A 55614-nucleotide genomic window follows, 5' to 3' on the forward strand; every position below is an offset into this window, starting at 1 on the left:
CGTTTTTGGATGACAAAATCGCCACCGACATTATCTGATTCAAAAACGATCTCGCCTTTGACCATGTCATGGAATTTGTATTCAGTATTGCGAGAGACACGGAAACGAATCACTGGTTTCAAGCCTTGTGCTTCTTTTTCGGCTTGCTCTTCCGGTGTTAAGTTGGCACATTTCCCTGCATAATGAGGCATTTCGCCACGCGTTCTTTGGCCTTCGCGTTCGGCTTCCAACTCTTCTTCCGTACAATAACACTTATACGCACGATTGCTTGCGAGCAATTGATCGATCAGTGGTTGGTAGATATCGCCGCGTTCTGATTGACGATACGGCCCATATTCCCCTGGATTTTCAGGTGATTCGTCCCAATCCATCCCTAACCATTGCAAGTTTTCAAGCTGGCTTTTTTCACCATCTTCGATGTTTCTTTTTTGATCGGTGTCTTCGATTCGGATAATAAATTCACCGTCATTGTGACGAGCAAACAAATAATTGAATAAAGCCGTCCGAGCATTCCCGATGTGTAAATGTCCTGTTGGACTTGGCGCGTAACGTACACGTACTTTTGTCATTGTTTTCCTCTTCCTTCATCTGATTTCCAAGCCAGCCAAGCTGCTTGGGGCTTATTGTTCAGTTTAGTGGGAAAGACCCGCGTAAAAAACAGAACCCTCAAGTTGAATTGTACAATCAATAACCCAATTAGTAAAGGCAGCTGGCATATTTTACGCCAGCTGCCGAGGATTATTTCTCTGATTTTGATCCTTCTTTGTTGTCGATGCCGCGACCAGAATGGGCTGGTTTGGCAAAAATCATCCGCCCAGCTGCCGTTTGCAAGGCGCTGGTGACGATCACTTCGATGTGTTCGTTCATGTAATGCTGGCCATCTTCCACCACGACCATCGTCCCGTCATCTAGATAAGCGACCCCTTGCTGCCGCTCCGTGCCAGCTTTCACTACTAAGACGTGCATGCTTTCTCCTGGAATCACCACTGGTTTGACCGCATTGGCCAACGCATTGATATTCAAGACCGGCACATTTTGAAATTCAGAAACTTTGTTTAAATTGTAGTCATTAGTCACAACGACACCATCCAGCAATTTCGCTAACTTGATCAGCTTGCTGTCGACTTCGGAAATGTCTTCAAAATCGCCTTCGTACATCTCAACTGCGATGCCTTCTTCTTTTTGCAAAGCATTCAAAATATCCAAGCCGCGACGGCCCCGGACCCGTTTCAAACTATCGCCAGAATCTGCGATGTATTGCAATTCATACAAAACGAAATTCGGGATCAGCAGGACGCCTTCCAAAAAGCCGGTTTTGGCAATATCATAGATCCGGCCATCAATGATCACGCTGGTATCCAAAATTTTGTATTTGTGGAAATGGTCCGCGATTTTTCTTTCTAGCATCTGCTGTTCATCTTGCTCTTGAGGCTCTGCCTTTTTGTTTTTCGGGGCAAAGACTTTTTTCCATTCATCGATCCGTGTCGTCCCGATCTGAAAACCGAGATACCCTAACAGGACCATCACTAAGATTGGGGCGATCCCGTTGATAAAAGGAATATCCCAATTGTAAAAAGGAATCGACACGATCACACCAATCATCAGACCGATGATCGAACCAATTGCGCCAAACAAGAGATAGGTTAAGCTCAATTCACTTAGTTTTTCTTCAATTTTGCGAATACCGGCTGCAATATATTTCGCTAATAGTAAAGATAATAAAAAGAAAATAAGGGCTCCAAGCAAACTATTAGTGATGTTATTATTCAGCCATTCATTTTGGGTTTGCCCAATGGCTTGCCATGCGATGGGCATCAGTGAGATCCCTAGACTTGCTCCGGCAAGTACCATTAGTGCGGTAATGACTCGTTTCTGCATACATGTTCCTCCATACTCCAGTAGGTTTCTTTTGTTCAAAAATCCGTGCTGCCAAACTGACTCCTTCCACCAGTCAGCGGCTGTCGGTTGGTTCAATGAATGAACCAGCAGCGTCAGGGCAAGAGGAAGGGAGATTGCCCCTTGCTCTTGCAGTGACTCCACTTTAACGGAAGACTTTCCGTAAGGTTTCGGCTAAGGTAGACACGCCTTCGACTTCGATGCCTTTTGGCGGCTGCCAACCAGTCAGATTGTTTTTAGGCAAATAAACTTTTGTAAAGCCCAGTTTCTGCACCTCTTTGACCCGTTGTTCGATCGCATTGACTCGGCGAATCTCACCCGTCAAGCCAATTTCACCGATAAAACACTCCGTCGGGCTGGTGCCTTTTTCTTTATAGCTGGAGGCGATACTAACAGCGATCGCTAGATCGATCGCGGGTTCATTTAATTTGACCCCGCCGGCTGCTTTTAAGTAGGCATCTTGATTTTGCAGCAGCAAACCTGCCCGTTTTTCTAAAACCGCCATGATCAGCGAGACCCGGTTGAAGTCTAGCCCCGTCGTCGTGCGTTTGGCATTGCCGAACATCGTTGGCGTGACCAATGCTTGGATCTCCACCAAGATTGGCCGACTGCCTTCCATTGCCACTACGATCGCCGATCCGGTTGCGCCTTCTAAGCGTTCTTCCAAAAAGACTTGTGACGGATTGGCGACTTCTTTCAACCCGCCTTCTTCCATTTCAAAAATCCCGATCTCATTGGTGGACCCAAAGCGGTTTTTGACGGCCCGCAAAATCCGAAAGCTGTGGTGCTTTTCGCCTTCGAAATACAAGACGGTATCCACCATGTGCTCCAGCATCCGCGGTCCTGCGATCGAGCCTTCCTTCGTCACGTGGCCAACGATAAAGATGGCGATGCCATTGGTTTTAGCGATTTTCAGCAATTCTGCGGTCGTTTCTCGCACTTGGCTGACACTGCCTGCCACACTGGTGATATCCGGTTGGGTCATGGTTTGGATCGAATCGATGATCACATAATCTGGGCGGATGTTTTCGATCGCTTTACTGATCTCTGACATGTCCGTTTCCCCATAGAGATAAAATTCCGTGTCGATGGCGCCTAAGCGCTGCGCCCGCATTTTGATCTGCTCGGCACTTTCTTCTCCTGACACATACAAGACCGTTCCGCCGATCGCTGCTAATTGCTGGGAAACTTGCAAGAGCAGCGTCGATTTTCCGATCCCGGGATCCCCACCGATCAAAATTAAGGAACCTGGGACCACGCCGCCGCCTAAGACGCGATTCAACTCAGCGAGTTTCGTTTGGACCCGCGGTTCTTTTTTCGGTACGACATCGGCAATTTTCGTCGGCTGCATCTTTTGCCCCGTCAATGTCGTACGTACACGACGATCAGCGGTTTCTTGGATCACTTCTTCTACCATTGAATTCCAGCTGCCGCAATTGGGGCATTTTCCTAAATATTTAGGGGAACTATACCCGCAATTTTGACAGACAAATTGACTTTTTGCTTTTTTTGCCATTGATCTCCTCCACTACTTCTATCAAACAGACCCCTAGGCAGGATTTACTGATTCGAGGAGCCAAAGCCGCCGGTTCGGCTGGCAGTGGTTGTATCTTGATCAGCTTTTAAGAACGGCAAGAAAATTCCTTGGCCGATCCGCTCGCCTTTTTTAATGACGACATCTGTGGGGCCGAAATTAGTAAACTGGAACATAATATGCCCTTCATTATCTGGATTGTCATAGTAATCGCTGTCGATGACGCCGACACCATTCGTCAAGACTAAGAAACGTTTCAAAGGATTGCTGGAACGATTTGTCAGCTGCAAATACTCGTCTTCCCCCATATAGGCTTTGATCCCAGTGGGAATCAAGGTTGGCTTCAACTGTTTTGCGGTCTCTTTCGCAAAAAGCGCTTTGACCCCATCGATCACGCCCGCTTTCCAAATGCTTGGCACCACGATTTCTTCCGCGGCTTCAAAGTCATAACCAGCCGCATGATGGGTGGCACGTTGAGGCAAGGTGATGCTTTTTTCTTTATATGATGTAATAATTTCAAATCCTCGTAATTTCATGGGTTCCTCCAATAATAAAACATATAGCTATTTTAGCATAGGAAGAACTATTTTCTTCATGGAAAACACAATTATCGAAAAGTCTTTACAATTTCTTCGTTTAAAATAGCTCAAAAAGAAAAAAGAGCATGACGAAACGCCCGTTTGCGAGTACAATAGAAAAAATATCAAAAAATAGGCGGTGGCATATGCGCGCAGATCTTTCAAACAAAAACCGAATCGTTGTAAAAATCGGCACCAGCTCGTTGATTTATCCCAATGGTGCCATCAATCTAGCTGGCATCGATGAATTAGCCTTTGTCTTAGCAGCTTTGCAAAACCAAGGCAAAGAAATCATCTTAGTTTCTTCCGGGGCGATCGGTGTTGGCATGAACAAGTTAAATTTGAAAGAACGACCCGTGGAGATCCCACAGCAGCAAGCCGTGGCAGCCGTTGGCCAATCGGAACTGATGACGATCTACAACCAGCGTTTTCAAAGCTATAGCCAGCAGACTGCACAAATTCTGCTGACCAGAGACATCATCGAATTTCCCCAAAGCCGTCAAAACGTTAGCAACACCTTAGAGCAACTACTTACGATGGGGATCATCCCGATCATTAATGAAAACGACACGGTGGCAGTAGATGAATTGGACCATCTCACCAAATTTGGCGACAATGACCAGTTGTCAGCGATCGTCGCTCAGTTGACGAAAGCCGAGCTTTTGATCATGCTTTCTGATATCGATGGCTTTTATTCCGCCAATCCGCTGAATGATCCTGATGCCGTTTTGTATTCCGAGATCAATGAAATCACCCCGGAACTTTTAGAACAAGCTACGGGAAAAGGCAGTCCTTATGGAACCGGCGGTATGACCAGCAAATTAAAAGCCGCTCAACGTATCTTAGACTTGAACAGTCACATGCTGCTCGCTAACGGCAAGCAGCCGAAAATTATTTTTGACTTGCTCGCAGGGGAACCTGTCGGCACCCACTTTTATCAACGAACGGAGGATGAGCAATGAGCAACTTGCAAACGATCGGTCAACAAGCTCAAGCAAGCGCCCAGACATTAAGCTTACTGAGTGCCAGTGAAAAAAATCACCTACTGGCAGCGATGGCCGATGCTTTAGAAAAAGCTACTGAGACGATTTTAGCTGCTAATCAACAAGACCTAGCTGCCGCAAAAGCCAAAGGAACCAGCCAAACGATGCTGGATCGACTGTTGCTGTCAGAACAACGGATCACAGAGATGGCTAACGGCATCCGAGAAGTCGCCCAATTGCCCGATCCAATCGGTGCCGTGGATAAAATGTGGCGCAATGCTGACGATCTTTTGATTGGTCAACAGCGGGTGCCCTTAGGGGTCATCGGCATCATCTACGAAGCTCGTCCTAATGTCACCACTGACGCCGCTAGTCTGTGTTTCAAATCAGGAAATGCCGTGATTTTGCGTGGTGGAAAAGAAGCCTTCCACTCCAATCAAGTCCTCGTGACTATTTTACAAGAGGCATTAGCTGCCAATGGACACTCCCGCCATGCGATCCAGTTTATCGAAGACACGAGCCACGAAACAGCGGCTGAACTAATGCGTCTGACGGATTACTTGGATGTTTTGATCCCCCGTGGGGGCGCCGGCTTGATTCGTCGCGTCAAAGAGACCGCCACAGTACCAGTGATCGAAACCGGCACCGGCAACAATCATATCTACATCGACCAAGCAGCCCAGCTGCCGATGGCACTGGCGATCGTCACGAATGCAAAGACTCAACGCCCTTCTGTCTGCAATGCCATCGAAACGATCCTCGTCCATGAAGCAGTGGCAGCGGAGTTTTTGCCTATGGTAGAAAAGCAGTTTGCCGATCAAGTCGAATTGCGAGGGGATCAAAAAGCATTGGCGTTTTTGAACAATGCACAGCTTGCCACTGAAGAGGACTGGGCAACCGAGTTTTTAGACTATATCTTAGCGATCAAAGTGGTGGCTTCGCTAGAAGAAGCCATTGCTCACATCAATCGCTACAATACGAAGCACTCCGAAGCGATCATCACCGATGATTATTTCGCTTCCCAACGCTTCTTGAAAGAAGTTGATGCGGCGGCGGTTTACGTCAATGCCTCGACCCGTTTCACCGATGGCTTTATGTTTGGCTTTGGTGCCGAGATCGGCATCTCGACGCAAAAACTCCATGCCCGTGGGCCAATGGGGTTAGAAGCACTGACTTCTACCAAATACATTATTTATGGCGAAGGCCAGATCCGTAAGTAACGATATGCAAAAACAGCCCCCTGCTGTAGTGTCCCCCCAAAAGTTCGATCAAAAGCGAACTTTTGGAGGTCGGTACACCCGTGCAAGGGGTTGTTTTTGCGTCTTCTTATGCTTGTGCAGCCCGCAAAACGAAGGAAAGCGGGTCGATGCCAAACAATTCTGTCAGCACCCGATTGGTTGTGGCAAAAACGTCTGCTTCACAACTCTTTTTCGGACAAGCAATCGTCTGTCCTTTGCTGGAAAACGTATCCTGGCGGCTGCCTTCTACAAAAATCACTTCTTGTGTTCCTTTGCGATAGATCAGCCCTTCGTCTTCTTCCAATAATAAGCGAGTTTGCCACTGATTGATTTGAGCGATGGGCATCACCAAGGAAGCAACATCCAAGTTTTCTAGCGAAAAACAACGACCATCTGGCAGCTGCAGCGTGAAGGTATTGAGTTCATAAGGCAAACAGGCATTGCACCCTCCTTCTGTGATGACTTGGCTCGTGAGAATTTCTGCATTCATTCTTTTTGACTCCTTTCATGATTCATTCATGTTTAGTTTATCACAAACCTATGGCGCACGGCGGAGCAATTATTCCGTCTTAAGTTGGATGTGTTTCTTTTTCTTTCTTGTTATGCTAGGGATAAGAAAAAAAGTCTAGGAGGAGTCACAATGAATACAGAAAGTTTATTAGGAAGAATCGTTACTGTCGTGGCAGTTTTAATCGCAGCATCCCTTGTTTTATCCGTTGTATTAGGCATTATTGGTGGGTTGATCGGATTGGTCTTCCGTTTCGGGATTCCTTTGCTGCTAGCCGTTTTGATCGTTCGCTGGTTAACATCGATTCGCCAAAAGCCAAGAAAATATTATCGTTAATTACAAGTAAATCAAAAACACCTGACTTTTGGAAAGTCAGGTGTTTTTTTATCGATCAGCCTAATGCGACATCTAGAACCATCATTAAGATAAAGCCTAACATGACGCCAAAGACCGCAAAATGGCGGCGACTCGTCAAGGTTTGCTGCGCTTCTGGAATCAATTCTTCCACCACCACATAAATCATAGCACCCGCTGCAAAAGCCAACGCATACGGCAAGACAGCGGACATACTCGTTACCAACAAAGCCCCGATCACACCCGCGATCGGTTCAACGATCCCAGATGCTTGCCCATACATAAAGGCTTTGGTTCGGCTTAACCCTTCTTGGCGCAAGGGGATCGAAACGGCTGCGCCTTCTGGAAAATTCTGGATCCCGATCCCGATCGCTACCGAAAGTGCTGCTAAGATCGCAGCTCGCGGATCATCAGCACTAGCCGCCGCCCCAAACGCTACCCCTACCGCCAAGCCTTCCGGGATATTATGTAGTGTGATGGAAAAAACCAGCAAGATCGTTCGCTTCAAATGACTAGGCAATCCTTCTGTTTCATGATTCGGACCAAAATGCATATGTGGGAGTGTCTTATCTGCTGCATAAAGAAACAAACCGCCCAAACCAAACCCGATACTGACCACCAGCCACGGAATGTCGCCATTTTCTTCGGCTCGTGCGATCGCAGGATCTAATAACGACCAGAAACTAGCGGCGATCATCACGCCAGAGGCAAACCCCAGCATTGTATTCAGGACATTTTTATTGATTTCTTTGAAGAAAAAGACTAGCGCTGCCCCAAGCGCCGTCATACCATACGTAAAGATCGTCCCCGCTAGCGCTTGCTGCCATGGCGACAATCCAACCAACCAATCCACCATTCGTCTGCTCCTTTGTCTAACTATTCTACCAATACTCTAGCATAGGAAGCCGTCAGGTTCTACTAGGAAGGCAGCAGCAGCCAAAATTTTTCTTTCACCAGCCCTAAGCCTTTCCCGATGAAATCCTCGGCTTTACTTGAAAGTTTCAACATTCATCGCTATAATGCTAGGAGACTCCATGTCAATTTATATAAAGTGAGGAAAAGAATTGATTACAGTAAGTGATGTAAGTTTGCATTTTTCAGACCGCAAACTGTTTGATGATGTTAATATTAAGTTTACGCCTGGTAATTGTTATGGTTTGATTGGTGCAAATGGTGCTGGTAAATCAACTTTTTTAAAAATTTTATCTGGTGAGATCCAACCTTCGACCGGGAACGTTTCTTTAGGTCCTGATGAACGGATGGCTGTCTTGAAACAGAACCACTATGATTACGAAGAGTTTCCAGTGATCGAAACGGTCATCATGGGCCATAAACGTCTCTACGAAGTGATGAAAGAAAAAGACGCGATCTACATGAAGGAAGACTTTTCTGATGAAGATGGGATTCGTGCCGCCGAACTAGAAGGCGAATTTGCGGAACTTGATGGTTGGGAAGCAGAGCCAGAAGCAGCCGTTCTTTTGCAAGGCCTGAACATTCCCGATGAATTGCATCATGTCTTGATGAAAGATCTAACTGCTGGTCAACGGGTAAAAGTCTTACTCGCACAAGCCCTTTTCGGTAAGCCAGACGTCTTGCTCCTAGATGAGCCTACCAACGGATTGGATATCCAATCTATCAACTGGTTAGAAGAATTTCTAATCAACTTTGACAACACTGTCATCGTTGTTTCCCATGACCGCCACTTCTTAAATAAAGTTTGTACCCATATGGCCGATCTAGACTTCGGCAAAATCAAATTGTTTGTCGGCAACTATGATTTCTGGTTGGAATCAAGCCAATTAGCGGCGAAATTACAATCCCAATCAAATGCCAAAAAAGAAGAGCAGATCAAAGAACTGCAAGACTTTATCGCACGCTTTAGTGCCAATGCATCAAAATCCAAACAAGCAACGTCTCGGAAAAAAATGTTGGATAAAATCACCCTTGATGATATTCAACCTTCGTCCCGCCGTTATCCGTTTGTTGGTTTTAAACCAGAACGTGAAATCGGGAATGACTTGCTGCAAGTCGACAATGTCAGTGTGACGATCGACGGCAAAAAGATTTTAGACAATATCTCTTTCACCTTGAATAAAGACGACAAAGTCGCTTTTGTTGCCAATAGCGATATCACCACCACGACGCTATTCAAAGTCATCATGGGGGAAATCACTCCTGATACAGGTAGTGTTCGTTGGGGCGTCACCACGCAGCATGCCTACTTGCCAAAAGATACGACCAGCGAATTCGATACGGATACCCCGATCGTTGATTGGCTGCGTCAATACGCAAGCAAAGAAGAAGACGACAATACCTTCTTGCGCAGCTTCCTAGGTCGCATGTTATTCTCTGGTGATGAAGTATTAAAACCCGTCAACGTTCTTTCCGGGGGCGAAAAAGTTCGCTGTATGTTGTCGAAAATGATGCTTTCAAAAGCCAACGTATTGGTGTTGGATGATCCAACCAATCACTTGGACTTAGAATCGATCACCGCATTAAACGATGGTTTGATGGCCTTCACCGGCTCATTGTTGTTTGCTTCTCATGACCACCAATTTATTCAAACCCTTGCGAACCGTATCATTGCGGTCTCTAGCAAAGGCGTGGTGGATCGTGCCGAAACGACCTACGATGAATTCTTAGAAAACAAAGATGTCCAAAAACGCGTAGCAGAAATGAATCAATAAGCTGCTTTTGAAAAAAAGAACGCTCCAGTTGCCCGCCACCAAGGCTGCAACTGGAGCGTTTCTTTTATTTTACCTAGGTGCTTCGGGTATTTTTGGCAGGTTACGCTTGTTCTAAACGGGCTTTGCCGAATGAAAACAGCGCCAAGCAGCCATAGCCGGTATGACTGGAGATCGTTGGACCTAATGGATAATGATGAATAATAATGTCAGGAACTTTTTCGGTCAAACGTTTGATGAGTTTCTCCGCTGCTTCGGCATCGCCAGCATTGGCAAAATAAACCGTATTGGTTTTTGATTCGTGAAGATTGGCGATGGTTTGATCCACGATTTTTTGGATCGCTTTGTTGCGTCCCCGCACTCGATCAACGCTACGTAATTTTCCCGCGGTATCGACGGTAATGATTGGTTTCACATTCAACAATCCACCGATCGCTGCGGCTGTTTTAGAGATTCTGCCGCCGCGTTCCAATTGTTTTAAATCATCGACGGTGACCCATGAATCTAAACGCAGTTTATTTTCTTCTACCCATTGGCTGACTTCCAGCAACGAACGCCCTTGGGCTTTTTGTTGGGCTGCTTCAGCCACTAAGAAGCCTTCGCCTAAACTAGCAGAGCGCGTATCGATCAAGGTGATCGCGACTTCTTTGTATTCTTCTTTTAGTAAGGCTACGGCTTGGACGGCACTTTGGAATGAGCCGCTCATTCCTGAAGAAAAACCTAAATAAAGGACCGGTGTGCCCGCTTCGACATATGGCCGAAAATATTCCATATAACGTCCGACATTGATTTGAGAAGTCGTCGGTTGCGCATGCTCTTTTAGTTTTCCTAAAAACCATTCCGTATCAAATTCTTTGCCCATATCATCGATATATTCTTTGCCATCTAATTCAATCAGCATTGGAATATAGGCGACATCTAGCTCCGCTAATCTTGCTGCTGGTAAATCACAGCAGGAATCTGTCATGATTTGAAACATGGTTTCACCCCTCTCGTTACCCCCTATTATAGCAAAAAAAGAACAAGACAGAAGAAATTCTCATCAAAAGCAGCCAAACTTGTCGTTGACCGCTTCTGACACAGAAGTTCTTTGTCTTGTTCTGATGCTTTCGCGTCAGGTTAAATTTGCGCCCAAACACTTTCTAAGATGTTGGTTTGGCTGCGGTCTGGCCCTACCGAGAAGGTCGAAATGCGGACACCGACTAATTCAGAGATGCGGTGAACGTAATTGCGTGCATTTTCTGGCAGATCTGCCAATGTTTTGCAGCCAGTAATGTCTTCAGACCAGCCAGGAAGTTCTTCGTAGACTGGTTTGCAGCGGTTCAACTCTTTCAAGCTTGCTGGATAATGATAGATCAATTCGCCGTCTAGTTCATAAGCGGTACAGATTTTCACGGTTTCTAAACCGCTCAAGACATCGATCGAGTTAAGGGATAGGTTCGTGATCCCTGAGACCCGTTTTGAATGGCGCATCACGACGGTATCAAACCAGCCCACACGACGAGGTCGTCCTGTCGTTGTCCCGTATTCACGACCGATCTTACGAATTTGTTCACCTGTTTCATCAAACAGTTCCGTTGGGAATGGACCATCTCCTACCCGAGAGGTGTAGGCTTTGCAGACACCAACGACTTTGTTGATTTTTGAAGGGCCCACACCACTACCGATGGTGACACCTCCAGCAACGGGGTTGGATGACGTTACGAAAGGATAGGTTCCTTGGTCGATATCCAGCATCACGCCTTGTGCCCCTTCAAATAAAACTCGTTTGCCTTCATCTAAGGCATCGTTAAGGATCACCGAAGTATCCGTCACATATTTTTTGATTTGTTGGCCATATTCGTAATACTCTTCAAAAATATCTTCAAAGGCGATTGGCTCTGCATCAAACATTTTCACGAATTGACGATTTTTTTCTTCTAAGTTGATACGCAGACGTTCTTCAAAAATTTCTTTGTCTAAAAGATCAGCGATCCGAATGCCGACTCTGGCTGCCTTATCCATATAGGCTGGTCCGATCCCTTTGATTGTCGTACCGATCTTGTTGTCACCTTTGGCATCTTCTTGCAGCTGATCCAAATGGATATGGTAAGGTAAAATAACATGTGCACGATCAGAGATCTTCAAGTTTTCTGTTATTATATTGTTTTCTTTCAAGTATGCTAATTCTTTAACTAATGATTTCGGGTTCACAACGACCCCGTTTCCAATGACACTGATTTTATCTGCATAAAAGATCCCTGAAGGAATCAAATGCAGTTTATAGGTCACACCGTCAAATTTAATCGTATGGCCGGCATTGTCTCCACCTTGATAACGTGCAATGACTTCCGCGTTTTCACTCAAAAAGTCCGTAATCTTTCCTTTCCCTTCATCGCCCCATTGTGTACCTACTACTACTACAGATGACATATAATGACCTCTTTCTTTAATTAGTGCATTCCTTAAGTATTGTAACAAGATTCGCAAGCTCTTTCAATCTAAAATCGAATAATCGTTTTAAATTCTCATTTTTCAGGGGTAAAAAACGAACTATTTTCTTTGGAATAATTATTTATACACGTAAAAACGAATAAAGTCGACACATAAAAAAAGCCCTACTACCATCAGCGCGATGCGGATGGTAGCAAGAGCTAGTGTTTCTCAGATAGCTAGTTGTCTTACCCGAACTCTTCTCGTGGCGAGACCGAGGAGAATTTATTGTATTCTTTGATGAATAGAAGTTCGACCGTCCCCCGGGCACCACTCCGGTTTTTCTCGATAATGACTTCGATCACATTGTTGTTTTGTTGTTCTTCTGGTTCATCGTCATCGTCGCCTTCACTGCGGTAGTAGTCATCCCGATACAAGAAAGCAACGATATCGGCATCCTGCTCGATCGACCCTGATTCCCGGATATCACTTAAAACAGGACGTTTGTCTTGTCGCTGTTCCACACCCCGAGAAAGCTGAGACAGTGCAATCACCGGCACTTTCAATTCCTTCGCCAGTTTCTTTAATTGGCGAGAGATCTCAGAGACTTCTTGTTGGCGGTTTTCGCGACCCGTTCCTTCAATCAACTGCAAATAGTCGATCAATATCAAGCCGAGATTGCCTTTTTCTTGCGCGAGTTTCCGACAACGTGCCCGAATCTCAGAGATCTTGATCCCGGGGGTATCATCGATATAGATATTGGCGTTAGAAAGACTGCCCATGGCAACGATCAAATTCCGCCACTCTTCTTCTGAGAGCTGCCCCGTCCGCAAGTGACTGGCCTCAATCGAGCCTTCCGCACAAAGCATCCGGTTAACCAATGATTCAGCCCCCATTTCCAGACTAAAGATCGCCACGGAACGATCGGTTTTCGTTCCGACATTTTGTGCGATATTCAAGGCAAATGCGGTTTTCCCTACCGCGGGGCGGGCAGCGAGAATAATCAGCTCTTCTTTTTGCAGCCCCGCCGTCATTTTGTCTAAAGCCGCATAACCCGTAGGTAATCCGGTGATTTCTTCATTGTTTTGCGCCAATTGATCGATCGTTTCGATCGTCCGATTCAAGACTTCCGCTATCGATTGGAAGCCATTACTGTTGCGCTTTTCGGATACTTCTAAAATACTTTTTTCTGCTTGATCAATGATCGACTGCACATCTTCATCTTGTTCAAAGCCTTTGGTTACGATACGGCTCGCTGTTTGGATTAGATTGCGCAGCGTGGCTTTGTCGTCAACGATCTTCGCATAATAAGCAATACTTGCTGCTGATGGTGAAGCTTGACTCAATTCAGTCAGATACGTCAGACCGCCAACATCTTCAAGACTGTTGCTTTTTTCAATTTCTGCTTTCAACGTGATCAAGTCGATCGATTCACTCCGGTCGTTCAACTGGATCATTGCTTGAAAAATTATTTGATGGCTGCGGCGATAAAAATCTTCTGGGGCGATTACTTCCATTGCATCGATGATCGCATCGGCATCTAAAAAGACTGCCCCTAGGACCGCTTGTTCCGCTTCAATATCTTGTGGGGGAACTTGATTTTGCCAAACTTCATTCATGCCATTCGCTCCTTCGTCCATTCATTCTACAAGATTCCCATCCAAAGTACAAGATTGCTTGGACGTTTGCCGAAAAAAACCCCAACATGTGACTGTTGGGAGTAATACTTATTCTTGAATGGTATGAACATTGATCGTTGCTGTTACTTGTGGGTGCAATTTTACAGGTACTTGCGTAAACCCTAATGCACGAATCGGCTGATCCAATTCGATTTTGCGTTTGTCGATTTTGATTTTGTATTGCTTGTTCAAAGCATCGGCAATTTGTTTTGATGGGATCGAACCGAACAAGCGGCCATCTTCCCCTGCTTTGGCATTGATCTTCACAACGGTTTCTTCCTTTTCAAGAAGTGCTTTTAACTCTTTCGCTTCTGCTAAGACTTCTGCGTCTTGTTTTTCTTTGGCTTTTTGTTTGCCTTTTAATTCTGCCATGCTTTCATTGTTGGCAGGTTTGGCTAAGTTGTTTTTGATCAGAAAGTTTTGTGCGTAGCCATTAGGGACTTCCTTGATATCGCCTTTTTTGCCTTTGCCTTTGACATCTTGTAAGAAAATAACTTTCATCTTGGTCACTCCTTGTTATTGTTCATTTTTCGTTAATTCCGCTCGCAGCTGGTTTTCTACATCACCAATGCTGCTGTTCTTTATTTGCGTGGCTGCGTTGGTAAAATGTCCGCCGCCGCCTAATGCCTCCATCAAGGTTTGTACATTGACTTTACCAGTGCTTCTAGCACTGATACCGATCAAATCTCCTGGCTGTTTCGTAATGACAAATGCGGCATGGATCCCATTGATCGATAGCAGAGTATCGGCCGCTTTTGCAACGGTGACACTATCGTACACCCGATCTTCATCCGCTGCAGCAATCACGATATCTTCTCGGAAATGCTGGCTGCGAGAAACCAGTTCACTGATCATCAAATAGGAATCGAGATCCGTACTCAACATGTATTGAACCAATGACGTATCTGCGCCTTGGTTTTTCAAATAGCCAGCAATATCAAAGGTCCGACCAGTGGTTCGCACCGTGAAGTTCTTCGTATCCACGTAGATTCCCGCTAATAAAGAAGTCGTAATAAATTTAGGGACTTGCGATCTGCGAGAAGCGCGATACTGGATCAATTCTGCTACCAGTTCCGATGCTGAAGACGCGGAAGATTCAATATACGTCAATAATGGCTTATCGGGAAACTCATCCCCGCGACGATGGTGATCGATCACTGCGATTTTGTCAAATTCATCATAGACCGCTTGCGAGATCGACATCGACGGCTTATGGTAATCTACCATCACTAAAACACTTTCTTCATTTGATAAATTGACTGCTTCTTCCCCAGTGATCACAAATCGTTCCAGCTCGGGGTATTTTTTCAATTCTTCCAATGCCCGCTGAATGTCGGCGGTGATCTCTTTCGGATTTAAAATGATGTAGCATTCTTTGTCGCTCATCATCGCCATGTAAGCCACCCCAAAAGCCGAACCTAAAGCATCCATGTCCGGGTAACGATGACCCATGATAAAAATCCGCTGGTTTTCAGCAAAAATCTTTCTCAACGCCGTACTCATGGCACGAGAACGAACACGCGTTCTCTTCGGCGTACCATCCGTATTACCGCCAAAGAATTGCGGTTTTGCTTCTTCTTTGGCTTCTTTTAAAACGACTTGATCGCCGCCACGAACTAACGCAATGTCGAGATTGTTTTGTGCCACTTCACCAATCTCTTCAAAAGACTCTTCCCCATAGGAGATTCCCATACTGATCGTTAATGCCAGATCATTTTTTTCCGCAACTTGCCGTACTCTAGTCAAAAATTGGAATTTTTCTTCCTTCATCCGCTCAATATCTGAATACTTCGCGACGAAAAGAAACCGCTCGGAATTGATTCGTTTGTAAAAAACATGATTCTCACTTGCCCAATCAGAAATCAGTGTCGTGATCAGCGAGTTCAAATAAGAAACTTGTTTGTCGTCTTTTTTCTCAATCAAATCATCGTAATTATCAATTGAAATCAACCCAATTGCTGCCATCTTTTTTACCCCTCAATGTATCATCCCATTTTTTTGAAGCTTTGTTCCTTATTTTACCACAAAACAATCAAATAGGCGATTGATGCAAAAAGTTCCACGTGAAACTTTTTTGGTGAGATAATCATGGGAAAATTTCTGTCACTCGTTATTTTATCTGTATATAAAATAACAAGTATTTCTTCAGTAGATAAAAAAATTGACAAGCTTCAAAAGAAACTTGTCAATGAAAATCATTCGATTTATTCTTCGCCTACGAATGGAAGTAATCCCATAATACGCGCACGTTTGATTGCAATGGTAAGTTTGCGTTGGTTTTTCGCACCAGTACCAGTTACACGACGTGGTAAAATTTTACCGCGTTCTGAAATGAAACGTTTTAGTAATTCAATATCTTTATAATCGATATGTTCAATATGGTTTGCAGCAATGTAGTCTACTTTACGACGTTTGCGTCCGCCTCTTCTTTGTTGTGCCATCCTATTTCCCTCCTATCAATTTCTTAGAATGGTAAATCATCGTCTGAAATGTCGATTGATGAGTTTCCGAATGGATCGGAGTTGTCTCGATCAAAATTAGGCATTCCTGATGGTTGAGAGGATTGAGTTTGATTTGAGTTATTGTTACCAAATCCAGAAGAACTATTTGAGTTATACGTATTGCTGCTGCCAGATCCGCTATCAGTTGTGCGTCTTTGCTCGGAAGCATTTCGCGATTCTAATAATTGGAAGTTGTCAGCAACGACTTCTGTTACATAAACACGTTGGCCTTGTTGGTTGTCGTATGAACGGGTTTGAATACGTCCAGTAACCCCTAATAAAGTTCCTTTGCGTGCATAGTTTGCTAATGTTTCCGCTGGTTTTCTCCAAATAACACAGTTGATGAAATCAGCTTCGCGCTCTCCACTTTGGTTGGTAAAATTGCGATTTACCGCCAAGGTAAAGGTTGCGACACCAGTGCCATTAGAAGTGTAACGTAAATCAGGATCTTTGGTTAGTCTTCCTACTAGTACAACATTATTAATCAAAGTTCATCATCTCCTCATCGCTTTTGTTTCATGTGAAACAATATTATGCTTCTTCTTTGACAATCATGTGACGGATAATGTCATCATTGATTTTCGCAAGACGGTCAAACTCGTTGATTGCACTTGCAGTTGTTGAAGAAGAAACTTTAACGATGTGATAGATACCCTCACGGAATCCATCCATTTCATACGCTAGACGGCGTTTTTGCCAATCTTTTGATTCGATAACTTCAGCGCCGTTATCAGTTAAGATTGAGTCAAAACGAGCGATCAATGCGGCTTTTGCTTCTTCATCAATGTTTGGACGAATGATATATAAGATCTCATATTTCGTGTTTTCCATTGATTTTTCACCTCCCTGTGGACTTTGGCCCCTAGTTTTCTAGGAGCAGAGAGAGTGGTCTAATTAGACTACTCACAAATAATTATTATACACTTTTTTCGTCCCTACTGCAAGCTATTTTTTTGCGTCCCTGCATCTACCCATCACTGCAAACAATCGCTTACACTGATAAATACGTCAGCTGCTGCCGATTTTTTGAAAAAGAGTAAAAAGACAGCAAGCTGCAGGTTCGCAGGTTGCTGTCTTCCTAGAAAATGTATTGCTTATTCTTGTGTATCCGTGGTGTCTTCCGTTGTTTCTTCCACAACTGGCACGTCTTGTCCCGCTGTTTCTTCGGCAGTCGTTAGTTCTTCTTCGACTTCCGGTTCAACCGTTGCCATCGTCACTACTTTGGCATTGTTTTCCATCTTCATCAAACGAACCCCTAAGGTTGCCCGACCAGTTTGGGAAACAGTCGCTACATTGAAACGAATCAAGACGCCTTTATTGGTGATCACCATGATGTCTTCCTCACCGCTGACCGTCGTCAAGCCGGCTAATGGACCGTTTTTCGCCGTAATGTTGGCTGTTTTGATCCCTTTTCCGCCACGACCTTTGATTGGGTATTCAGAGCCTTTGGTGCGTTTGCCATAGCCGTTCTCAGTGATGACCAAGACTTCACTGTCTTCTGTGATCACAGCGGCACCTACGACGTAGTCTCCATCTCTTAGACGAATGCCTCGCACACCAGCAGCTGTTCGGCCCATATCCCGAACAAGGGCTTCTTTGAAAGTCACAGAGTAGCCATCGTGGGTGCCGATGATCACGACATCTTCGCCATGGGTTTCGATCACGTTAACCAACTCATCATTTTCCCGAAGACCGATCGCAATCAGACCATTGGCACGGATATTTGAAAAGGCCGTCACTGAGGTCCGTTTGACCACACCTAGACGCGTCGTGAAGAACAAGTAGCGTCCTTCTTGAGGCCCACCAGAAGCCGAAATGATCGCTTCGATCCGTTCGCTAGAATCGATCCCTAGCAGATTGATCACAGGGATACCTTTGGCTGCCCGACCATACTCAGGAATTTCATAGCCTTTGGCTTTGTAAACTTTCCCTTTATTGGTGAAGAACAGTAATGTGTCGTGAGTCGAACAAGAAATCAACGTCTTCACGAAGTCTTCATCGTGGATCCCCATTCCTTGAACGCCACGTCCGCCGCGACGTTGTGCACGGAATTCAGACTTAGCTACTCGTTTGATGTATCCATTGTTCGTCAAAGTAATGACGATTTCTTCTTCTTCGATCAAGTCTTCATCTTCAAGACTTAAGACTTCCCCAACCAATAATTCAGTCCGGCGATCATCGCCAAAGCGTTGGCCTAATTCTTGCAACTCCGTTTGGATGATCTCTAGGACTCGTTGTGGATTTGCTAAAATGTCTGTCAAATCAGCGATAAATTCTAACAAACCTTGGTACTCGTTTTCGATCTTGTCGCGTTCCAAACCAGTCAAGCGACGCAAACGCATATCTAAAATTGCTTGCGCTTGGCGATCGGACAATTTGAAGCGCTCCATCATGCTATTTTTTGCTTCATCATCAGAATTTGATGCCCGGATCAAAGCAATGATCTCATCGATATGATCCAATGCGATCCGTAACCCTTCTAAGATGTGGGCACGGGCTTCTGCTTTGTTTTTATCAAACTGTGTCCGACGAGTCACCACTTCTTGTTGATGCTCGATGTAGTTTTCTAAAATTCGTTTCAAACTCAAAATCTTCGGCACGCCTTTTTCAATGGCTAACATATTAAAGCCAAAAGAAGATTGCAGTGCAGTCATTTTGTAGAGATTGTTTAAGATCACCGACGCACTGACGTCGCGACGAACGTCGATAACGATCCGCATGCCTTCACGAGACGATTCATCCCGCAGATCGGTGATTCCTTCGATCCGTTTGTCACGGTGCAGCTCAGAGATCCGCTCGATCAACTTCGCTTTATTGACCATATACGGCAATTCAGTCACTAAGATCCGTTCTTTACCGTTGGGCATTTCAGTCACTTCGACTTTTCCGCGAACAGTGATCGAACCTTTCCCTGTTTCATAGGCACGGCGAATACCGGATTTTCCCATGACGATCCCGCCGGTTGGGAAATCTGGTCCCGGCAGGACTTCCATCAATTCACTTGTCGTGACTTCTGGATTTTCCATCAATAGATCGATGGCTGCAATAACTTCATTCAAGTTATGAGGCGGGATATTGGTCGCCATCCCAACAGCGATCCCCGTCGTCCCGTTGACCAAAAGGTTCGGGAAGCGTGCTGGTAATACCGCTGGTTCTCGTTCTGTATCATCATAATTGCTTTGGAAATCAACAGTATCTTTGTTGATGTCCCGCAGCATCTCCATCGCCAGTTTGCTCATGCGGGCTTCGGTATACCGCATCGCAGCGGCACCGTCACCATCGACTGAGCCAAAGTTTCCGTGGCCATCGACTAACATGTAGCGATAGCTGAAGGGCTGTGCCATCCGCACCATTGATTCATAGATCGCACTATCACCATGGGGATGGTATTTCCCCATGACATCGCCGACGATCCGGGCTGATTTTTTATGGGGCTTGTCTGGTGTGACCCCTAATTCATTCATTCCATATAAAATTCGGCGGTGAACCGGCTTTAAGCCATCCCGCACATCTGGTAAAGCCCTAGCAACAATTACACTCATTGCATAATCGATAAAGGACTCGCGCATTTCACTGGTCAGATTGACGTCATGAATATTTTGTTTTGCTTCTTCACTCAAGCTGTTTCCTCCTCTACGATTGGCTAGATGTCAAGATTTTTCACGTAGTGCGCGTTTTCTTCGATAAAGGCCCGTCTTGGTTCGACGCGATCCCCCATCAGCATTTCAAAAATTTGATCGGCTTCAATGGCATCATCTACGCTGACCCGCAGCATCATCCGATTGTCAGGATCCATCGTGGTTTCCCATAACTGGTGGTCATCCATTTCCCCTAGACCTTTGTATCGTTGAACTGTTGGTTTTGGTGTCGCAGGTAGTGATTCAATCGTATTTTTCAAATCTTGTTCGGCATTCTTGCCGGGTTGGATATAATGGATATTTTTCCCTTGTTTGACACCGTACAATGGCGGTTGTGCGATATAGACATAACCGGCTTCAACGATGGGACGCATATAACGATAGAACAGCGTCAAGAGTAGGGTCCGGATATGGGCACCATCGACATCGGCATCGGTCATGATGACTAGCTTGTGGTAACGGGCTTTTGCTACATCAAAATCAGCACCAAACCCGGTACCCATTGCCGTAAACAATGAACGGATCTCTTCGTTTGCTAGGATTTTGTCCATGCTGGCTTTTTCGACATTTAAAATCTTCCCACGGATCGGTAAGATCGCTTGGAATTCCCGACTGCGGCCTTGTTTTGCTGAACCGCCGGCAGAATCTCCTTCGACGATAAACAATTCGCATTTTTCTGGATCATTACTGGAACAGTCGGCTAATTTCCCAGGTAAGTTACTGATTTCTAACGCACCTTTTCGGCGAGTCATTTCCCGGGCACGTTTGGCTGCTTGACGGGCTTTTGATGCCAAAAGTCCTTTTTCCACGACTTGACGACCCACATTCGGGTTTTCCATCAAGAATTTCGTGAAATGTTCGGAAAAGAGACGATCGGTGACTGTCCGCACTTCGGAATTTCCTAATTTGGTTTTCGTTTGTCCCTCAAACTGAGGATCTGGATGCTTGATGGAGATAACCGCCGTCAAGCCTTCCCGAACATCTTCTCCGGTCAGGTTTTCGTCGTTTTCTTTCATCAATTTTGACTTGCGGGCGTAATCATTGATCACCCGGGTCAAGGCAGTCTTAAACCCGAATTCATGGGTTCCGCCTTCATAGGTATGGATGTTGTTGGCAAAACTTAGCAGGTTGCTATGGTAGCTATCGGTATATTGCATGGAGACTTCAACCGTGATTCCTTGTTGTTCTCCTTCTAAATAGATCGGATCTGGGAAAATCACTGTTTTACTCGCATTCAAATGCTCCACATAGCTCTTGATCCCGCCGTCGTAATGATATTCTTTCAAAACGGGTTTTTCTTCCCGTTTGTCTTCGATCGAGATTTTTAAACCACGGTTCAAGAAGGCTAATTCCCGAACCCGCGTCGCTAATTTATCAAAATTGAATTCCGTTGTTTCCGTAAAGATCTCTGGATCTGGAACAAAGTGGACGGTCGTTCCGTGGCGGTCGGTTTCATCGATCACTTTTAAGTCATCAACGACTGCTCCACGATGGTATTCTTGATAATACACTTTGCCTTCTTTATAGACTTTTACGTCTAAAGTCGTGGACAACGCATTAACGACGGAGGAACCTACCCCATGAAGTCCGCCGGAAACCTTGTAGCCGCCGCCGCCAAATTTCCCGCCGGCATGCAGGATCGTAAAGACGGTTTCTACCGCTGGACGGCCTGTCTTGGCTTGGATATCAACGGGGATCCCCCGACCGTCATCGACGACCGTAATGCTATTATCTGGTTCAATGATCACTTGAATACTTGAGGCAAAGCCTGCTAGTGCTTCGTCGATCGAGTTATCGACGATTTCCCATACTAAGTGGTGCAAACCTTCTGAACTGGTAGAACCAATGTACATCCCAGGTCGTTTGCGGACGGCTTCTAGTCCTTCCAGCACTTGGATCTGACTGGCATCATAGGCTTTCGCACGTTCAACTAAGCTTTTTTCTTCTTCTGTCATTCAGTCTATTCTCCTTTAATATGTCCTTGCTCTACATAAAAAATCTCTGCTTCCACAGACATTTTGTCTTTTACATGTTCTAATGTCGTTGTTGTCAGAAAGGTCTGAACTTTTCCTTCAATGGTTTCCAATAAATGCAGTTGTCGGGAATCATCCAGCTCACTCATGACATCATCTAATAAAAGGACGGGATATTCCCCTGTTTCTTCTTTCATCAAATCGATTTCTGCCAATTTGACACTTAGGGCCGTTGTTCGCTGCTGTCCTTGCGAACCAAAGGTCTGAACATTTTTCTCATTGATCAAAAAATCCAGATCGTCTCGATGGGGGCCTGCCAACGTGACTTGCCGAAATCGTTCACGGTCTTTGACTTGTGCCAAGGCTTTGACAAATTGCTGTTGGATCTCCTCCAGCGAGGTCGCCTCACCGGGCACATTTGATAAATAGTCGATCTGCAATGTTTCTTTTCCTTGGCTGATCTTTTGGTGCAGCTGATTTGCCCAATACGCCAAGCGCTGAACAAACCGTTGTCTGGCTAAAATGATTTTACTGCCGAAAGCCACCAGCTGTTCCGTCAAAACATCTAAATAGATCTCATCGGTCTGTTTTTTTTCATTCAGCTGTTTTAAGTATTGATTGCGCTGTTTCAAAACGGATTGGTATTGAACGAGATCATAGAGATAAATTGGATCGATCTGCCCAATTTCCATATCGAGAAATTTGCGGCGGACTTGGGGACTTCCTTTTACAAGGGAGAGGTCTTCTGGAGCAAATAAAATGACATTCAGCTGCCCTATGTAACTACTGAGCTTTTTTTGCTCAATGTGGTTTACTTTCGTTTTTCGTCCTTTTTTTGACAAAAACAGTTCTAACGGGATCGTTGAGCGTCCCCGACTGACACTGCCAGAGATCCGCGCACCTTCCGTGTCCCAACGGATAAGTTCTTGCTCGCTGGAGGTGCGGTGGCTTTTGGTCATCGCCAATACATAGATACTTTCTAAAATATTGGTTTTTCCTTGCGCATTTTCGCCTAAAAAAATGACCAGACCTTTCTCAAAAGTCAGTGTCAGCGAATCATAGTTCCGATAATTGCTTAAATGCAACTCATTCAGCCGCATCTGCGTCTTCCTTCTTCACCATAAAAAAAGTACCTTCATCAGGTAGCTCAACACGCATTCCCGCATACAATTTGCGCCCTCGTCGATTTTCCGGCTCGCCGTCGACAAAAACGGTGTGCTCTGCAAGGTACCATTTCGCTTGGCCGCCGCTGCTGATCACACTGACTTCTTTGAGCATTTGTCCAAGTGTCATATATTCCGTTTCTAACGGTATTTGCATTTTCATAATTCCCCTCAATTCTATCAAAGAGCGTTTAGCTCTATTATACTCTTTTTTTGCCAAGAAAACAAATTCATCGGCATATTTTTCATTCTCAGAAGACTTACTGCTTTTAGACAAAAAAGAAGCCAAAATAGAAAAAAGGGCTTAAAAACGATTTTAAGCCCTTTTAACTCATTTATTCATTTTCAGATGATTGTTTCAACTTTTTTCAAAAGACATGAAAAACTAGTTGGTCCGCACCGGTGTGATCAGCTGGATAAAGCTGCCTTTGCTCTCTGTTGGCTCCAATGTAAAGGGACGGATCGCTGAGATAAAGCGGATCACGATGCTGGTGTCACCAAAGGCTCGTAGTGCTGCTTTCATATAGTCAGGATTGAAAGAGATCTCTAATGGGTCGCCGGTCACTTTTTCAAAAGAAAGATCTTCTTCCACTTTCCCGATTTCTGGTGAGTTTCCATATAAGACAACGGCTTCTTCGGAGATCGCCAAACGAACGATGTTGTTACGGCCTTCATGGGAAAGCAATGACGCCCGTTCGATAGCCTGTAACAATTCTGGCACAGAAAATTCAATTTCAGTATTGAAGCTTGAAGGGATCAGACGGTTGGTATCTGGGTAAGTTCCTTCCAATAAACGAGAATAGAATTTCATAGTTTTCGTTTGGAACAATACTTGGTTATCCATAATGCTGATTTGGATCGCTTCTTCTTCATCCGTTAAGGAACGAGAAAGTTCCGTTAGGCTTTTGCCGGGAATCACGATATTGAAGGCTGTTTCCCCGCTTTCCAAGGGAATCACCCGTTGACTCAAACGGTGTGAGTCCGTCGCAACAGCTAATAATTTTTGATTTTCTAAGACAAAGTGGACCCCAGTTAAGATTGGACGGCTTTCGTGTTGCGAAACCGCAAAGACCGTTTCACTAACAACCTTATTCAACACGTGCGCTGGAATCTCGATCGAATCTTGACTTTCGACAACTGGTAAATGTGGATAACTATCGGCATCCAAGCCGTTGACGGTAAAGTTGGCTTTTCCAGAAGTGATCGCTACTTGATTATTGTCTAAAACTTCTAACGTTAAGGTACTTTCAGGCAAACGACGAACGATTTCGCTGAAGAAACGTGCTTGTAAAACGATTGCTCCTGTTTTTTCGATTTGCATTTGCGCTTTTTCGTTTTCCACACTTAAAAAAGTTTCAATGGAAATATCGGCATTGCTCCCAGTCATGGTCAATCCTTTTTCTGAAAGGGACAATTTTACTCCGGTTAAGATCGGGATGGTGGTTTTGGTTGAAATCGCCCGTTGGACAGTTTGTAATTCTTGCATGAACTCTGTTCGGTTTAAAGTTAGCTTCATAGCGATACTCCTTTAATTTATAGTTATTAAATAAAAGTAATAGTAGTAATAGGCTTGTTAGTAATGTGGATAACTCGAGAAAAGAGTGATTAGACTAACGAAAATGCCTGTGAATAACTTGTGGACAACTTTTTTGGTTCTTCTTTTCTTATCCACAGATCAGCTGAAGAGAATTTGTTTGATTTCAGCGATCTCATTTTTGATCGTGGGATCTGTTTCGACTAAATGCTGAATTTTTTCATGGGCATGAATGACCGTGGTATGGTCTTTGCCACCAAATTCGCCGCCGATTTTTGGTAAAGAACTATCGGTTAATTCTCGAGAGAGATACATCGCGATCTGCCGTGGGACAACGATGCCTTTGACCCGTTTTTTCCCTTTTAGATCATTGACATGAATGTGATAGTATTTTGCGACTTCTTCTTGGATCTGCAAAATCGAAACTTGGGTCGAGCCATGGCTTGATTTCAAGGCTTTGATGGCTTCAGCTGCCAAGCTGGTTGTAATGTCTGAGTTTTGCATCGTAGCAAAAGCTTGCACCCGCACGAGTGCTCCTTCAAGTTCCCGGATATTTGAATCGATCTGTCCAGCGATATAACTTAACGTATCGTCGGGGATCTCCAAACGTTCGGCTTCGGCTTTTTTCCGCAAAATCGCAGTCCGCGTCTCTAGATCCGGCGGGGTGATATCAACGGACAAGCCCCAAGCAAAACGGGAAACCAAACGTTCTGGTAAAGTCGGGATCTCATTTGGCAAACGATCACTTGTGAGGACGATCTGTTTATTATTGCGATACAGTTCTTCGAAGGTATTAAAGAATTCTTCTTGGGTTCCTTCTTTATTGACTAAGAATTGAATATCATCCACTAGCAAAAGATCAACATTGCGGTATTCGTTTCGAAAATCTTCCATTTTGTTCTTTTGAATAGAAGTAATGAAATCATTGGTGAAATTTTCACTACTAACATACTTGATTTTGGCATTGGGACGTTTTAGCAACATTTGATGACCGATCGCATGCATCAAGTGGGTTTTCCCTAAACCAACGCCACCATAGAAGAACAGCGGATTATAAATAGACCCAGGATCTTCTGCAACAACTAAAGCAGCAGCGTGGGCCATCTGATTGCCTTTCCCGATGACAAAGGTATCAAATGTGTATTTTTCATTTAAGATCGATTTCGGCGGCCGCTCGTTTTCTTTTGCAGCTGTTTGAATAGTAGAAGGGGCTGTTTTTAAAGCTTCTGCTTCTTCGACAGTCACAAAACTAGGAATCAATTCTTCACCAGTTTTCATAAATCCCATTTCAACAATTTTGGCAGCTAGATTTTTTTCCCAATAAGATTTATGAAGATCGCTGGGTACTTCGATCAGCAGCTGATTTTTTTCAAACGACAAGACATTGGCAGTCTCGATCCAAGCACTATAACTGGCCGGATTCAGCTCTTCTTTAAAGGAACGTTGAAGATCTTGCCAAATAGAATCAGCAGATGGCATAAATTGTCCTCCTATAACTAAGAATAGATATAACTAAAATAGCACGGATTGAAAAAGTTTTCCACAGATTACGATAAAAAAGGTTAGAAAAAAATACTTTTCCACAAAACGGGATAAAAGAAAAAAGGAAATGCACATGTTCGAAAATGCACTATCCACAGGTTGAAAAAGAATGTGCATAACTAGAAAAAAATCTCTCTTATCCACAGATCTATGTGAAGATCACGCCTTGATAATACTAGGTTTTAGGGGAGTTATCAACAGCTGGAAAAGCGATTGTGGAAAACTTTTCTACAGGCTGTTTGTTTGTGGAAAAAGTCAAACTAACTCTGGGGAAAAAGTTATCCACAAAAATTAGCTGTAAACAGCAAACCCACACAAATCAAGGGAATTGTGGATAAAGAATGGTCGATTTTGAGCAAACTTCTTATTGACAAACTAGTACTTGACTCGTTATACTATCAAAGTATGTCTGTGCGCATAAGCATTATCCTGATGGAGGTGGAAATAAATGAAAAGAACGTATCAACCAAATAAACGTAAACGTCAAAAAGTTCACGGATTCCGTAAACGTATGAGTACAAAAAATGGACGTCGTGTTTTAGCTAGCCGTCGTCGTAAAGGCAGAAAGGTTATTTCTGCGTAAGCCACTGAATGCCAGTGGTTTTTTTTTATGCCGTTTTTGCGGAATATAGTGTCTGACTTTTGGCAAATATGGTATTATTGACAGGTGAGTGGTTACGGATTCAATCCGTTTCGCGAAGCTTAATTGAAAGAAGTGAAGGAACCGAAGATGAGAAAATCCTATCGAGTAAAAACAGAGCAAGATTTTCAAAAAGTTTTTCAGGCAGGAAATTCTTTTGCAAATCGGAAGTTCGTGGTGTATGTCTTACCTAAAGAGCAATCACATTTTCGAGTTGGTTTATCTGTAGGAAAAAAAGTCGGTAATGCAGTGAAGCGAAATGAGGTCAAACGCAAGATTCGTGCGAGCTTAACGGAAATGAAGCCGCGAATCGAACCAGCGATCGATTTTATTGTGATCGCCCGTCCAAGTATCGCCACTTGTTCCTCAAAGGAAATCTACTCGAATTTAGAGCATGTCTTAAAGCTTGCCAAAATTATTCATTAATGGAAAGGAATTAGTTACGTGAAAAAAGGGAAACGCGTCTTACTATTTTTGGGAGTTCTCTCATTAGTAGTTGTCTTATCTGCCTGCGGTGCAACAGGTGAAGTAAATGCACAAAGTACCGGTCTATGGGATCGTTACATCGTTTATTATTTTGCAGAGGCGATCAAAGCCCTCTCCTTCGGCAATGCCGGGATCGGGATCATCCTCTTTACATTGATCATCCGGGTCATTTTGATGCCGTTGATGCACTTTCAAACCAAAAGCATGCGCAAAACGCAAGAATTACAACCGAAGCTAAAAGCGCTGCAGCAGCAATATGCGTCAAAAGATACAGAAACACAAAGCAAGTTAAAAGAAGAAACACAACGTTTGTATGCGGAAAACAATGTCAATCCCTATGCCGGCTGTCTACCATTATTGGTACAAATGCCGATTTTGATGGCCTTGTGGCAATCGATCTCACGGGTTCCTGCTCTGCAAGAAGGAAAATTCTTATGGCTGCAGCTGGGTGATCGTGACCCATACTTCATCTTGCCGATTTTAGCGGCGCTCTTTACTTTTGCAAGTACCTACTTATCAAGTATGAGCCAAGTGGAATCAAATGCGAGTTTGAAAATCATGAATTTCGCTATGCCGATGATGATCTTACTGATGGGGATCAACATTGCCAGCGGTCTTTCCTTGTACTGGGTTGTTTCTAATGCATTCCAAGTCTTGCAAACAATGATCTTAAATAACCCATTCAAGATTCGCCAAGAAAGAGAAGAAGCCGCCCGCAAAGAACGCGAGCGTGAACGAGCCCTGAAAAAAGCAATGAGTCCTAAAAAGAAACGGAAAAAATAAGAGGAGGTTGCACTGCAATGCCGATTTATGAAAATCTGACAGTAGCTGAAGCAATTCAAGAGGGATTGCAAGTCCTTGGTATCACCAAAGATCAAGCAGTAATCGAAGTCCTGGATGAAGGAAAAAAAGGCTTCTTGGGGCTAGGAAAAAAACAAGCACGGGTCTCCATTGAAAAAAGAATCGTTGAAGAACCGGCACCCGTTGAAGAAGTACCAGCAAAACCGCTGGTAGAACCAGATCCTGTGACGACAGAGGATGCAAGCAGTGTGATGGAGGCGGCCGCGAGCGAACCTGTTTTGCTGACGGATCTTTCAGATGAGGAAGCACTGGCTCAGTTGGGACTCTATCTGACAAATATTTCAAAAGCATTGAATGCACCTGCCTTAGTAAAAACCGCTCGTCAAGACGGCGTGATCATCTTTCAATTAGAAACGCAAAAACAAGGCATTTTGATTGGGAAGCACGGCAAAACCTTGAATGCACTGCAATATTTGGCGCAAGTTTATATTCATCGCATCGCGAAAAACAAATTGTCGATCGTTGTGAATGTCGGGGATTACCGTGAAAAACGTCAAGCGATCTTAGAACGTTTGGCCAGCCGTACTGCTGAAAAAGTCAAACGAACAGGCCGCCCGGTCTTTTTAGAGCCGATGCCGGCGTTTGAAAGAAAGCAGATCCATTCCGTATTGAGTAAAGATGCGTATGTTCAAACTCATTCTGAAGGGGATGAACCGTATCGCTACTTAGTAGTGGAACCTGCGGACAAACGAATTTAATGAAAAAAGGGAAAGGCGGTCTGACAAGCCTTTCCCTTTTTTGATGGGAAAAAGCGATTGACAACAAATTTAAAACCAAGTATCCTTGACTAGAAATCATTCTTATCAAAGTCAACATACGTTACGTAGGTCAGCCTTTGGTATCAAAAAAGAGTCCGTATGCCGCGGACTCTTTTTTGTATTTCGTTGTTCAAAGGGGCAATTAGCCGCCAATGGTTGATTGAGTAAATTGAACCACCGTACCATAGGCAAAGATCTCAAGGTAGGTTTTGTCGCCTTCGACGATGCGGTCGTGTTCGAAATGACAGTTGATCACTGCATTCGCACCGTAGCTGTGAGCTGTTTCTTTTAAGCGATAGGTCACATCTGCCAAAAGATCGTTCAAATTCACAGATGTATCAAATAGATCTACTTCGATTTTGTCTGCCGCAAAGACGATATCCCGCACGACATAAGGCCGATTCACGTTTCCTGTCGATAAAATGATTTCTTTAATGCGGGCAGCACTGTTTGATGATTTGATGGTTTCCATAATAGATCCCTCTTTTCTTATTCTTTGCTTTTATTTTAAAGGTTTTTGCGGACAGATGCAAAATTTAAAAGTTTTTGAAGGAAGCTTGCGACTCGCGCAAAAATGTGCTAATCTATTTCCAGAATTTAATTGACAAGCAGTCAAAGTGCTAAGTCTACTCGTTTTTATTGATTTTCAATCAATTTGACGGGTGGAGTGGGCACTTTTTTTATGTGAAAAAATAGGAGGAGCATGCAACATGGCGAATATTACGCAAGAATTTGATACGATTGCCGCAATTTCCACCCCGCCAGGCGAAGGGGCCATCAGTATTGTGCGATTAAGCGGGGAAGAAGCAATCGCAATTGCGGATCGGATTTTTCAAGCAGGCACTAAAACCCTCGCCCAAGTCCCTAGTCATACGATTCATTATGGTCATATCGTGGACCCAGAAGAAAACCGTTTGATGGATGAAGTGATGCTTTCAGTGATGAAAAAGCCGCGGACCTTTACCCGAGAAGATGTCGTTGAGATCAACTGTCACGGCGGGATCGTTGTCGTCAATCAACTCTTGCAACTGGTTTTACGACAAGGCGCACGTTTGGCTGAGCCGGGGGAATTCACGAAGCGGGCCTTTTTAAATGGACGGGTTGATCTTTCTCAAGCCGAGGCGGTGATGGACCTGATTCGTGCTAAGACCGATAAGGCGATGAATCTCGCTGTCAATCAGCTGGATGGCAATCTTTCCCACTTGATTCGGACCTTACGCCAAGAGATCTTAGAGACGTTGGCGCAAGTTGAAGTGAATATCGATTACCCTGAATACGATGATGTGGAAGAATTGACGACCCGCTTATTGTTAGAAAAGGCCACGATGGTCAAAGGGCAGATCCAAGCCTTATTAGCAACTGCCCAACAAGGAAAAATTTTGCGAGAAGGCCTGAGTACTGCGATCATCGGTCGGCCGAATGTCGGTAAATCCAGCTTATTGAACCATTTATTAAGGGAAGAAAAAGCTATCGTAACAGACATTGCTGGTACGACTCGAGATGTCATTGAAGAGTATGTCAATGTTCGCGGGGTACCGTTGAAACTGATCGATACGGCTGGTATCCGCGAAACGGAAGATGTCGTTGAGAAAATTGGGGTCGAACGCAGCCGCAAAGCACTGGCAGAAGCGGAGTTGATTTTGCTGGTTCTCAACCAAAGCGAAGGATTGACCCAGGAAGACAAACAATTGCTGGAGCTGACTGCTGGCAGCCGTCGGATCATCTTATTGAATAAGACCGACCTTGAGCCAAAACTAGCGCCCGCTGAATTAGCGCAGTACGCAGCAGATGAACCGATTTTTTCTGTCTCTGTATTGACCAACGAAGGCTTGGATCAACTGGAACAAGCCATTGCCGATCTATTCTTTGGGGGGAAAACCACCGACAAGGATGCTTCCTATCTTTCTAACACCCGCCACATTGCCTTATTAGAAAATGCCGTTCAGTCGTTGTCTGAGGTCATCCAAGGGATCGAAGCAGGAATGCCTGTCGACTTGGTTCAAATCGATATGACACGTTGCTGGGACTATCTAGGAGAAGTTGTCGGCGACAGTGTCCAAGATGAGTTGATCACCCAATTATTTAGTCAGTTTTGTTTAGGAAAATAAAGAATGCGCCACTGGCGTAAAAAGGAGAACACCATGCAAGAATATCAAGCAGAAAGTTATGACGTGATCGTTGTTGGTGCCGGCCATGCCGGATCAGAAGCTGCCTTAGCAGCCAGCCGAATGGGGGCAAAAACCCTTTTACTGACCATCAACTTAGACATGGTCGCATTCATGCCTTGTAATCCCTCCGTCGGCGGACCAGCAAAAGGCGTCGTGGTGCGCGAAATCGATGCTTTAGGCGGAGAAATGGGCAAAAATATCGATAAAACCTACATCCAAATGCGGATGCTCAATACAGGAAAAGGTCCCGCAGTGCGGGCTTTGCGGGCGCAAGCCGATAAACATGCCTATGCGGCTGAAATGAAACGAACGATCGAAAAAGAAGCCAATCTAACACTGCGCCAAGGGATCGTTGAAAAGCTGATCGTTGAAGAAGGCGAATGCCGTGGCGTCGTGACATCTACAGGCGCTCGTTACCAAGCCCAAGCTGTAGTGATCACTGCAGGAACAGCGTTGCGAGGGGAGATCATCATTGGAGAGTTGAAGTATTCTTCTGGTCCAAACAACTCCCAGCCATCGATTGGATTAGCCGATCATTTGAAAGAGCTTGGTCTAGAGATCGCTCGTTTTAAAACCGGTACACCACCGCGGGTCAAATCCAGCACCATCAACTATGAGGTAACGGAGATCCAGCCTGGCGATGAACAACCGAATCACTTTAGTTACAGCACACCCGATGAAGCCTACAATCAAAACCAAGAACCTTGCTGGTTGACCTATACGAACGAAGGAACGCACCAAATCATCAACCAGAATTTACATCGGGCGCCGATGTTTACAGGGATCGTCGAAGGGGTAGGTGCCCGTTATTGTCCATCCATCGAAGACAAAATCGTGCGTTTTGCAGACAAATCTCGTCACCAACTATTCTTGGAGCCAGAAGGATTGAACACCGAAGAAGTGTATGTTCAAGGGCTTTCTACTTCTATGCCAGAAGACGTCCAAGTCCAAATGCTGCATTCCATCGCAGGTTTAGAAAAAGCGGAAATGATGCGGACGGGCTACGCCATTGAATATGATGTCGTGGTACCTCATCAATTGCGTCCAACATTAGAAACCAAAGTCATCGAAAACCTCTTTACGGCAGGACAAACCAACGGAACCAGCGGCTATGAAGAAGCGGCCGGTCAAGGCTTGATTGCCGGCATCAATGCCGCTTTGAAAATTCAAGGCAAAGAACCTTTCATTATGAAACGCAGCGACGGTTATATCGGTGTGATGATCGATGATTTGGTGACCAAAGGAACCAATGAACCATACCGTTTATTGACCTCTCGTGCCGAATACCGCTTATTGCTGCGTCATGATAATGCCGATCTGCGTTTGACCGAAGTGGGACATCAAATTGGGCTCGTCCCAGAAGCGCAATACGAAGCATATGTAGCGAAAAAAGAAGCTGTTGAAGCAGAAATCAAACGCTTGTCTAAAATCCGCATCAAACCAACGCCAGAAGTACAAGCATATTTGACTGCCAAAGGGACGGCCACCTTGAAAGATGGCGTTTTAGCAAATGAATTCTTGCGCCGGCCTGAAGTGACGTATGCGGAAATGCTGCAATTTATCGAAGCCAATGAAGCATTGAAGCCAAAAGAGATCGAACAAGTCGAGATCCAAATCAAATACGAAGGTTATATTAAAAAAGCCCTCGAAAAAGTGGAGAAACTCAAACGGATGGAAGCCAAACGCATTCCTGAAAACATCGACTATGCCGCTATCAATGGCTTGGCAACAGAAGCCAAACAAAAACTGCAAAAAATCCAACCCGAAACCATCGCCCAAGCGAGCCGTATCAGCGGAGTAAACCCAGCTGATATTAGTATTTTGATGGTGTATATCGAACAAGGGAAGATTGCAAAGGTTAACTAAAGACGGTTAATATTCTTTGAAAAACCAATTTATAAATGGTAAATACAGTGTCAAAAGCCCGCTACGAGAGTAACTCGCAGCGGGCTTTTTGTGTTAGCAATTGAATTATTCAACTTTTTCAATCGTAGTGGTTCCCCAATTCATGATGTTGCTGAGATGGACATAGCCATCGTACAAATTCAAGAAAATTGAGAAGGCACAGACGATATAGATCAATACATAAAAATTATTGGCCTTTTTGTTACGCCATAAGACAAAGCCATCTAAAATCAAACCTAATGGAAAGAGAAATGAGCCGATTCCAGCTAACAGTAGCAAGAGCAGACTTTCATCTTTTTCCGTTGCCATCGTTCTTTGGAGTAACGACAATTTTTCTTTTTTGTCGTTGATCTCTTGATTATTGGTTTCGATCCGCTCTTTTAACGCTTCGTTTTCCCGCAAGAGCTCATCAATCGAGACTTGATAGAGATCGCTCAACAAAATCAAATTCTCAATATCTGGATAGCCGCGCCCGTTTTCCCATTTTGAAATCGACTGGCGTGAAATCTGTAATTTTTCTGCGACTGCTGTTTGCGACAATCCGGAAGACTCGCGACAGCTTTTTAATTGTTCTGCTAAAGCCAATGTATGCTCCTATCTGCTATTTAACAACTAGCTTCCCATTTGAGATCGTGGTTACGACACTCCCATTGGTAGTGATTATACCTGCTTTTTGCTTAAACGTACAGGTGGCTTTAGTGGACGTGTGAGTTAATGAACTAGAAGTGATACTTCCTCTGTGAGCAACTAAACTTAAATTCGAAGTGCCTGTAAATTGATTGCGGCTATTGACCGTGACATTGTAACTAGCGGTCCAATTACCGGTGGATGTTTTTGACACGCGATACGTTCCTGCTGCCAGATTTGCCCGGAATGACGGCAATTTTTCAATGGTCAAAATCAACTCGTTGCCTTCTTCATCTACGGTGATCAGCTGCTCATAGGGACTATCTGATGCTAAGTCGTAAACGAGTTCAGGTTCTTCCACTGTTTGGGCGGCAGCTGGGAGAGCAAAGAAGAAACAAATAAAAATAAACGGCACAAAAAATAATTTTTTCACAAATACCACTCCTTGTACTTTTGATAGTTTAAGTATACAAGGTTTGGCTAGTTAAAGAAAGCACAAGCTAATTTGCAACGGCAACGGATGGTTTACAGTTGTTGCTAGAGCAGCATTTTATAGGCTTATTTTTTAGGATGTCGAGAAATTTTAAAAGTAATGGTTCATTCAAAAGGTCTTCGTTTTTTAGGTTTCTGACAATGAAACGTTGTTTTTTAAAAGAAACGTTAAAGAAGCGGTTGCTTTAGTTTTAACCAAACCTAGCTGTAAAAGGAAACAAAAAAGCGAAAGAGAAGGTAACGTTTCGCGCCGTTAAAACGACAAACGTAAGACCTCCTTCCACTTTTCTGCGGCCAATTTTATTCTCCTAAATCAATATCCTTTTGATGGTCGCCGTCTTTCTTATAAACGTTCACCACGGATTCTTTGTTTTCGGCGATTTCTTTGGCACGGGCGATGGCATCTGCTTTCTTGTCGAAATGGTCACTGGCACGTTTTGCCCCTTTGGAACGGACTTGCCATTGGTCCTCTTCATACACAACTTCTACATCCGCATCCATTAATTTTTTCGCATTCTTATTGGTTTGATGGGCATCATCTTTTTGCGGATTTTTCTCTTTCTGAAAAGCTTTCTTCTCCTCTTCATCTGCATTGTCATACCATTTTTCTGCTTGACTCGTGGCGATCGGGATCGCCCGATCATCGGAATAGCCATCGGCTAGCAAGGCATTGGCGATATCGATCGCTTTTTTACGAACTAAGGGGTCTAAATTCTTCATTGACGCAGGATAATCACGGACATTCCAAGGCATTGTTTGTTTCCTCCTTTTTGTTGATCCAAGGTCATTTTCTTAGGGGTTCCCTTTTACAGGTACCACCAGTTACTACTCATTAGTTTACGCCCTTCTATAAAAAAGGGAAATCATTTGCTTTTGGTCAAAAATGAGGGCACTTTCTTTTTTCATTTTCTAATAAACGAGGATTTATTTTTGTTAACAAAGCGTTATATTTCCCAAAAAAAAATGAATGGTTTAGAATTTTATTATAGAGAAAAGGAGGACGTAAGAATGAGTGAACCTATTTTGACTGATCCACGGGAACTTTATCACACGGGTAAATACAGCAAACAGGAACAAGATACGCCTGCTTTACAAGAAGAAATGCGACCAAAACCTGATTGTGGTGAAGACTCTTATGAGGGAAGTCAGCAGTTAGAAAACCGGCGGGTACTGATTACCGGTGGGGATTCTGGGATCGGACGAGCAGCAGCGATTGCCTTCGCTCGTGAAGGAGCAGACATTGCCCTGCACTTTTTCCCAGGAGAAGAAGAAGATGCCGAAGAAGTTGCAGGGTACATCAAAGAAGCCGGACGCAAAGTGATTTTGCTACCCTATGATCTGCGAGACGAAGCGGCACCACAAGAGATCGTTGACAAAGCGGTAGCAGCATTAGGTGGGTTAGATACATTAGTATTGAACGCAGCACAGCAAATCACGCGGCCATCGATTGCAGAATTACCGATTGAACAAGTGAAAGACACCTTTATGGTAAACATTATCTCAATGTTTGCATTAGTGAAAGCAGCTGAGCCACACTTACCGGCTGGGGGAGCGATCGTGACAACGACTTCTGTCCAAGCCTTTAGTCCAAGCGCCCATTTAATGGATTATGCGGCAACCAAATCGGCGATCGCCAGTTTTACAGTCAGCTTGGCGAAACAATTTGCTGAAAAAGGGATTCGGGTCAATGGGGTAGCCCCAGGACCAATCTGGACACCATTACAGTTAGATCATGGCCAACCGCAAGACAAGCTGCCTGAATTTGGTCAGCAAGCATTACTGGAGCGGGCAGGACAACCAGCTGAGCTGGCACCCGTCTATGTCTTTTTAGCTTCCAATAAAGCTAGCTATGTGACAGCACAGATTTATGGTGTTACCGGCGGAGAAGCCATCAACTTGTAAGCTTATCAAAAAATCGGAGAAAAAGGAGGAGGTGTCCTATGAGTAAATGGTGGAAAATCGTATCAATCATCGTTTCGTTGATCTTTATCACTGTCTTATTACCAATCGTTTTAATGAGTAATCCTTACATGCAGCTGCCATTTGGTTTGGACAGCAGAGGCAATGTCGTCACGTATTTCTTTGACAACTTGTTTATGCGTCAATATATGTTTTGGGTAGCCGTTGTTTTAATCGCCGTATTCTTGATCGTGATCTTAGTCGTGCTGTTTTATCCAAAAACCAAAACAACCTTTGTTTTGAAAGAGGATAAGGGCGCATTGACGATCGATAAGAAAGCGATCGAAGGACTTGTACGTACGAAAGTAAATGAAAAAGAATTTGTTGAAGGACCAAAAGTTCATGTCAAGGCGACCAAAAATCGAATTTTAATCAAAATCAAAGGCCGCTTGAAACGGACGTCTGCCTTAGTTGGCAAAACCGAAAACTTAATGGCGGAAATCCAACAAGATGTCCAACGAGTGCTTGGCTCAAGTGAAAAAGTCAAAGTCGAAGTCAATTACGCGAATTTTGAACAAAATGAGACTCCGGAAAACCCGCGAGTAGAATAGGAGGGCTATGATGAACGAACTACAACAATACAAAATCCCATTGATTTTTGGAGCAATCGGCCTTGTTCTGGCTGTGTTGTTTGTAACGATCGGTTTTTTCAAAACATTGCTGATTCTACTCCTAACAGGTTTGGGTTTTGCGCTAGGATTGTATCTCCAACGTACCGGTATCATCGACGAATTTTTTAACCAACAATAACGTATTTTATAGGAGGAATTTTTAATGAATAACGATAAAAACGAATTAAACAATGAAAAAAATGTCAGTGCACATCCAGATCCAGTGGTTCCCAACACCAATCATCAAGCCAATGAAAATGCGATTCCAATGACTGAATCACCTGATCCAGTGGTACCAAATGCTGAAAAAGCAGTAGCAGGACAACAAAATGGACCAAAACCAGGGGATCATCCAGCACCAGGAAATCCAGATCCAGCCGGACATCATCCAGCACCGCCAAAACCTGGCCACAACGATTTTGAAGGACCAACCGGGGATGCACCCGTTCATGGTTCATTGACCTATGATGACAAAGTGATCCAAAAAATTATCGGAATTGCATTAGAAAATGTAGATGGCCTGTTGACGGTCGATGGTGGTTTCTTCTCTAATATTGCTGAAAAATTAGTTAATACAGACAATGTGACTGCCGGTATCAATACTGAAGTTGGGAAAAAACAAGTAGCCGTTGATTTAGATATCGTGGTTGAATACGACCGCAACATCCCAGAAATCGCTGAACAAGTCAAAGAAGTCATTCAAAAAGAAGTAACGACAATGACCCAATTAGAAGTGATCGAAGTCAACATCAACGTTGTGGATGTGAAAACAATCGCTGAATACGAAGAGGAACAAGAAACGGTTCAAGACAAAGTAACGTCAGCTGCTTCTAAAACCGGCGACTTTGCTTCACGTCAAACCAACAAAGCCAAACATGCGGCTTCCCGCGCGTCTGATCGTATCGAAGAATACAACGAACCTCGCGTGAAATAAAAAAGTTTCATATGAAACAAAAACAAGCATTGATCCTGAGATCAATGCTTGTTTCTTTGAGAAAAAAGCTGACCAGCAGGGTTGGCAGCCTTGCTGGTCAAGGAAAAATGAAAAAAGTTTTTTGGATTGAAATGAGTATAATTTCTATGCCTTAAACCAACCTTAAAGCCCCAGTTAAAAAATAGTAAATTCTCCTAGAAAGCAATCTCTGGCTATTGCATCGCACTGCTTTTTGCGTTAAAGTAGGAACTAGTCTGTGAAACATTTTTCTGTTTCACAAAATAGAAAGGATTCGTTATGCTACCTGAAGAATTTCATGAAGAATTACGCAAAAACGGGATCGTTTTAACCGAAGAACAAATGGAAAAATTCGCTGTCTATTTCGAGCGTTTAGTCGAATGGAATCAGAAGATGAATCTAACCGCAATCACGGAAAAATCAGAAGTGTATTTAAAGCATTTCTACGATTCTGTTTCCTTAGCTTTTGAAACCGCCTTTGACCCGCAAAGTCATTTGTGCGATGTCGGTTCAGGTGCTGGCTTTCCAAGTATTCCACTAAAAATCGTGTTTCCTGAATTAGAAGTGACGATCGTCGACTCTTTAAATAAGCGCATCACCTTTTTACAAACTCTTGTGACGGATCTACAATTGGAAAATGTCCACTTGTACCATGACCGTGCAGAAACATTTGGTCAAAACCCGCAATTTCGTGGGCAATTCGATTATGTGACCGCTCGAGCGGTTGCCCGTTTGAATGTGTTAACGGAACTCTGTGTGCCATTGGTGAAAAAAGCAGGCTATTTTTATGCGCTCAAAGCTGCCAAAAGCGAGGAAGAACTGGTTGAAGCCAAACCAGCGATCTCACTCTTAGGCGGCAAATTTATTGAAGAAAAAAGCTTTACCTTACCGGTCAGCGGCGATGAACGCCATCTTTTGATCATTCAAAAGAAAAAAGAAACGCCAAAGAAATACCCCCGCAAACCGGGAATGCCAGCGAAACAACCAATTAAATAGGAGGAAAATCAATGGCCCGTATTATTTCTGTTGCAAACCAAAAAGGCGGCGTAGGCAAAACCACCACAACGGTGAACCTAGGTGCGTCCTTAGCATTTGTCGGCAAAAAAGTGTTACTCGTAGATATTGATGCCCAAGGCAACGCCACAAGTGGTGTCGGCATTCGCAAACCAGATGTGGAACAAGACATCTATGATGTATTAGTCAATGAAACACCGATCGTTGAAGCGATTTTACCTAGCAGCCGAGAAAACTTGGATATCGTTCCAGCGACGATCCAATTAGCTGGTGCGGAAATTGAATTGACCTCCATGATGGCACGGGAATCTCGATTGAAATCGGCTTTGAATGAAATCAAAGAACAATACGATTATATCTTTATCGATTGCCCGCCATCTTTAGGTCATTTGACGATCAATGCCTTTACCGCCAGTGATTCGATTTTGATCCCAGTCCAATGTGAGTACTATGCATTGGAAGGGCTGAGCCAACTATTGAATACCGTGCGTTTAGTACAAAAACATTTTAACCCTGAGTTAGAGATCGAAGGGGTCTTACTGACGATGTATGATGCCCGCACGAACTTAGGCGCGGAAGTCGTGGAAGAAGTCCGCCGCTATTTCCAAGAAAAAGTATACGAAACCATTATTCCGCGGAATATCCGGTTGTCTGAAGCACCTAGTCATGGATTGTCGATCATTGATTATGATCCACGCTCAAAAGGAGCCGAAGTCTATCAGACGTTAGCAAAGGAAGTGTTAGCCCGTGAAGAATAAAGGGAAAGGATTAGGGCGTGGGATCGATGCGTTGTTTCAAGACCTGCAAGGGTTAGAAGAAGTCGATATCAAGACAGAAAAAGTCGTTGAACTGCCTTTAAACGAATTAAGACCCAACCCTTATCAACCGCGAAAAACCTTTGATGAGCTTTCATTACAAGAACTAGCCAATTCGATCCAACATTCGGGGGTCTTTCAACCGATCATCGTGCGGCAATCATCCGTCAAAGGCTATGAGATCATTGCTGGTGAACGCCGGTTTCGAGCATCCAAATTAGCTGGCAAGGAAACGATCCCAGCCATCATCCGCAATTTTGATGAAGAAGCGATGATGCAAGTCGCCGTTTTAGAAAACTTGCAGCGGGAAGATTTAAATCCTTTAGAAGAAGCAGAAGCCTATGACATGCTGATGAAGAACTTGAAATTGACCCAAGCACAAGTCGCTGAACGTTTAGGGAAAAGCCGCCCGTATATCGCCAATTATTTGCGGTTACTGTCCTTGCCGAAACTCGTCAAAGAAATGGTTCAAGATGACCGTTTGTCTATGGGGCAAGCCCGGACATTATTAGGCTTGAAAAACAAAGAACAGATCTTAAAATTAGCCAATCGTTGTGTCAAAGAAAATCTGACAGTCCGCCAATTAGAACAAATGGTCGCTGAGATGAACGACACGAAAAACGAAAAGAAAAAAGTGCCGCGTCTGATTCGGGAAAAACCGTACTATTTACGAGAAAGCGAAGAACGGTTGATGGATAAATTCGGCACGAATGTCGAGATCCGCGAAAAAGAAGGCAAAGGAAAAATCGAGATCGAATACCTGTCACAAAAAGATTTAACCCGTATTTTAGATTTATTGAACATTCAATTTGATGAAGCTTGAGGTGATAAAGATGTATGATCTTGGGGATATTGTCGAAATGAAAAAACCGCATGCCTGCAAAGCCAATCGTTGGGAAATCATCCGCATGGGGGCAGACATCAAAATAAAGTGTACGAATTGCGGCCACATCGTCATGATGACGCGCCGAGAATTTGATAAAAAGATGAAGAAAATCCTAGAAAAAAAAGAGAAAGAGTGAAGTGAAGCATGGCGTTAACTGCCGGAATCGTTGGATTGCCAAATGTGGGCAAATCTACTTTATTTAATGCAATAACCAAAGCAGGAGCAGAAGCCGCAAACTACCCGTTTGCGACGATCGATCCGAATGTAGGAATGGTGGAAGTGCCAGATTGGCGCTTACAGCGTTTAACAGAATTAGTCCGTCCGAAAAAGACGGTCCCAACCACCTTTGAATTTACGGATATTGCCGGAATCGTCCGCGGTGCCAGCAAAGGGGAAGGATTAGGGAACCAATTTTTGAGCCATATCCGCCAAGTGGATGCGATCTGTCATGTCGTTCGTTGTTTCGACGATGACAACATCACCCACGTGGAAGGCCGCGTGGACCCATTAGCTGATATCGACACCATCAATTTGGAGTTGGTTTTAGCGGATTTAGAATCCGTCAACAAGCGCTATACTCGGGTCGCAAAAATTGCCAAAACCAAAGACAAAGATGCGGTTGCGGAACTGGCCGTTCTTGATAAGATCAAACCGGTCTTAGAAGAAGGGATCTCTGCTCGTTCGATCGAATTTACAGATGAAGAACAGCGCATCGTCAAAAGTTTGTTTTTACTAACGACCAAACCAGTCTTATACGTTGCCAACGTAGCAGAAGAAGACGTGGCAGACTATGAAACCAATGACTATGTCAACAAAGTGAAAGAATTTGCAGCAAGCGAAAATGCGGAAGTGATCGTCATCAGTGCTCGTGCTGAAGAAGAGATCGCTGAGCTGGAAGAAGAAGACAAAGCAGAGTTTTTAGAAGCATTAGGAATTGAAGAATCAGGGTTGGATCAATTGATTCGTGCCGCCTATGATTTGCTGGGTCTAGCAACGTACTTTACCGCTGGTGAACAAGAAGTGCGTGCGTGGACGTTCCGTAAAGGCATCAAAGCACCGCAAGCAGCGGGGATCATCCATACGGACTTTGAGCGCGGCTTTATTCGTGCGGAAACTGTTTCCTTTGAAGATCTGAACCAATATGGCACGATGCAAGCGGCCAAAGAAGCCGGTCGGGTACGTTTGGAAGGAAAAGATTATGTCGTGCAAGATGGCGACGTGATGTTGTTCCGTTTTAACGTATAAAGGGCTTTCTTCCCAGTGAATTTGTGGTAAAATGTCCATTGTGAAGAAAACGCAGAAGGGAGAATCAATTCATGGAACCAGAAACTCTGCGAAATTATGTTTCCGAAAATCGTGAATTAGAACAACAATTAACAAAACGAAACCAACAATATATATTTGATTTAAAAAAATCGCTAGAGGCAGCCAACCTTTCTGAAGAAGAAAAAACGATTGCCTTGCATGAGATGCTGCCGGTCTTAGTCAAAGAACAAAAAGGCGGCAAAACGGCCCGCCAATTATTTGGTACAGTGTCTGAACGTACCGAAGCCATCATCAACAAACCCGTTGAGCAAAAAGAATCCGGCCCTTTCTTGATGTGGTTGGATAACACCTTGCTGATTTTAGGGATTTTTGGGTTGATGCTAGGGGTTATGGGAATCTTTACTAGAGGACAAGCACAACCTTATGGCTTATTGACCCTCTTCTTGATGGCGATGCTTGCTGGTTGGGTCTTCTACTTGATGTACAAATACATGTATCAATATGAACGCCCGGGTGCTGATAAGAGCAAACGGCCGAAGATGTGGAAGATCATTTTGATTTTAGTCGCAGCCTTCATGCTATGGATCGTTGTGATCTCGCTTTCTGCGATGATCCAACCACCATTGAATCCACAAGTGGATCCTGTGATCGAAGCCTTGATCGGGGCAGTGGCATTAGCAGCGAAGTACTACTTGAAACGCAAATACAATATCATCAGCAGTCTGTCTGTTCCTAGAGGCTGATGGCTACACGTTGATCGTGCGCCTTCTTTTGTTAAAAAAGACCGCACGATCAGCGTGTTTTTTTAGAAAAAATGGCGAATTATGAGATTTGACCAAAGGTTTGAAGAGGATTATTAAGAAAGCTTTCCGAATGGTTGACTTATGAAAAAATCTTTGCTATTTTTTTTAAAATACCTAAAAACTTTAAGGAGTGGTTACAAAAATGTCCAACTGGGAAACCAAATTTGTAAAAAAAGGGTTAACGTTTGATGATGTCTTATTGATTCCGGCAGAAAGTCACGTCTTGCCAAATGACGTGGATATGAAAGTGCAGCTTGCCCCGAATATTACACTAAATATTCCAATCATAAGTGCCAGTATGGATACCGTAACTGATAGTAAAATGGCGATCTCAATGGCGCGTCAAGGCGGACTTGGCGTGATTCACAAAAACATGAGTATCGCCGCGCAAGCAGATGAAGTGCGCAAAGTAAAACGTTCTGAAAGCGGCGTGATCATCGATCCGTTTTTCTTAACACCAAGCCACTTAGTTGCTGATGCAGAACATTTGATGAGCAAGTACCGCATCAGTGGGGTACCGATCGTAGAAACGATGGAGAACCGCAAATTAGTCGGTATCATCACGAACCGCGACATGCGTTTTGTCACGGATTATACGATGCCGATCAATGATGTGATGACCAAAGACCAATTGATCACAGCACCTGTCGGTACTTCGTTGAAAGATGCGGAAAAAATCTTACAACAACACAAGATCGAAAAATTACCGATCGTTGATGAAGCAGGGATCTTAAGCGGGTTGATCACTATCAAAGATATTGAAAAAGTAATCGAATTCCCGAATGCAGCCAAAGACACGCATGGACGCCTATTAGTGGCAGCGGCAGTCGGCGTTACTAGCGATACCTTTGAACGAGCACAAGCATTATTGGATGCAGGCGTGGACGCGATCGTCATTGATACTGCCCATGGACACAGTGCCGGTGTTTTACGAAAAATCTCTGAAATTCGCGCGCATTTCCCAGAAGCGACATTGATTGCTGGAAATGTTGCCACTGCAGAAGGCACGAAAGCATTGTATGATGCTGGTGTCGATGTCGTAAAAGTCGGGATCGGTCCAGGATCGATCTGTACTACTCGGGTGGTAGCCGGTGTCGGAGTTCCTCAATTGACAGCGATCTATGATGCAGCCTCTGTGGCACGTCAATATGGCAAAGCAATCATTGCCGATGGTGGGATCAAGTACTCTGGCGATATCGTCAAAGCTTTAGCAGCTGGCGGACATGCTGTAATGCTCGGTAGCATGTTGGCAGGAACTGACGAATCACCAGGTGAATTTGAAATCTATCAAGGCCGTCGCTTCAAAACGTACCGCGGAATGGGTTCATTGGGGGCAATGGAAAAAGGCTCCAGCGACCGTTACTTCCAAGGGGGCGTAAATGAAGCCAACAAATTGGTTCCAGAAGGCATTGAAGGACGTGTCGCTTATAAAGGCAGCGTTTCTGATATCATCTTCCAAATGATCGGCGGGTTGAAATCAGGGATGGGTTATGTCGGTGCCGGCAATCTACAGCAATTACGTGATGAAGCACAATTCATCCAAATGAGCGGCAACGGACTAAAAGAATCACATCCCCACGATGTTCAAATCACGAAAGAAGCACCAAACTACTCCGTAAAATCATAAAATGTTTCACGTGAAAACCAACGCCCCCTCTGTTCAAAAGTGGACAGAGGGGGCGTTGGTTCTAAAAAAGGGTGACGATCTTGCCAAAATGGCTGAGATCGGCACCCTTTTCTCTAAAATCGCTGCTGGATGATCAGCAAATCGCTTTAGCAGCAGTTTATTCGTTTGATTTCAATGCATCGATCATGTTGACATGAGTCAGTTTCACATGGGTGACGTACATCACGATGATCGTAAAGAGAATCGTCATGCCGCCGGCTAAAGCATAAGCCGGCCAATTGATCACTAATGGAAAGACCATGTTCTCCATCGAAGCTTGGATCAAAATAAAGTCAGTCAAGAAGTAACCTACCACGTAACCGGCGAGAATCCCAAATAACGTAAAGACGATATTTTCTCTTACGATGTACATAGTCACTTCCTTATTGTAAAACCCTAATACTTTGATAGTAGAAAGCTCGCGAATCCGCTCGGAAACATTGATGTTGGTCAAGTTATACAAGACGACAAAGGCTAATGCCCCTGATAATACGACTAAGATCAAGACAATGGCGTTCAAGTTACCCATCGAATCATCCTGCATTTTAATCTGAGTGGAAAGGAACGTCGTGTTTTTGACTTTGTCGGTATCTAACAAGGCTGTTGATAAAGCTTCCTCTTGTTTTTTCGTCATCGTCTTGCTTTTGACTAAGAACGCATTTGGTTCAAAGGTACTATTGGTGATTTCTTCATAAACGGTCGGCGACAGATAAAGAGAATTGCCTAAATAATTTTCTGCGATGCCACTAATAGGTACTTCATAGGCTTCTTGATCGCTGGTATAGAAGGTCAATGTATCGCCAACGTGCAAATCATATAATTCTGCGTACTTCATAGTCAGCACGGCACCCTCTGTTAATGACAGCTTCTGTCCTGCCGTCGTTTTCAAATGGACATAGTCTGCAAAAGCATCTTGATCTGCCGGAACCATCAAGGTCAGACTTTGTTTTCCTTGGTTAGCCGGTCGAATCTCGATCGTTTCATTGTAGACTAGCATCGAATGGGTCACAAGAGGCTCGTCTGTTAAAACCGTTTCAGCGGCAGCAACGGTTTCTTCCTTCGCATCATTTAAGGTCACGACGGCTTGATAATCCGTAATGGGCCCAAATTGTTTTGCAGTCACGGCACTTAGAGAATCTTTCAACCCAACGCCTGCCACCATCAGTCCCGTACAACCGGCGATGCCAATGATTGCCATGATCATTCGCGATTTGTAGCGGAAGATGTTACGGAAGCTGACTTTTTGATTGAAGCTTAAACGGGACCATAAGGGGGTAATTGCTTCTAATAAAATCCGTTTCCCGGGCTTTGGTGCGCGAACTTGCAGCAGCTGGGCAGGTTTTTCCCGCAATTCTTTGATCAGAACAAACAGACAGGCACCAAGCGTCGCCAGTAAAAAGGCGATTGCGGCCAAAATAATTGGCGACCAGACATAATAGACGCGAATCCCGTCTAAAAGATACCGTTCGCTGGATAGGAAATAGATCAAACGCGGCAACAGTTCGGTTCCTAATACGGCACCACTAATAATGCCAATGGCCGAAGAAAGGAGGGCATAAATCAAATATTTAAGGGAGATCTCGACTTTGCCATAGCCCATCGCTTTTAAGGTACCGATCTCTTTGCGGTTTTCTTCTACCATCCGCGTCAGTGTTGTAAAGGTGATCAACGCAGCGATAAAGAAGAAGAAGACAGGAAACACATTGGCGATCGCTGCGATACGATCAGACAGCCCACCATATTCTTGGAAACCGGGATTGTCTTTGCGCTGGTTGTAAAGATACGTCGGCTCTGCCAAGTCTTCGATCTCTGCCCGTTTTTCTGCCAGTGTTTGTTGGGCATCAGTTAGTTCTTGTTGCTGTTCATCTAATTGGTCTTGCTGCTGTGTCAATTCTGCTTCCCCAGCCGCCAATTGGCCTTCGAGGGCTGCTTGTTGTACGGGCGGCAGCTGTGCCAAGGCGGCTTGCTGTTGTTCTAGTTCCGCTTTGGCCTGATCCAGTTGGGCTTGTCCATCAGCTAACTGTTTTTGTCCATCGCGGACTTCTTTTTCTGCAGGGGCTAATTCATCAAAAGCGTCTTGTTGAATTTCTGCTAAGCGTTCCTTAGGACGGTCCGCAAACAGTTCCTCAATCGTTTCTTGATGGGCTGCCATCTTGTCGGTGTACGTATCGGAGTATGTTTCAAGCCCGGCGACATCATCAAAGGCGAGATAGAGGATCGATTTGACCTCCATCTTGAACTGTTCTTCCGGTACATAAGCAAAGTACGTCACGACACCGCTGCCGACATTTGCATAGCCCCGTTCGGCAGCACTGATATAAATGGGAGAAGTGGCAAACCCAACGATCGTATACTCTTTGTCCGACAGATTATCGGCATCATCGATCGTAAAAGTATCACCTATTTGCCAGCCATAATTTTTTGCTTCGGTGTCCAGCACGATTTCATCGGCTTTTTCTGGCAGTCGGCCGTCCTTCACCAGTAACTGGTTGAGTTCCTGTGAGGGGTCATAGGAGGTCACTTGCACGACTTCATCTGAATTGGCAGCGTAATAAAATTGATAGGCGGCTTCTGTGTGAGCACCGCTTTTTTCCGCGGCATCAATGTCTTCCTCTGTCAATCCCAGTGTTGAAGTGACTTGCAGATCTGCTAATTGCTGGCCGTTGACATATTCACTCGCGGAATGGTTCAGGATCGGGCCGGTTGCTTTGACACCGACAAAGAGAAACGTTCCTAAAAAAATGATCAAGGTGATTGCGATAAAGCGGCCTTTTGATTGGCGAATCTCTCGCAAACTTGCTTTAAGATAGGTCTTATTTTTCATCAGATCCTCCTACCAAACGATTTCATCGATCGAGATGGGATGAGGATTCTCTTCAATGGAACGGACAGTGGCATCGTTGATATGGATCACCCGATCGGCGATCGGGGCAATGGCGCTATTATGGGTGATGATCAACACCGTATTGCCATTTTTCCGGCTAGCGTTTTGCAAAAGCTTCAACACTTGTTTTCCTGTTTCAAAGTCCAAAGCACCAGTCGGTTCATCGCATAGCAGCAGTTTCGGGTTCTTGGCTAACGCCCGAGCGATCGATACCCGCTGCTGTTCCCCACCAGAAAGCTGAGAAGGAAAGTTGTTTTTGCGGTTTTCTAACCCGACTTGGGCCAAGACTTCATCAGGATCGAGTGCATTCGGTGAGACTTCAGTAGCCAATTCAATGTTTTCTTTTGCTGTCAGATTTGGGACCAAATTATAAAACTGGAAGACAAACCCAACGTCTGTGCGGCGGTATTCTGTTAATTGTTTGTCGTTAAACTTCGCGATATCGACATTGTCGATAATGATTTCTCCTTCATCTGGCGAGTCCATCCCGCCTAAGATATTCAAAACGGTCGATTTTCCGGCACCACTAGGTCCAAGAATCACCACTAATTCGCCTTCTTCAATGGCAAAGGAAAGATCATTGTTGGCAGTGATAGTGGTTTCGCCCATCTGATAGCGTTTATATTCATTCTTTACTTCAACATAACTCATTAATAAAGCCTCCATTTTTTAAACACGTGTTGATTTAATCACATGGTGTTAGTATACTAAGAAAGAAAAGTAAGAGCAATCCTCAATGCTTGCTTATTTGTCATTAAATAGACAAATATTGATTAAATGTACAGAGAAAAGGGGAAACGGTATGGTAGGGACTGTCGGGAACCGTCGAACGATCTACTCGAAAAAAGTGATCCGGCGCGCCTTTCAGGAGTTATTGTTGGAAAAAGAGTATCGCAAAATCACGATCAAAGAGATTGCGGAACGAGCAGATATCAATCGGGGAACATTTTATAAATATTATAAGGACACAGCCGCTTTGTTGGAGGAGATCGAAGGGGAGCTCGTTGAGCAGATCGCATCGAACTTGCAGCAGGAAAATTTGTCATTGGATCTTTGGCTGGAAAAACTATTGACGATTTTGTATGAGAATCCTAGTACCACCCATTTGATTTTGTTGAACAACAGCCATTTGCTGAATCTTTTGTTGTCAGAAATCAAACCGGAGACCTTGAAACGATTTGCCCAATACTTTCAAGATGCTTCCGAGGAAGAATTGGAACTGTGCCTTAGCTTTTTTGTCTGCGGGTCTATCGGTTTGATCGAACGCTGGCTCAAAGATTTTTCAACGATGCCGCCAAAAGCTGTCGCTGATCTATTGATTCAAATTTTTGTGACTAATGTGTATGAAGAAAAGAAGGGCTAAAAAAGAGGGAATGATCCAATAACTAAAAAGGAACGCAGCAAGAGACAATTTGCTGCGTTCCTTTTTCTCTTAATCAACGAGGCGTTCATCGTTCATCCCAAAGTATTGATGCAACGGTTTTTGCCGTGCTTCTAATAATTGATCGACGGTCACGAATTCGTAGCCTTCGTTTTTGAGTGTTTTAATGACTCCCGGTACGGCTTTCACAGATTTCGGGTGAATATCATGGATCAAGATCATGGCACCATTAAAGACATTTTGTTGAACCAAGGCATTGATTTTCTTCGGATCCTTCAATTTCCAGTCTTGAGAATCGATGTCCCATTGAATGATCGGCATGCCGATGGTTTCTGCGCTTTGTTTGTCGATAGCGCCATAAGGGGGCCGTAAATTCCTAGGTAGTAAACCCGTCGCATTGTAAATGGCTTTATTGGTTTTCGTAACTTCTGCCTGCAAATCTTCCGCTGAAAGAGTATTCAGCTGCGGATGAGAGTATGAATGACTGGCGATCTCGTGCCCGGCTTCTTGGACTTTTTTGGCAGCTTGTGGATATTGCTCAACCATTTGTCCCAGCATAAAGAAGGTCGCTTTGACGTCATTTTCTTGTAAGATGTTCAAAAGATCCATAGTGGAGGTACTGTTGGGTCCATCATCAAAGGTTAATGCCACGTATTTTTTATTGGGGTCAAGACTTGGCAAGGCATTGTTGAGTTGGTCAGCAGCCACGAGATCAGGATCAATGAATGGGGCGATCTCGCTGTAAGACAGGGTGATTTCTGTCGCTTCCGTCTGATTTTTTGGCAATTCGATGGTCAGCTTTTCCGGATCATAAGTAAATTTCGAATCGAAGGTGATCCGCTCCATGGCCAAGACGGCGTCGATGATTTTTGCGGGTTCCTTGGCTTGATCCAGCAGTTTCTGTTGAATGACTTGTTGAATACCTAATAAGCTGCCTTCATCAGGAACAAGTTCTTTCAAAGACAATTCGGTTTGCGTCTTCTCTGATACGAAGATCGGTGCATCTGTTAAACGATCAGCATCTTCAAAACGACCGGTTTCTCGATTCCATACATAGCTGTCGGCTTTTAATGAATAGGTAGAGACTTTTGCAGCTACCGTTTGTGCTTGGATACGGGCAACGGTGACGACTTCTTTTTCCGTTTGTTTTTTGCGCAATGACTCAGCGGCTTTTGTCAACCGGTCTTTGATATCTTTGATGGGAAACGTATCGAGGTCTTGCGGGCGGTAGATCAGTTCTTTGTTTGTTCCTTCTGAGAGCACTTCAGGCGTTGTTTTTAACCCATTTTGGCTTTGTTCTGCTTGGATTGATGCCAGTAATTTCTCTGTAGCTGCCTCATATTTTGCTTTGGCCGCAACTTCTTGTTGGTGCAAGGTGTAAAGAACCGAGCCAGCCGTTGCGATCAAAACGATCAATAATAAGGCAAATAAGGAAAAAATTGCTTTCCGATACGGCTTCTTTCTCGAGGGTGGTCCTTTCGGTCTTTCTTCAGCTGATGCTGTTCGTTTTTGATTATTGTTTGGTTTCTTGTGCAAGTCACTCCGACGGGCATAGGTCTTTCGTTCGGGCATTGGTGAAGCTCCCTTCATTCCATCCTAAATTATGCCCACGTTACCATAAGTCACAGGCACTTTCAACGATCATGCCCGGTTTCTGATAGAGGATTAAAAAGACAAAGGGATTTTTCTAATTATTCGCTTAAAAATTACAGCCTTGTTGCGTTGTTTCTCTTGCAAGAAGTGATCAAAGTGGTTAGGGGGATGGAAACCACTCTAGGCTACGTAAACAAGAAAACCCCTAGGCAACAGCTCACGCGGTGTGACTGTTCTCTAGGGGTTGCTACTGAGGTTACTAAGGCTTAGGCTTTTTCAATTTTTGTCAGTCCGCCCATATAAGGAACCAGAACTTCTGGTACCGTTACACTGCCGTCTTCGTTTTGATAATTTTCAAGCACTGCGGCTACCGTCCGACCGACAGCCAAACCAGAGCCGTTTAGTGTATGCATGTAGTGAATCTTGCCCTCTTGATCACGGTAACGGATCATGGCACGACGTGCTTGGAAGTCTTCACAGTTTGAGCAAGAGCTGATCTCACGATACATCTCTTGGGCAGGGATCCATACTTCTAAATCATAGGTCTTCGCTGCAGAAAAGCCCATATCTCCTGTACACAAGCTAAGCACACGGTAAGGCAAATTGAGTTTTTGCAAAATATCTTCGGCATTAGCCGTCATTTTCTCTAATTCTTCATAAGAATGTTCTGCATCACTGAATTTCACCATTTCGACTTTATTGAATTGGTGCAAGCGAATCAAACCGCGAGTGTCACGGCCAGCGCTGCCGGCTTCTGAACGAAATGATGGGCTCAAGGCAGTGAAGTAGGCAGGGAGCTGTTCTTGTTCTAAGATCTCCCCTTGATAGTAGTTGGTCAAAGGTACTTCCGCAGTCGGGATCAAAGTCAAATCAGTGTCTGCCAATTGGAAAACATCTTCTTTGAACTTCGGAAATTGCCCAGTACCGAACATTGCTTGGCTGTTGACGATATACGGGGTGATCATCTCCGTATACCCATGCTCATAAACATGCTGATCCAACATGAAGTTGTATAAGGCACGTTCCAAACGAGCACCTAAGCCTTTGTAGTAAACAAAACGGCTACCAGAAACTTTGGCACCCCGCTCAAAGTCGAGGATCCCCAAGTCTTCTGCGATCTCCCAATGGGGTTTTGGTTCAAAGGCAAAGGTTTTTGGGTCTGCCCAGCGGCGGACTTCTACATTGTCGTCTTCATCTTTGCCCACCGGAACAGAATCATTGGGCAAGTTCGGCAACGTCGTGGCGATCTCTTTGATGTCTTCATCAATTTGAGCGATCTCTTCATCCAATTGCTTGATTTGGCTGCCGACTTCTTTCATTTGGGCAATTTTATCTGCCGCATCTTCTTTCGCCCGTTTCAAGGCGGCGATCTCACCAGAAACCTCATTACGCAATTTCTTGCGCTCTTCCGTTTGGACTAAGAGTTCTCGGCGACGCTCATCAAGTGTTAAAAAGCGGTCCAACACTTCTTTTTGGACACCTCGTGTTGCGAGTTTGCTTTGTACTTCAGCAAAATTTTGGCGAATCATTTTTACATCTAACATAGTGATACATCCTCCTTTGATTTTTCCATAGAAAAAAGGCCATTCCGATCCCGTATTGCTTGGGACGAAATGACCATTCGCGGTGCCACCCAAGTTCAGCTTGCGCTGCCCTTGCTGCTCGTATCGTGAGCCAACGATTTTTCTTTCGAAAAATACACGTTAAAGAACTGGATTCTATTTTTTCCAACACTGATTTTCACCAACCATCAGCTCTCTATACAGATGAAAAAAATATACTAGGTTCTGTGCCTTGATTATTTTCTCTAGCATACCCAAAAAATGTTGGGTCGTCAACCATAGGTTTGTGTGTTGGATAAGTTGTTGCGTTTCAACGGGAGATGGATAATAAAGGACGTCCATTCCGGCGTTGACTTGGCATAGATATAGCCGCCATGTAAGGCGACGATGCTTTGAGCGATCGCTAGACCTAAGCCAGTTCCTCCTGTTTCTTGAGAGCGGGATTCTTCCACTCGGTAGAAACGGTCGAATAGAGAATCAAGGGCTTGCTTAGGGATCATTTGCCCATTGTTTTTGACGGTTAAGATCGCTTCGGTCCCGACTTTCTCGACTTCCATGCGGATCTTATCGGCGCCTTTGCCGTATTTCAAGGCATTCGAAAGCAAGTTATTGAAGACCCGTACCAGTTTTTCGGTATCGCCATCCATCTCGATGTGTTCCGGACGGGTGTATGTTTCAATCTTGATGCCTTTCCGACTAGCTTCTAATTCAAAGTCCGCCGCCAATTGTTCCACTAGCTGGGCCATGTCAAATTCCATCACATTGATTGGGACGCTAGGCTGGCGCACTTTTGTGTATTCAAACAAATCATCGACAAGGGATTTCATTTGCTTGGCTTTGACATACGCCGTATGGGTATATTTCAGCAATTCTTCTTCTGAATGGTATTGTCGATCTTCAATTAGACCTAAATAGCCGATGATCGAAGTCAACGGTGTTCGAATGTCATGACTGACATTGGTAATCAGCTCATCTTTGGATTGCTCGATCCGTCGTTCATCTTCAATCGCCGCCACCGTACTGTCGACTAAGCCATTGATATTAGAAACGATCCGACTTAAATCGCCCCGTAACTCGAAGGGAATGCGATGATCGTAATTGCCTTCCGCAATAAAATGAAGCTCGCTGATGATGTGACGTAGCTGCATTTGATGGTAGCGACGAATCAAACGCCAATATAAGACGATCACATCTAATAGGAAGAACATCGGTAGAATGAAGTTGCGCCCGCTGCGGAAGATATCTGTATTAAAGGCAGATGTGAAAGCATTCTTCGATGCGTAGATGGCATCAACTAAATCTGGTGAATTTTCAACGATTGAGGTCAAGATGACCAAAATAGCGATATTTAATAGAAGTAAAAGAACAATCGTTACAATTCCTTCGGCAAATAACTCACTGATTTCCTTTGAGGTCAGCGTGATCCGTTTCTTTTTTTCGATTGGTGTGTTGCGCTTTTTTTCAGTTGGTTTACTTCGCATCTATTTTGTAGCCGACCCCCCATACTGTTTGGATGACTTTTTCACCATCCGTGGCTTCTTCGATCTTATCTCGTAAGTGACTGACATGGACCATAACTGTTTTGGCAGAAACGACACTTTCTTGTTTCCAAACTCGTTCAAAAATCTCATCGGCGCTAAAGACACGGTTCGGATGCGATGCCAGCAAGTAGAGGATACCGAATTCTAATGCAGTCAATTGAATTTCGTTGCCATCGACGGTTTTTACTTCATGGGAATCGCGATTGATAATAAGGGAGCTTACTTCTAGAATCTCTGGTTGATTTGAAGCAGCCTGCATCTTGGTTCTTCTCAATAGCGATTTTACCCGGGCCATAACTTCTAATGGGTTGAAAGGTTTTGTGACATAATCATCCGCACCGGCGACCAATCCACGAATCTTATCCATATCGGTTGTTTTAGCGGTCAGCATAATAATAGGGATTTGGGATTCTTTTCTCAATTCTTTCACGACTTGCATGCCATCCATTTCTGGCATCATGATATCTAAAATCAATAGTTCGATATCAGAAGTGGTGCGGATCTTGGTCAGTGCTTCTTTTCCATCATATGCTTTGACCGATTCATAACCTTCATTGTGTAAATAAATGCTTAATAGTTCTACGATCTCTTTGTCATCATCTGCTACAAGTATTTTCATACTGGGTCCTCCTAGGAACAATATTCTTTTCTCCATTTTAGCAAATATTCTACAAAATAGATAAAATCATACTTAAATTTATAAGAATGATAGGAATTAAGAAAACACAAAAAGGAAAAAGACGAACGATAGGCAAATAATAACGGAAAAAGTCCTTAAAAAAGGCGGAAATCACGGACTAAAAATCACGAATCATCTTTGGAAACGGAGTAACTAGAAACGTTGGTCTATCAATCATTTTATGGTTGACGAATAGCGCAAGTCTTGGTATATTATTACATGTGCCAAATGACTAAACGAATTCGTAAAAAGAATTTAAAAAAGTGGTTGACGCACAGCTCGACAGATGATATTATAACGAAGTCGCAATTTTAAAATAGTTAATCGATGTTGATACATCAACAAAATTAATTAAAAAAAGTTGTTGACAAATAACAAATCATTTGTTATTCTAATGAAGTCGCTGAGACAGCCGCTGCGAAGTTGAAAAACAACGAGCGAAAAAAACTTTTAAAAAAGAGTTGACAATCAATTGTCGCTCTGATATGATATAAAAGTTGCTAACACAGCACGGTAGACCTTTGAAAACTGAACAAAGCAAGCAAACGAACCAATGTGTAGGACGTTTCAATTTATTGAAACAAATACATGCAAGCAATAGCTAGCAAAGTTAATTTTTATGAGCTTAATGACCGTATGGTCATTCAAACAAATCATTATGAGAGTTTGATCCTGGCTCAGGACGAACGCTGGCGGCGTGCCTAATACATGCAAGTCGAACGCTTTTTCTTTCACCGGAGCTTGCTCCACCGAAAGAAAAAGAGTGGCGAACGGGTGAGTAACACGTGGGTAACCTGCCCATCAGAAGGGGATAACACTTGGAAACAGGTGCTAATACCGTATAACACTATTTTCCGCATGGAAGAAAGTTGAAAGGCGCTTTTGCGTCACTGATGGATGGACCCGCGGTGCATTAGCTAGTTGGTGAGGTAACGGCTCACCAAGGCAACGATGCATAGCCGACCTGAGAGGGTGATCGGCCACACTGGGACTGAGACACGGCCCAGACTCCTACGGGAGGCAGCAGTAGGGAATCTTCGGCAATGGACGAAAGTCTGACCGAGCAACGCCGCGTGAGTGAAGAAGGTTTTCGGATCGTAAAACTCTGTTGTTAGAGAAGAACAAGGATGAGAGTAAAATGTTCATCCCTTGACGGTATCTAACCAGAAAGCCACGGCTAACTACGTGCCAGCAGCCGCGGTAATACGTAGGTGGCAAGCGTTGTCCGGATTTATTGGGCGTAAAGCGAGCGCAGGCGGTTTCTTAAGTCTGATGTGAAAGCCCCCGGCTCAACCGGGGAGGGTCATTGGAAACTGGGAGACTTGAGTGCAGAAGAGGAGAGTGGAATTCCATGTGTAGCGGTGAAATGCGTAGATATATGGAGGAACACCAGTGGCGAAGGCGGCTCTCTGGTCTGTAACTGACGCTGAGGCTCGAAAGCGTGGGGAGCGAACAGGATTAGATACCCTGGTAGTCCACGCCGTAAACGATGAGTGCTAAGTGTTGGAGGGTTTCCGCCCTTCAGTGCTGCAGCAAACGCATTAAGCACTCCGCCTGGGGAGTACGACCGCAAGGTTGAAACTCAAAGGAATTGACGGGGGCCCGCACAAGCGGTGGAGCATGTGGTTTAATTCGAAGCAACGCGAAGAACCTTACCAGGTCTTGACATCCTTTGACCACTCTAGAGATAGAGCTTCCCCTTCGGGGGCAAAGTGACAGGTGGTGCATGGTTGTCGTCAGCTCGTGTCGTGAGATGTTGGGTTAAGTCCCGCAACGAGCGCAACCCTTATTGTTAGTTGCCATCATTTAGTTGGGCACTCTAGCGAGACTGCCGGTGACAAACCGGAG

General features: G+C 44.3%; 53 protein-coding genes, 1 rRNA gene and 1 other annotated feature (2 of these 55 running past the window's edge). Of the genes, 24 read left to right on the forward strand and 30 right to left on the reverse strand.

Going from position 1 to position 55614, the window contains the following annotated elements; genetic code table 11:
• The 4 genes from gltX to IGI89_RS04875 form a co-directional block, all read right to left on the reverse strand.
• Nucleotides 1-569, reverse strand: the 5' end (the start) of a protein-coding gene (gene gltX, locus IGI89_RS04860) for a glutamate--tRNA ligase (protein ID WP_005232907.1). It extends 889 nt beyond the left edge of the window; 569 of the gene's 1458 nt are visible here — the first part of the coding sequence; it begins with the start codon at nucleotides 567-569; its stop codon lies beyond the left edge, outside the window.
• Nucleotides 570-738: 169 nt separating this feature from the next.
• Entirely contained in the window at nucleotides 739-1878 is a 1140-nt protein-coding gene (locus IGI89_RS04865) for a PIN/TRAM domain-containing protein (protein ID WP_005232908.1), read from the reverse strand.
• 163 nt (nucleotides 1879-2041) lie between these two features.
• A complete protein-coding gene (gene radA, locus IGI89_RS04870) occupies nucleotides 2042-3412 on the reverse strand; it encodes a DNA repair protein RadA (RefSeq protein WP_005226394.1) in 1371 nt (456 codons plus the stop codon).
• Nucleotides 3413-3456: 44 nt separating this feature from the next.
• Entirely contained in the window at nucleotides 3457-3966 is a 510-nt protein-coding gene (locus IGI89_RS04875) for a dUTP diphosphatase (RefSeq protein WP_005232909.1), read from the reverse strand.
• A gap of 188 nt (nucleotides 3967-4154) precedes the next feature.
• Between IGI89_RS04875 and proB the strand changes: the two genes are divergently transcribed.
• Complete coding sequence (gene proB, locus IGI89_RS04880; RefSeq protein WP_008376761.1) at nucleotides 4155-4970, forward strand: glutamate 5-kinase; 816 nt, start codon at nucleotides 4155-4157, stop codon at nucleotides 4968-4970.
• Nucleotides 4967-6211, forward strand: a complete 1245-nt coding sequence (locus IGI89_RS04885) for a glutamate-5-semialdehyde dehydrogenase (protein ID WP_438735387.1) — start codon at nucleotides 4967-4969, stop codon at nucleotides 6209-6211. Before proB ends, IGI89_RS04885 begins: the two co-directional genes overlap by 4 nt.
• 106 nt (nucleotides 6212-6317) lie before the next feature.
• On the opposite strand, the gene IGI89_RS04890 is transcribed toward IGI89_RS04885, so the two are convergent.
• Nucleotides 6318-6719 (reverse strand): DUF4809 family protein, encoded by a 402-nt coding sequence (locus IGI89_RS04890; protein ID WP_438735388.1) that lies wholly within the window; start codon nucleotides 6717-6719, stop codon nucleotides 6318-6320.
• A gap of 150 nt (nucleotides 6720-6869) precedes the next feature.
• Here IGI89_RS04890 and IGI89_RS04895 point away from each other — a divergent pair, with 150 nt between their 5' ends.
• Complete coding sequence (locus IGI89_RS04895; RefSeq protein ID WP_010748476.1) at nucleotides 6870-7073, forward strand: hypothetical protein; 204 nt, start codon at nucleotides 6870-6872, stop codon at nucleotides 7071-7073.
• Nucleotides 7074-7128: 55 nt separating this feature from the next.
• On the opposite strand, the gene IGI89_RS04900 is transcribed toward IGI89_RS04895, so the two are convergent.
• Nucleotides 7129-7947 (reverse strand): ZIP family metal transporter, encoded by an 819-nt coding sequence (locus IGI89_RS04900; RefSeq protein ID WP_005232914.1) that lies wholly within the window; start codon nucleotides 7945-7947, stop codon nucleotides 7129-7131.
• 208 nt (nucleotides 7948-8155) lie between these two features.
• On the opposite strand from IGI89_RS04900, the gene IGI89_RS04905 reads away from it, so the two are divergent.
• Nucleotides 8156-9778: an ABC-F family ATP-binding cassette domain-containing protein gene (locus IGI89_RS04905; RefSeq protein ID WP_005226380.1), complete on the forward strand. Its 1623-nt coding sequence runs from the start codon at nucleotides 8156-8158 to the stop codon at nucleotides 9776-9778.
• Between the two features lie 100 nt (nucleotides 9779-9878).
• Here IGI89_RS04905 and IGI89_RS04910 read toward each other — a convergent pair whose 3' ends face one another.
• The 14 genes from IGI89_RS04910 to dnaA all read right to left on the reverse strand — a co-directional run bounded on the left by IGI89_RS04910 (nucleotide 9879) and on the right by dnaA (nucleotide 26154).
• A complete protein-coding gene (locus tag IGI89_RS04910; protein ID WP_008376769.1) occupies nucleotides 9879-10754 on the reverse strand; it encodes a DegV family protein in 876 nt (291 codons plus the stop codon).
• Between the two features lie 140 nt (nucleotides 10755-10894).
• Nucleotides 10895-12187 carry an adenylosuccinate synthase gene (locus IGI89_RS04915; RefSeq protein WP_005232916.1) on the reverse strand — a complete coding sequence of 431 codons (1293 nt, stop codon included), beginning with the start codon at nucleotides 12185-12187 and terminating at the stop codon, nucleotides 10895-10897.
• Between the two features lie 248 nt (nucleotides 12188-12435).
• The gene (gene dnaB, locus IGI89_RS04920) at nucleotides 12436-13806 is read right to left on the reverse strand and encodes a replicative DNA helicase (RefSeq protein ID WP_005226374.1); all 1371 of its coding nucleotides are present in this window, start codon (nucleotides 13804-13806) and stop codon (nucleotides 12436-12438) included.
• 108 nt (nucleotides 13807-13914) lie between these two features.
• Nucleotides 13915-14367 (reverse strand): 50S ribosomal protein L9, encoded by a 453-nt coding sequence (gene rplI, locus IGI89_RS04925; RefSeq protein ID WP_005226371.1) that lies wholly within the window; start codon nucleotides 14365-14367, stop codon nucleotides 13915-13917.
• A 15-nt stretch (nucleotides 14368-14382) separates the two neighbouring features.
• The gene (locus IGI89_RS04930; RefSeq protein ID WP_005232918.1) at nucleotides 14383-15831 is read right to left on the reverse strand and encodes a DHH family phosphoesterase; all 1449 of its coding nucleotides are present in this window, start codon (nucleotides 15829-15831) and stop codon (nucleotides 14383-14385) included.
• Nucleotides 15832-16070: 239 nt separating this feature from the next.
• Nucleotides 16071-16307, reverse strand: coding sequence for a 30S ribosomal protein S18 (gene rpsR, locus IGI89_RS04935; RefSeq protein WP_005226367.1), 237 nt, complete (start codon nucleotides 16305-16307; stop codon nucleotides 16071-16073).
• A gap of 23 nt (nucleotides 16308-16330) precedes the next feature.
• Entirely contained in the window at nucleotides 16331-16855 is a 525-nt protein-coding gene (ssb, locus tag IGI89_RS04940; RefSeq protein WP_005232920.1) for a single-stranded DNA-binding protein, read from the reverse strand.
• Between the two features lie 43 nt (nucleotides 16856-16898).
• Nucleotides 16899-17198 carry a 30S ribosomal protein S6 gene (rpsF, locus tag IGI89_RS04945; protein WP_005226363.1) on the reverse strand — a complete coding sequence of 100 codons (300 nt, stop codon included), beginning with the start codon at nucleotides 17196-17198 and terminating at the stop codon, nucleotides 16899-16901.
• Between the two features lie 263 nt (nucleotides 17199-17461).
• A complete protein-coding gene (gene gyrA, locus IGI89_RS04950; RefSeq protein WP_008376777.1) occupies nucleotides 17462-19987 on the reverse strand; it encodes a DNA gyrase subunit A in 2526 nt (841 codons plus the stop codon).
• Nucleotides 19988-20010: 23 nt separating this feature from the next.
• On the reverse strand, nucleotides 20011-21960 hold the full coding sequence (gyrB, locus tag IGI89_RS04955) for a DNA topoisomerase (ATP-hydrolyzing) subunit B (RefSeq protein WP_005232922.1): 1950 nt from the start codon (nucleotides 21958-21960) through the stop codon (nucleotides 20011-20013).
• 5 nt (nucleotides 21961-21965) lie between these two features.
• On the reverse strand, nucleotides 21966-23078 hold the full coding sequence (gene recF, locus IGI89_RS04960; RefSeq protein WP_005232923.1) for a DNA replication/repair protein RecF: 1113 nt from the start codon (nucleotides 23076-23078) through the stop codon (nucleotides 21966-21968).
• Nucleotides 23065-23304: a S4 domain-containing protein YaaA gene (gene yaaA / locus IGI89_RS04965; protein WP_008376781.1), complete on the reverse strand. Its 240-nt coding sequence runs from the start codon at nucleotides 23302-23304 to the stop codon at nucleotides 23065-23067. The genes recF and yaaA overlap by 14 nt, the downstream gene beginning before the upstream one ends.
• A 222-nt stretch (nucleotides 23305-23526) precedes the next feature.
• Nucleotides 23527-24657 (reverse strand): DNA polymerase III subunit beta, encoded by a 1131-nt coding sequence (dnaN, locus tag IGI89_RS04970; RefSeq protein WP_005226354.1) that lies wholly within the window; start codon nucleotides 24655-24657, stop codon nucleotides 23527-23529.
• A 159-nt stretch (nucleotides 24658-24816) separates the two neighbouring features.
• Nucleotides 24817-26154 carry a chromosomal replication initiator protein DnaA gene (dnaA, locus tag IGI89_RS04975; RefSeq protein ID WP_005232925.1) on the reverse strand — a complete coding sequence of 446 codons (1338 nt, stop codon included), beginning with the start codon at nucleotides 26152-26154 and terminating at the stop codon, nucleotides 24817-24819.
• 511 nt (nucleotides 26155-26665) lie between these two features.
• On the opposite strand from dnaA, the gene rpmH reads away from it, so the two are divergent.
• From rpmH to jag, 4 genes are all read left to right on the forward strand, one after another.
• Nucleotides 26666-26800: a 50S ribosomal protein L34 gene (rpmH, locus tag IGI89_RS04980; protein WP_002356012.1), complete on the forward strand. Its 135-nt coding sequence runs from the start codon at nucleotides 26666-26668 to the stop codon at nucleotides 26798-26800.
• A gap of 147 nt (nucleotides 26801-26947) precedes the next feature.
• Nucleotides 26948-27283: a ribonuclease P protein component gene (gene rnpA / locus IGI89_RS04985; protein ID WP_008376940.1), complete on the forward strand. Its 336-nt coding sequence runs from the start codon at nucleotides 26948-26950 to the stop codon at nucleotides 27281-27283.
• An 18-nt stretch (nucleotides 27284-27301) separates the two neighbouring features.
• Nucleotides 27302-28126 carry a YidC/Oxa1 family membrane protein insertase gene (locus IGI89_RS04990; RefSeq protein WP_008376942.1) on the forward strand — a complete coding sequence of 275 codons (825 nt, stop codon included), beginning with the start codon at nucleotides 27302-27304 and terminating at the stop codon, nucleotides 28124-28126.
• 17 nt (nucleotides 28127-28143) lie between these two features.
• Nucleotides 28144-28902: an RNA-binding cell elongation regulator Jag/EloR gene (gene jag / locus IGI89_RS04995; protein ID WP_008376943.1), complete on the forward strand. Its 759-nt coding sequence runs from the start codon at nucleotides 28144-28146 to the stop codon at nucleotides 28900-28902.
• 202 nt (nucleotides 28903-29104) lie between these two features.
• Here the strand turns inward: jag and IGI89_RS05000 are convergent, their stop codons facing one another.
• Nucleotides 29105-29434 carry a heavy metal-binding domain-containing protein gene (locus IGI89_RS05000; protein ID WP_005226284.1) on the reverse strand — a complete coding sequence of 110 codons (330 nt, stop codon included), beginning with the start codon at nucleotides 29432-29434 and terminating at the stop codon, nucleotides 29105-29107.
• Nucleotides 29435-29672: 238 nt separating this feature from the next.
• Here IGI89_RS05000 and mnmE point away from each other — a divergent pair, with 238 nt between their 5' ends.
• Both mnmE and mnmG read left to right on the forward strand, forming a co-directional pair.
• Nucleotides 29673-31070, forward strand: a complete 1398-nt coding sequence (gene mnmE, locus IGI89_RS05005) for a tRNA uridine-5-carboxymethylaminomethyl(34) synthesis GTPase MnmE (protein WP_034859087.1) — start codon at nucleotides 29673-29675, stop codon at nucleotides 31068-31070.
• 33 nt (nucleotides 31071-31103) lie between these two features.
• Nucleotides 31104-32996 (forward strand): tRNA uridine-5-carboxymethylaminomethyl(34) synthesis enzyme MnmG, encoded by a 1893-nt coding sequence (mnmG, locus tag IGI89_RS05010; RefSeq protein WP_008376950.1) that lies wholly within the window; start codon nucleotides 31104-31106, stop codon nucleotides 32994-32996.
• Between the two features lie 105 nt (nucleotides 32997-33101).
• Here the strand turns inward: mnmG and IGI89_RS05015 are convergent, their stop codons facing one another.
• From IGI89_RS05015 to IGI89_RS05025, 3 genes are all read right to left on the reverse strand, one after another.
• Nucleotides 33102-33620, reverse strand: coding sequence for a helix-turn-helix domain-containing protein (locus IGI89_RS05015; protein WP_005232932.1), 519 nt, complete (start codon nucleotides 33618-33620; stop codon nucleotides 33102-33104).
• Between the two features lie 16 nt (nucleotides 33621-33636).
• A complete protein-coding gene (locus IGI89_RS05020) occupies nucleotides 33637-34104 on the reverse strand; it encodes a DUF5626 family protein (protein ID WP_005232933.1) in 468 nt (155 codons plus the stop codon).
• A gap of 350 nt (nucleotides 34105-34454) precedes the next feature.
• Nucleotides 34455-34907 carry a DUF2188 domain-containing protein gene (locus IGI89_RS05025; RefSeq protein WP_438735389.1) on the reverse strand — a complete coding sequence of 151 codons (453 nt, stop codon included), beginning with the start codon at nucleotides 34905-34907 and terminating at the stop codon, nucleotides 34455-34457.
• A gap of 255 nt (nucleotides 34908-35162) precedes the next feature.
• Here IGI89_RS05025 and IGI89_RS05030 point away from each other — a divergent pair, with 255 nt between their 5' ends.
• The 12 genes from IGI89_RS05030 to guaB all read left to right on the forward strand — a co-directional run bounded on the left by IGI89_RS05030 (nucleotide 35163) and on the right by guaB (nucleotide 44087).
• Entirely contained in the window at nucleotides 35163-36056 is an 894-nt protein-coding gene (locus IGI89_RS05030; RefSeq protein WP_008376956.1) for an SDR family oxidoreductase, read from the forward strand.
• Nucleotides 36057-36094: 38 nt separating this feature from the next.
• Nucleotides 36095-36664, forward strand: a complete 570-nt coding sequence (amaP, locus tag IGI89_RS05035; RefSeq protein WP_438735390.1) for an alkaline shock response membrane anchor protein AmaP — start codon at nucleotides 36095-36097, stop codon at nucleotides 36662-36664.
• A gap of 7 nt (nucleotides 36665-36671) precedes the next feature.
• The gene (locus IGI89_RS05040) at nucleotides 36672-36863 is read left to right on the forward strand and encodes a DUF2273 domain-containing protein (RefSeq protein ID WP_005226258.1); all 192 of its coding nucleotides are present in this window, start codon (nucleotides 36672-36674) and stop codon (nucleotides 36861-36863) included.
• A gap of 24 nt (nucleotides 36864-36887) precedes the next feature.
• Nucleotides 36888-37658 (forward strand): Asp23/Gls24 family envelope stress response protein, encoded by a 771-nt coding sequence (locus IGI89_RS05045; RefSeq protein WP_005232937.1) that lies wholly within the window; start codon nucleotides 36888-36890, stop codon nucleotides 37656-37658.
• Nucleotides 37659-37669: 11 nt separating this feature from the next.
• Nucleotides 37670-37813 (forward strand): hypothetical protein, encoded by a 144-nt coding sequence (locus tag IGI89_RS05050; protein ID WP_005232938.1) that lies wholly within the window; start codon nucleotides 37670-37672, stop codon nucleotides 37811-37813.
• A 142-nt stretch (nucleotides 37814-37955) separates the two neighbouring features.
• Nucleotides 37956-38672: a 16S rRNA (guanine(527)-N(7))-methyltransferase RsmG gene (gene rsmG, locus IGI89_RS05055; protein WP_005226256.1), complete on the forward strand. Its 717-nt coding sequence runs from the start codon at nucleotides 37956-37958 to the stop codon at nucleotides 38670-38672.
• Between the two features lie 11 nt (nucleotides 38673-38683).
• Nucleotides 38684-39448 (forward strand): ParA family protein, encoded by a 765-nt coding sequence (locus IGI89_RS05060; protein WP_005226255.1) that lies wholly within the window; start codon nucleotides 38684-38686, stop codon nucleotides 39446-39448.
• Nucleotides 39438-40328 carry a ParB/RepB/Spo0J family partition protein gene (locus IGI89_RS05065; RefSeq protein WP_005226254.1) on the forward strand — a complete coding sequence of 297 codons (891 nt, stop codon included), beginning with the start codon at nucleotides 39438-39440 and terminating at the stop codon, nucleotides 40326-40328. The genes IGI89_RS05060 and IGI89_RS05065 overlap by 11 nt, the downstream gene beginning before the upstream one ends.
• 10 nt (nucleotides 40329-40338) lie before the next feature.
• A complete protein-coding gene (locus tag IGI89_RS05070) occupies nucleotides 40339-40527 on the forward strand; it encodes a DUF951 domain-containing protein (protein ID WP_005226253.1) in 189 nt (62 codons plus the stop codon).
• 8 nt (nucleotides 40528-40535) lie between these two features.
• Nucleotides 40536-41636, forward strand: coding sequence for a redox-regulated ATPase YchF (gene ychF, locus IGI89_RS05075; RefSeq protein WP_005226252.1), 1101 nt, complete (start codon nucleotides 40536-40538; stop codon nucleotides 41634-41636).
• A 71-nt stretch (nucleotides 41637-41707) separates the two neighbouring features.
• Nucleotides 41708-42400 (forward strand): DUF1129 domain-containing protein, encoded by a 693-nt coding sequence (locus tag IGI89_RS05080; protein ID WP_005226251.1) that lies wholly within the window; start codon nucleotides 41708-41710, stop codon nucleotides 42398-42400.
• Between the two features lie 202 nt (nucleotides 42401-42602).
• A complete protein-coding gene (gene guaB / locus IGI89_RS05085; protein ID WP_005226250.1) occupies nucleotides 42603-44087 on the forward strand; it encodes an IMP dehydrogenase in 1485 nt (494 codons plus the stop codon).
• Nucleotides 44088-44244: 157 nt separating this feature from the next.
• Here guaB and IGI89_RS05090 read toward each other — a convergent pair whose 3' ends face one another.
• Both IGI89_RS05090 and IGI89_RS05095 read right to left on the reverse strand, forming a co-directional pair.
• Nucleotides 44245-46950 (reverse strand): FtsX-like permease family protein, encoded by a 2706-nt coding sequence (locus IGI89_RS05090; protein ID WP_438735391.1) that lies wholly within the window; start codon nucleotides 46948-46950, stop codon nucleotides 44245-44247.
• 9 nt (nucleotides 46951-46959) lie between these two features.
• A complete protein-coding gene (locus IGI89_RS05095; protein WP_008376960.1) occupies nucleotides 46960-47661 on the reverse strand; it encodes an ABC transporter ATP-binding protein in 702 nt (233 codons plus the stop codon).
• An 85-nt stretch (nucleotides 47662-47746) separates the two neighbouring features.
• Between IGI89_RS05095 and IGI89_RS05100 the strand changes: the two genes are divergently transcribed.
• Nucleotides 47747-48373, forward strand: coding sequence for a TetR/AcrR family transcriptional regulator (locus IGI89_RS05100; RefSeq protein WP_438735392.1), 627 nt, complete (start codon nucleotides 47747-47749; stop codon nucleotides 48371-48373).
• Between the two features lie 69 nt (nucleotides 48374-48442).
• Here IGI89_RS05100 and IGI89_RS05105 read toward each other — a convergent pair whose 3' ends face one another.
• From IGI89_RS05105 to IGI89_RS05120, 4 genes are all read right to left on the reverse strand, one after another.
• Nucleotides 48443-49963: a polysaccharide deacetylase family protein gene (locus IGI89_RS05105; protein ID WP_194187791.1), complete on the reverse strand. Its 1521-nt coding sequence runs from the start codon at nucleotides 49961-49963 to the stop codon at nucleotides 48443-48445.
• A 287-nt stretch (nucleotides 49964-50250) separates the two neighbouring features.
• On the reverse strand, nucleotides 50251-51528 hold the full coding sequence (serS, locus tag IGI89_RS05110; RefSeq protein WP_005232944.1) for a serine--tRNA ligase: 1278 nt from the start codon (nucleotides 51526-51528) through the stop codon (nucleotides 50251-50253).
• A gap of 57 nt (nucleotides 51529-51585) precedes the next feature.
• Nucleotides 51586-51783, reverse strand: a binding site (T-box leader).
• Nucleotides 51784-51818: 35 nt separating this feature from the next.
• Nucleotides 51819-53027 (reverse strand): sensor histidine kinase, encoded by a 1209-nt coding sequence (locus tag IGI89_RS05115; protein ID WP_005232945.1) that lies wholly within the window; start codon nucleotides 53025-53027, stop codon nucleotides 51819-51821.
• Nucleotides 53017-53706, reverse strand: a complete 690-nt coding sequence (locus IGI89_RS05120) for a response regulator transcription factor (protein ID WP_008376963.1) — start codon at nucleotides 53704-53706, stop codon at nucleotides 53017-53019. The genes IGI89_RS05115 and IGI89_RS05120 overlap by 11 nt, the downstream gene beginning before the upstream one ends.
• Before the next feature lie 714 nt (nucleotides 53707-54420).
• On the opposite strand from IGI89_RS05120, the gene IGI89_RS05125 reads away from it, so the two are divergent.
• Nucleotides 54421-55614: ribosomal RNA gene (locus tag IGI89_RS05125) — 16S ribosomal RNA — on the forward strand; it runs 366 nt beyond the window's last position.

It is taken from the genome of Enterococcus sp. AZ141 (assembly GCF_051714385.1).
Lineage (GTDB): Bacteria > Bacillota > Bacilli > Lactobacillales > Enterococcaceae > Enterococcus_D > Enterococcus_D entomosocium.

Excerpts from the sequence above, each read along its gene's own strand:
- serS (WP_005232944.1), bottom strand. The coding sequence starts at position 51,528 with ATGTTAGATGTAAAAATGATTCGCCAAAATTTTGCTGAAGTACAAAGC.
- IGI89_RS05100 (WP_438735392.1), top strand. The coding sequence starts at position 47,747 with ATGCTTGCTTATTTGTCATTAAATAGACAAATATTGATTAAATGTACA.
- IGI89_RS05000 (WP_005226284.1), bottom strand. The coding sequence starts at position 29,434 with ATGGAAACCATCAAATCATCAAACAGTGCTGCCCGCATTAAAGAAATC.
- amaP (WP_438735390.1), top strand. The coding sequence starts at position 36,095 with ATGAGTAAATGGTGGAAAATCGTATCAATCATCGTTTCGTTGATCTTT.
- IGI89_RS04910 (WP_008376769.1), bottom strand. The coding sequence starts at position 10,754 with ATGTTTCAAATCATGACAGATTCCTGCTGTGATTTACCAGCAGCAAGA.
- rpsR (WP_005226367.1), bottom strand. The coding sequence starts at position 16,307 with ATGGCACAACAAAGAAGAGGCGGACGCAAACGTCGTAAAGTAGACTAC.
- ychF (WP_005226252.1), top strand. The coding sequence starts at position 40,536 with ATGGCGTTAACTGCCGGAATCGTTGGATTGCCAAATGTGGGCAAATCT.
- yaaA (WP_008376781.1), bottom strand. The coding sequence starts at position 23,304 with ATGAAAATGCAAATACCGTTAGAAACGGAATATATGACACTTGGACAA.
- proB (WP_008376761.1), top strand. The coding sequence starts at position 4,155 with ATGCGCGCAGATCTTTCAAACAAAAACCGAATCGTTGTAAAAATCGGC.
- IGI89_RS05030 (WP_008376956.1), top strand. The coding sequence starts at position 35,163 with ATGAGTGAACCTATTTTGACTGATCCACGGGAACTTTATCACACGGGT.
- IGI89_RS05045 (WP_005232937.1), top strand. The coding sequence starts at position 36,888 with ATGAATAACGATAAAAACGAATTAAACAATGAAAAAAATGTCAGTGCA.
- rplI (WP_005226371.1), bottom strand. The coding sequence starts at position 14,367 with ATGAAAGTTATTTTCTTACAAGATGTCAAAGGCAAAGGCAAAAAAGGC.
- IGI89_RS04885 (WP_438735387.1), top strand. The coding sequence starts at position 4,967 with ATGAGCAACTTGCAAACGATCGGTCAACAAGCTCAAGCAAGCGCCCAG.
- recF (WP_005232923.1), bottom strand. The coding sequence starts at position 23,078 with ATGCGGCTGAATGAGTTGCATTTAAGCAATTATCGGAACTATGATTCG.
- IGI89_RS05050 (WP_005232938.1), top strand. The coding sequence starts at position 37,670 with ATGAAACAAAAACAAGCATTGATCCTGAGATCAATGCTTGTTTCTTTG.
- IGI89_RS05115 (WP_005232945.1), bottom strand. The coding sequence starts at position 53,027 with ATGCGAAGTAAACCAACTGAAAAAAAGCGCAACACACCAATCGAAAAA.
- IGI89_RS04890 (WP_438735388.1), bottom strand. The coding sequence starts at position 6,719 with ATGAATGCAGAAATTCTCACGAGCCAAGTCATCACAGAAGGAGGGTGC.
- mnmG (WP_008376950.1), top strand. The coding sequence starts at position 31,104 with ATGCAAGAATATCAAGCAGAAAGTTATGACGTGATCGTTGTTGGTGCC.
- dnaA (WP_005232925.1), bottom strand. The coding sequence starts at position 26,154 with ATGCCATCTGCTGATTCTATTTGGCAAGATCTTCAACGTTCCTTTAAA.
- radA (WP_005226394.1), bottom strand. The coding sequence starts at position 3,412 with ATGGCAAAAAAAGCAAAAAGTCAATTTGTCTGTCAAAATTGCGGGTAT.
- IGI89_RS05090 (WP_438735391.1), bottom strand. The coding sequence starts at position 46,950 with ATGAAAAATAAGACCTATCTTAAAGCAAGTTTGCGAGAGATTCGCCAA.
- rpsF (WP_005226363.1), bottom strand. The coding sequence starts at position 17,198 with ATGGAAAACACGAAATATGAGATCTTATATATCATTCGTCCAAACATT.
- IGI89_RS04900 (WP_005232914.1), bottom strand. The coding sequence starts at position 7,947 with ATGGTGGATTGGTTGGTTGGATTGTCGCCATGGCAGCAAGCGCTAGCG.
- IGI89_RS05080 (WP_005226251.1), top strand. The coding sequence starts at position 41,708 with ATGGAACCAGAAACTCTGCGAAATTATGTTTCCGAAAATCGTGAATTA.
- IGI89_RS05120 (WP_008376963.1), bottom strand. The coding sequence starts at position 53,706 with ATGAAAATACTTGTAGCAGATGATGACAAAGAGATCGTAGAACTATTA.
- rnpA (WP_008376940.1), top strand. The coding sequence starts at position 26,948 with ATGAGAAAATCCTATCGAGTAAAAACAGAGCAAGATTTTCAAAAAGTT.
- dnaN (WP_005226354.1), bottom strand. The coding sequence starts at position 24,657 with ATGAAGCTAACTTTAAACCGAACAGAGTTCATGCAAGAATTACAAACT.
- dnaB (WP_005226374.1), bottom strand. The coding sequence starts at position 13,806 with ATGAATGAAGTTTGGCAAAATCAAGTTCCCCCACAAGATATTGAAGCG.
- rpmH (WP_002356012.1), top strand. The coding sequence starts at position 26,666 with ATGAAAAGAACGTATCAACCAAATAAACGTAAACGTCAAAAAGTTCAC.
- IGI89_RS05040 (WP_005226258.1), top strand. The coding sequence starts at position 36,672 with ATGATGAACGAACTACAACAATACAAAATCCCATTGATTTTTGGAGCA.
- IGI89_RS05095 (WP_008376960.1), bottom strand. The coding sequence starts at position 47,661 with ATGAGTTATGTTGAAGTAAAGAATGAATATAAACGCTATCAGATGGGC.
- IGI89_RS04895 (WP_010748476.1), top strand. The coding sequence starts at position 6,870 with ATGAATACAGAAAGTTTATTAGGAAGAATCGTTACTGTCGTGGCAGTT.
- IGI89_RS04930 (WP_005232918.1), bottom strand. The coding sequence starts at position 15,831 with ATGGCAGCAATTGGGTTGATTTCAATTGATAATTACGATGATTTGATT.
- gyrB (WP_005232922.1), bottom strand. The coding sequence starts at position 21,960 with ATGACAGAAGAAGAAAAAAGCTTAGTTGAACGTGCGAAAGCCTATGAT.
- IGI89_RS05060 (WP_005226255.1), top strand. The coding sequence starts at position 38,684 with ATGGCCCGTATTATTTCTGTTGCAAACCAAAAAGGCGGCGTAGGCAAA.
- IGI89_RS05105 (WP_194187791.1), bottom strand. The coding sequence starts at position 49,963 with ATGCCCGAACGAAAGACCTATGCCCGTCGGAGTGACTTGCACAAGAAA.
- mnmE (WP_034859087.1), top strand. The coding sequence starts at position 29,673 with ATGGCGAATATTACGCAAGAATTTGATACGATTGCCGCAATTTCCACC.
- guaB (WP_005226250.1), top strand. The coding sequence starts at position 42,603 with ATGTCCAACTGGGAAACCAAATTTGTAAAAAAAGGGTTAACGTTTGAT.
- IGI89_RS04915 (WP_005232916.1), bottom strand. The coding sequence starts at position 12,187 with ATGTCATCTGTAGTAGTAGTAGGTACACAATGGGGCGATGAAGGGAAA.
- IGI89_RS05070 (WP_005226253.1), top strand. The coding sequence starts at position 40,339 with ATGTATGATCTTGGGGATATTGTCGAAATGAAAAAACCGCATGCCTGC.
- jag (WP_008376943.1), top strand. The coding sequence starts at position 28,144 with ATGCCGATTTATGAAAATCTGACAGTAGCTGAAGCAATTCAAGAGGGA.
- IGI89_RS04865 (WP_005232908.1), bottom strand. The coding sequence starts at position 1,878 with ATGCAGAAACGAGTCATTACCGCACTAATGGTACTTGCCGGAGCAAGT.
- IGI89_RS04875 (WP_005232909.1), bottom strand. The coding sequence starts at position 3,966 with ATGAAATTACGAGGATTTGAAATTATTACATCATATAAAGAAAAAAGC.
- IGI89_RS05025 (WP_438735389.1), bottom strand. The coding sequence starts at position 34,907 with ATGCCTTGGAATGTCCGTGATTATCCTGCGTCAATGAAGAATTTAGAC.
- rsmG (WP_005226256.1), top strand. The coding sequence starts at position 37,956 with ATGCTACCTGAAGAATTTCATGAAGAATTACGCAAAAACGGGATCGTT.